Here is a 56,438-nt window from a genome sequence, read left to right as displayed (position 1 = left end):
GGTCACCGACCCGGGCATGCTCGAACTGGAACCCTTTGGCCTGTTGACCGCACACCTGGAGCAGAGCCGCCAGGGCTTTGCGGTATTTGCCGAACTGGCCAGCAACCCGAGCCTGGACGATGTGCAGCGCGGCGTCCAAGCCTTCAGGGCCGGCGGCCACGACTCGCTGATCGCCCTGGGCGGCGGCAGCGCCATGGACGCCGCCAAGGGCATCGCCCTGGCCGCCGTGGACCCGCAAGGGCTGCAGCGTTTCGAGTGGTCCCAGGTGATCGAGCATTACCCGAGCCTCAGTGACTTTCCGCGCCTGGGCCTGCCGCCCCTGATCGCCCTGCCCACCACTGCCGGCACCGGCTCCGAACTGGGCCGCGAAGCGGTACTGACCGACAGCCAGCAGCAGGTCAAGCGGGTCATCAGCCACCCCGAACTGCTGCCCGCCTGCGTGATCCTCGACCCGCTGCTGACCCGCGGCCTGCCGCCCGCGCTGACCGCCGCCACCGGCATGGATGCCCTGACCCACCATATCGAGGCGTTCTGCTCGCCGCTGTACCACCCGATGTCCAGCGCGATTGCCGTGGAAGGCATGCGCCTGGTGCAGCAGCACCTGCGCCGGGCAGTGAGCCACGGCCAGGACCTGGACGCCCGGGAAGGCATGCTGGTGGCCTCGGCGATGGCTGCGGTGGCCTTCCAGAAGGGCCTGGGTGGCGTCCACGCCCTGGCCCACCCGCTGGGCGCCCGCTATCACCGTCACCACGGCCTGCTCAATGCCGTCCTCCTGCCCTATGTGCTGGTGGCCAACCAGCCGGTGATTGCCGAGGAGATCGGGCGCCTGGCCCGTTACCTGGACTTGCCCCGGGGGGATTTCCAGGGGTTCCTGGACTGGATCCTGGCCCTGCGCGCCGAGCTGGGCATCCCCCACTGCCTGGCGGATATCGGCCTGGACAGCCATGAAGCCGAGTGGGTCGGGGCCCAGGCCCTGGCGGATATTTCGTCCTCCGACACCAATGCCCGACCGCTGAGCGCCGCCGACTACAGCCAGATCTTCCGCAACGCCGTGCACGGCGTCCTGCCAGGAGCCCGCCCATGAAACCGGCCCTGTTTATCGACGGCCACTGGGTCGATGGCGACGGCGCGCCGATGCCGGTGCATGACCCGTCCCTGGGCCAAATCATGGCCCAGGTGCCGGCGGCCAGCGCCCATCAGGTGAACCTGGCGGTGCAGGCCGCGCGCCGGGCCCTGCCCGGGTGGCGCAGCCTCAGCGGCGCCCGGCGTGCCGAGTACCTGCAAGGCTTCGCCCGGCACCTGCAGCAACGCCGCGAAGGGCTGATCGCCCTGCAGATGCGCAATAACGGCAAGCCGCGGCACGAAGCCGAACTGGACCTGGACGACGCCATCGCCACCTTCGACTACTACGCCGGCCTCGCTGCCCAGCTGGACGCCCGCCAGGATCAACCGGTGCCCTTGCAGGCTCCGGGCTTCAGTGCCCACTGCAGGTTCGAGGCCCTGGGCGTTGTGGGGCTGATCGTGCCCTGGAACTTCCCCCTGGTCACCAGTGCCTGGAAGCTGGCCCCGGCCCTGGCCGCGGGCTGCACGTTGGTGCTCAAGCCTTCGGAAGTGACGCCCCTGATCGAACAGGTCTACGGCGAAATCGCCGACGCCCTGGGCTTGCCGGCGGGCGTGTTGAACCTGGTGGCCGGCGCCGGCAAAACCGGCGCAGCCCTGAGCCAGCATCCGGGGCTGGACAAGCTGTCGTTCACCGGCAGCACTGCCACCGGCCAGCGAGTGATGGCCAGCTCCGCCGCCTTCTGCCGGCCACTGACGCTGGAGCTGGGGGGCAAGTCGCCGATCCTGGTGTTCGCCGACGCCGACCTGGACCAGGCAGTGCACTGGATCATCGGCGGCTTTTGCTGGAACGCCGGGCAGATGTGCTCGGCCACCTCGCGCCTGCTGGTCCACGAGTCGATTGCCGATGCTTTGCTGCAGCGGTTGCGCAGTGCCCTGCTGGCCCTGCGGGTCGGCAATCCCCTGGAGCAGGAAGTGGACATGGGCCCCCTGAGTTGCCAGGCCCAGTGGCGCACAGTGTGCACCTACCTGGAACAGGCCAGGAACGAGGGCCTGGAATGCCTGGTGGGCGGCCATGCCCTGCCCGGGCCGGGCTGGTTCGTGGCGCCCACGGTGTACACCGATGTGCCCACCAGCAGCAGGTTGTGGCAAGAGGAGATCTTCGGCCCGGTGCTGTGCATGCGCCGTTTCAGTGACGAAGCACAGGCCCTGGCCCTGGCCAACGACAGCGCATTCGGCCTGGTGGCCACTGTGATCAGTGCCGATCTGCAGCGCGCCGAACGGGTCGCCGCCGCTCTGGACGTGGGCCACGTGTGGATCAATTCACTGCAGGCGGTGTTCGTTGAAACCTCCTGGGGCGGCACCAAGGGCAGCGGCATCGGGCGGGAACTGGGCCCCTGGGGGCTGGCTGCCTATCAGTCGATCAAGCACCTGACCCGCTACCTGGGCTGAAGCGCGGGATCAGCCGCCATGCTCTGCCAGCAGGTCGGCGATAAAGGCCTTCAGCGCTTCGCCACGGGCATGCCCGGCGTGGGTGATCATGCTGTGCTGCACCTCGTAGCGCAGCGTCTCGGGGTGCAGCACGCGCATCTGCCCGGCCGCGACCCAGGGCTGGGCATAGTGGCTGGGCAGGTAGCCCAGGTGGGTGCCCGCCAGTACCCCGTGGACCACCGCCTCCATGTGGTAGGCGGTGGCCGAGGCGCGCTGGGGCGTTACCGGCAGCACCTGGTTGGCGGGCAGGAAACCGTGCTTGATCCAGTCACAGGCCTTGATGTGCGCAAGCTCTGGCTCCAGGACAGGGAACAGCGGGTGCGAGGCGCCGCAGAACAGGGCGATTTCCTCGGCGTACAGCGGCTGATAGTCGAGGGTCGGCAGGCTGCGGCTGAAATAGGAAATGGCCAGGTCCAACTGGCCGTCGATCACCGCCCGCTCAAGCTCGGTGGGCGAATTGATGAACACATGCAGGTGCAGGTCGTGCTCGCGGCGATAGAAGCGCGCGATGGCCGCGTCGATGCGTGCCGCGGGCAAGGTGGCGATGTTGTCCGCCAGCCCCAGGTACAGATCCCCCACCAAACGCCCGGACAATTCCTGGGCCTCGCTCTTGAACACCTCCACCGCGCCGAACAGCGCCTGGGCCGCCGCCAGGATCCGCTGGCCCTTCTCGGTCAGGCGAAAGCCGCCCTTGCCGCGCTCGCACAGCCGATAGCCGAGGCGTTTTTCCAGGCTGGAGATGTGCATGCTGATATTGGACTGGCTCATGTTCAGTTCGGCCTGGGCCGCGGTGAAACCGCCGCACTTGACCACTACGGAGAAAATCCGCAGCAGGCGCAGGTCCATGTCGGTGACGTTTCTAAGCACAGGGGGTTTCCAGGAGTCGCGGGGCTGAACCAGGGGGCTATTCAACGGCAGCGCCCGGGCCGCGTCAAATCCATCGCGGCTTGCGTGATCGATGACATTGCAGGGACTATGCAACGCCTCCTTGCCACCTTGGATCGCTTGCCAATGGACTCACACCCCACGCCCGCGCTGTGCACCGAACGCTTGCTGCTGCGCCCCCTGGAACTGGCGGACGCCGACGCCATCCAGCAGCTATTCCCCCAGTGGGAGGTGGTGCGCTACCTCAACGCCCTGGTGCCCTGGCCCTACCCGGCCGACGGCGCCCTGAGCTTCCTGCGGGACATGGCGCTGCCGGCGATGGCCCGGGGCACGCAATGGCACTGGACGCTGCGCCTGCGCAGCAACCCCGGGCAGATGATCGGCAGCATCAGCCTGATGGACGAAGCCGACAACAACCGCGGCTTCTGGCTGGCCCCGCCGTGGCAGGGCCAGGGCTACATGAGCGAGGCCTGCAAGGTGGTGGACCACTATTGGTTCGAGGTACTGCAACGGCCCTTGATGCGGGTGCCCAAGGCCGCGCCGAACCAGGGCTCGCGGCGGATTTCCGAACGCGCGGGCATGCGCCTGATCCGCTCCGAGGACGGTGAGTTCGTCAGTGGGCGATTCCCCGTGGACATCTGGGAAATCACCCGCGAGCAATGGCGCCGACTCAGGTAAAGCGCACCCCGGGACGGGGGCGCTGGTCCACCGTCAGTTCGAACACATCCGGGCGGGCGTAGTGGCCGACCACGTCGTAGTCATAGCGCGCCCGCACCAGGTCGGCGGTATCGATCTGCGCGCTGATCAGCCCGGCCCGGCCCACCAGGGGGCCGGCCAGTACGTCCCCCATGGGCCCGACGATCACACTGCCGCCGGCAATCAACGGCCGTTGGGCCGGCCAGTTGGCAATCTCCAGTCCCAGTTCTTCGGGCGAGGCCTGCACCTGACAGGCGCTGACCACAAAGCAGCGCCCCTCGTGAGCGATATGGCGCATGCTCACCTGCCACATTTCCCGCTCGTCCACCGTGGGCGCACACCAGACTTCGATGCCCTGGGCGTACATCGCGGTACGCAGCAGCGGCATCATGTTTTCCCAGCAGATCACCGCGCCCACCCGGCCGACCTGGGTGTCCAGTACCGGCAGGGTCGAGCCGTCGCCCTTGCCCCAGATCAAGCGTTCGGTCCCAGTGGGCATCAGTTTGCGGTGCTTGCCCGAAAGCCCCTGCTGCGGGTCGAAATACAGCGCCGTGCAGTACAGGGTGCTGCCACTGCGCTCGATGACACCCAGCACCAGGTTGGCGCCGGTACGGGCGGACAGCGCGGCCAGGGCATCGGTTTCCACCCCAGGCACCTCGATGGCATTGGCGAAGTAGCGGGCAAAGGCTTCGCGGCCCTCAGGCAGGCGATAGCCCAGCTGGGTGCCGAAGCCTTCGCCCTTGGGGTAGCCCCCCAGCAGCGCTTCGGGCATCACCACCAACTGCGCGCCGGCTTCGATGATGGCGGCCTCGTACGAGAGGATCTGTTCCAGGGTGGCGGCCTTGCCTTCAGGCAAGGCCCCGATCTGCAGGGCAGCGACAACGGACTTGGGCATGGGATGACTCCTTGAGCAATCAGGTGTTGCCCATTCTGCTGCGGCCCCTGATCATCGATAAACCCCACTCCAGTGCTTAATGATATGAACCAGATGAATATCGCCAGTGTCGACCTCAACCTGCTCAAGGCTTTCGAGGCGCTGCATGACGAGTCCAGCGCCAGCCGCGCCGCCTTGCGCCTGGGGGTGACCCAGTCAGCCATGAGCGCTGCCCTGCGCCGGCTGCGCGAGCTGTATGGCGACCCGCTGTTCGTGCGTACCGGGCGCGGGCTGGCGCCGACCCTCAAGGCCAATCAGTTGAAGCCCGTGGTCAGCGAAGCCTTGAACAAATGCCGCCAGAGCCTGGCCATGGTCGCCCCCGACACCGCCGACTATCAGGGCCGTTCGGTAACGCTGGGGCTGTCGGATGATTTCGAGATTGCCTATGGCCGGCAGATGATCGAGGCCGTGGCCCGGCGGGCGCCGAAGCTGCGGCTGATCTTTCGCCAGAGCCACAGCCAGATCGTCGCCGAGGCGCTGTTGCAGCGCAGCGTCGACCTGGCCATCAGTGCCGGTGGCTTTGCCGAACGTCTGCTCAGCCGCCAGGTGCTGGGGGAAGGCCATTACCTGTGCCTGGCAGACCCGGCCAGCCTGGCCCCCGGGCAACAGCAGATCAGTCTTGAGGAGTTTGTCGCACGGGAACACCTGCTGGTGTCGTCCCAGGGGTTTATCGGGATTACCGATGAAGGCTTGGCCAACCTGGGGCTGAGCCGCCAGGTGTGCGCCTCGACCACGCACTTTGCCGCCTTGCCCTTTCTGCTCAAGGGCAGCCAGGCGGTGGCGACCATTCCGGCCCATGCCGCCCGGCGCATCGCCGAACTCACCGGGCTGCAGTTGCTGCCCTGCCCCCTGGCCCTGCCGCGCTACCCGATCGAGCTGGGCTGGCGCACCAGCCCGCAGACCGACCCGCTGCTGGTGAAGGTACGCGAGGCGATTGTCGAGAGTTTTGCCCTTACTTGTTCGCCGCCATCAGGCGATTGACTTCACTGCGCACCATGTTCGAGTACTCCGGCGGCGACATGCCGTCGAGCTCGGCGCGGACCCACTCGGCCCACTTGCCCTTGCGCTTGCCGCGCTCGCCGAACAGCCGCGCGGCCTCGCCCTTGGCCTTGCCCAGGTTGCTCTGCCACAGGTCGAACAGACGGGACTTCTCGTCCTCGATGGCGGCGCGCTCGGCCAGGGTCTTGTTAGCCAGATTGAAACTCATGGGAAATTCCTGCTGCGTAAAATAGGCGCCATCTTACACTGTAGGGGCTACGGGTTTTACCCCGGGGTCGCCAAGGGGGCGTAAAACAACTGCAACTTTTGCCCCTGCGCCGGACTCCATTGCTTGCTACCCATTCACCTGTAGCCGCTGGCGGATGTGTTGTGCACCAGCGGCGATATTTCCAAGGAAAAAACTTCATGGCTCGTAAATCTGCCGCGCAAGCGGAAAACGATCAAATCAAGGACCAGGCCTTCAGCGAACTGCAGGCGCTGATCGAAGAATCGGAAAAGCTGCTCAAGGGCAGCGCCAGCCTGGTCGGCGAAGAAGGTGAGAGCCTGCGCCAGCAAGTCAGCCTCAAGCTCAAGCAGGCGCTGGATTCGGTCAGCAATGTGCGCGAGCGCAGCAAGCCGGTGGTGGATGCCACCGAGCAGTACATCGGTGGCCACCCGTGGCAGACCGTGGCCATCTCCGCCGGTTTCGGCCTGGTGGTAGGCCTGTTGCTGGGCCGTCGTTCCTAAGCCCCCGCGCAACGTTGAGGCCAGGTACGCCAATGGCGGCCTGGCCTTTTTCATGCCTTCAGTCCTGGGCCAGCGCCCGCAATTGCTGCAACTGCTCGGCGGGAATGGCGATGCCCGCGTGCTGCGAACGCTCGCGCTGCTGATGCCGGCGATCCCCCGGCAGGCGCTTGAGCCCCACCGCATGCATCTGCCGCACCAGCTCCTGGCTGCGCTCGGCAAAACTCTGCCCGGCAGCCTTGCTCGGGTCGATGACGATCAGCAACTGGCCGGTCCAGGGCGTCTTGGCCCCCGGGTGGCCGGACCAGTCGAATTCGAAGGAGAAGTTGCCCCCGGTCAGGGCTGCCGCCAGCAGCTCCACCATCATCGACAGAGCCGAGCCCTTGTGCCCGCCAAACGGCAGCAAGGCGCCACCTTCAAGAATCGCCCTGGGGTCCTGGGTCGGCTGGCCCAGGCTGTCGACACCGATGCCCGGCGGCAGGCGCTCGCCCTTGCGCGCGGCGATCTGCACGTCGCCATGGGCAATGGCGCTGGTGGCCAGATCGAAGACGATCGGCTGGCCCTGGGCCTGGGGTGCGGCGAAGGCGATCGGGTTGGTGCCGAACAATGGCCTGTCGGCGCCGTGGGGCACGACGCAGGTCATGCTGTTGACCACGCTCAGGGCCACCAATCCTTCCTCGGCGAAGGGTTCGACATCCGGCCAGAGTGCGGCGAAGTGGTGCGAATTGCGGATAGCCAGCACGGCGATACCGGCGCTGCGGGCCTTGCTCACCAGCAGCTCGCGGGCGGCAGCCAGGGCCGGCTGGGCAAAGCCGTTGCCGGCGTCGACCCGGACAAAGGCCGCCGCCACATCCTCCACCACCGGCACGGCCTGGCCGTCGACCCAGCCACTGGCCAGGGTCGAGACATAACCGGGAATGCGGAACACGCCATGGCTGTGGGCTCCGTCGCGCTCGGCGCCGGCACAGTTCTCGGCCAGGCAGCGGGCCACTTCGGCGCGGCAGCCGTGGCGTTGGAAAATCGTTTCCAGCAACTGCACCAGGGCCGGTAAAGAAAGGTATTGGGGCGGTGTTTCAACAACCACGGACGATGCAGACATCTGAAGCTCCAGAGTAATTATTGGAGGGGGCGACAGCGTGTGAACCTGGCGATTAAACAACGCCGCACTCCAACCCTGTCAACCACTGCCGGCGCCTTGCAGGGAAGGTGCCAGGATGGCCGGAACAACCATCCCCCTGGAGCAAGAAAAAGCCCCCTGTGCGCTGCCGTGGCAAGGCACAGGGGGCTGTATCAGCCTGGCTCAGTCCTTCTGGTCGCGCAGCACATTGCCCGAGGCGCCGTCGATGCGAAACTCATAGACACTGCCATCGGACTTGCGCCCTTCGCCTTCCCAATAGCCATCGTTGTCCGCTTCGATCTTGTAGATCTCCACGTAGCCGGCTTTGGTCTTTGCGGTTTCAATGGCTTTTTCAATGGTGATCCAACCGGCCCCCGGACGGTCGGCCAGGGCCGCTCCAGCGCCCAGCAGGCTGGCGGTGGCAAGTAATGCGGCAAGCGTCTTCTTCAACATGGTCCATCTCCTTGTGTATTCACTTTCGATACAGAGCCTGGTTTTAGGGCGTGCCAGATGAAAATAAGTTCACTTTGATGCTCATTAGCCATGACGGTTGTTCTCCAAGACTTGCCGCGGAGGGTAGAATGCGGGAAATCAGGAAGAGTCAATGAGCGAACAGATCCTCTCAGAAGCCGAATACGACGCCATCACCCAAGCGGCAGCCCAATGGTGCATGCGCCTGCATGAACCCGACTGCAGCGACGCGGAGCGTATGGCCTTTCAGCAATGGCATGATGCCGACCCCCTGCACGCCTTCGAATACGAGGCGATGCGGGAAATTTGGGAAGTGGCCGATCAACTGCCCCCCTCCACCCTCACTGCCGCACCAGCCTCCGCACCGGTCAAGCTCGTTCCCCGGCGCACCTGGCAGCAGTATGGCGTGGCGGCGGCCATCGCCCTGTGCGCCCTGCCCCTGGCCGCCTACAGCGGCTGGGAACTGGGTTGGGTGCCGTCCTCCTACCAGCGATTCGAAGCCGGCGACAGCCTGCGCAGCGTGACCCTGGCCGATGGCAGCCAGGTGCAACTGAACCTGGGCAGCACCCTGACCTACAGCAACTACAAGGACCAGCGCCGGGTCACCCTGAAAAAAGGCGAAGCCTTCTTCAAGGTCAGCCACGACGCCAGCCACCCGTTCGTGGTCAAGGCCGCCAATGGCCAGGTCAAGGTCACCGGCACCCAGTTCAATGTGTGGATGTACGAGGACCAGGTGCGGGTCACCCTGCTCCAGGGCTCGGTCCTGGTGAGCAGCAACACCGCCCTGCCCGGCGAAGGTTTCCGCCTGGAGCCGGGCATGCAGGCCAGCTACAAGGCCGGCGACTACCAGCCGCAGATCAGCCAGACCTACAGCAACGACAGCTCCCTGGCCTGGCGCGAAGGCAAGCTGGTGCTGGACAACCTGGCCCTCACCGACGCCCTGCCGCTGATCAACCGCTACCTGGACACTCCGGTGCAGGTCGCCGACGCCAACACCGGCAAGATCCGCGTCGGCGGCATCTACAACACCCGGGAAATCAAGAGCCTGCTGACCTCGCTGCCCAAGGTGCTGCCGGTCTACCTGACGCGCAATCGCGATGGCAACCCGGTAATCAACTCACTGCCCCAGTCCCCGCCAAAAAGCTGAAGGCCGCCCCGTTGCCGGGGCGGCCTCCTCTTGATGCTCACGCTCAATCGTTACTGGCGCGCCAGTACCGCCCCCTTGCGCGGCTCTTCGATCACCTGCAACTGATACTGGCCATCGGCACGGATCTGCGCTTCGGTAAAGGGCAGCACGCTCCACTGGTTGCGGGCGAATGCAGCGGTCTGGTCGCGAAAATGCGCTGAGGCCGGGTCACTGGACAGGGAGAACGCCAGCAGCCCCAGGGCGCGCGGCCCCTGCTCGTCGAAGCTGACCACGTTCAGGTAGCTGGTACCGCTGACCACTTCACGCTTGCCATCGGCCGCCGGCACGCTCTGGATGGCGTTGTACACCCCCAGGCTTTCAGGGCCGCCGGGCACCGGGGTCGGCTGGCCGCCCTGGCTGACCTGCTGGATATCGCCCCAACGAACGTCACTCCCCAGCCCGGCCTCGGCGACCTGCTGCGCCGAAGCCAGCATCGACTCGCGCAGTGCCCGGGCCACCGCTGGCCGGCCAATGGCCAGGCCCCGTGGGGTGTGCTGGGGATCTTTCGGGTCAAAGGCCACGCGCCACACGCTGGGGTCCTGCAACAGCGGCTGCATGATGCCCTGGAAGTGCACGAAGCCCAGGCCGGCCTGCAACCCCGCGCTGCGGTCCCAGGCTTTCAGGCTGGCGCACACCGGCCCCAGGCGCTGGGCATCCGCCCCCAGGTCCTGCTCACAGAACTGCAGCAGATCGGGCATCACCTGGCCGGCCAGGTACACCTGATCGTCCGTGACCAGGTGCTGCAGGTCACTGACCTGGGCCTTGCGCATCCGGCTCAGGCGATCCAGAGCAAAGCGCGCGCGCATCTTCAGCGGCACGTCCTGCTCGCTGATCACCGGCGAAAAGCCTTGCAGCGGCGCCGCCAGGTTGACCATCCAGGCCGAATCGTTGGAATGCTGCAAGTAGTCGTTGCGCGCCAGTTGCGGCAACTGGCTGGCGGCGAAGATCCCCGGTTGCGCCGCTGCCGGGTCGATATCCCAGGCGCAGGCACTGCGCGAGCCATCCAGAACGATGACCCGGGTGCCGGCCCGCGGATCACTGCACTGCGCCAGCTTGGCCTGGGTGACGTTGGGCACCACCGACTGGTTCATGTACAGCGCCCGGCCCTGGTCGTCCACCGCCAGGGTGTTGACCCAGGGAATGCCCTGCAACTGGTGCACGCTGTCTTGCAGGCCGGCCACGCTGCTGGCCTGGTTCATCGCGTACCACTGGGCCAGCACCCGGCTGTTGTCCAGGTTGGCGTCGCGCAGGCTGTAGGCATATTGATGATCCCAGTCCAGTTCCCCCGGCCACTGCACGATCGGGCCGAAGACCGAGCTGTAGAGCGTGTGCGTACGCGGCTGCAACTGGCCGTCCGGGCCCTTGCTCTGCACGGTCAGGGTCTGGCGCTCCAGGGGCAGCGAACGGCCGTCCAGCAGGTAGCGGGTCGGGTCCTTGGGGTCCAGTTGCAAGCGGTACAGGGTGAAGTGCTTGGAGGCGTCCACGGTGTGGGTCCAGGCCAGGTGCTGGTTGAAGCCGATATTGATCAGCGGCAGGCCGGGCAAGGCCGCGCCCATCACATCCAGTTGCCCGGGAATGGTCAGGTGCATCTGGTAGAAGCGCATGCCGCCGACCCAGGGGAAATGCGGGTTGGCCAGCAGCAGCCCACGGCCGTTGAACGAACGCTCGCTACCGATGGCCACCGCGTTGCTGCCACGGTCCAGGGCGAAACGCTGCTGGCGTGCCGCCGCCAGTTGCCAGTGCTCGGCCGGCAGCCCGGCCTGGGCCGTGGCTCCAGGTGGCGTGGCCCCGGCCAGGGCCTCGGCGAACTGCCCGGCACCGCCTTCCACCAACAGGCGTCGGGTCAGTTTCACCAGGTCCGAGGTGGCCAGCGGCCGTACCCAGTCACCCCGGCATTGCTCGGGCAGGCCCTGGGCCTGGCGCTCCGCCAGCTGGCGGTTGTAGCCCTCGACGTAACCCTGCATGCGCTCGCGCATCGCCGGGGTCTGGGCCTGCCAGAAGGCCGCAACGGCCTGGGGAGTGTTGAGCCAACTGAAGAACAGGTCGCTGCTGAGGTTGTCGCGCTGTTCCAGGGTCTGGCCCTCGGCGCCGAAGTATTGCGAGCGCTGGGCGTTGACCGTCAGCACCTCATTGGCCATCAGGCACAGGTTGTCCTGGGCGTAGGCGTAGCCGATGCCGTAGCCCAGGCCGCGCTCGTCGTCGGCACGGATGTGCGGCACACCAAAACTGGTGCGGCGAATCTCGGCGCGGGTCTGCTCGGGCTGCGCCAAGGCATGGGCGCCACCGCTGAAGCTTAGAAACAGGGCTGCAAGGCAAAAACTCGGTAACTGCCTGGAAATGATCACGCCGACTCCTGATGCAAAAATACAGAACCAGGACTGGTGTGCAGGAGCGGTTGGCAACGCCGCCAGTCTGGGAATCCAGCCGCGCACGGATCACCCGACGCCTGCCTGCCCATAAAGACGAAATGCTTGAAAAAAATTTAATCCGCAAAGGCCAAAAGCCCCGCCATCACATGTCAGCGACCTGATACCGACAAATTTTCTACATTCAGGACTTCATGATTTGCCGTGCTCGTTCGTCTAGTTACTAGAGCATCCATCATTCTTTTCCTGATCAGGCTCTGATAAGGAGTTTTTGCATGTACAACCCGCAACTGCCAATGGACGGCAACACCGTGAACAGCACGCCTTCCCTGAATGCCGGCGCCGGTGTCTTCGGCAAGAACGCCGAGCGCAACAGTAATGAACGAATCAAGCACCTGCTCAAAAGCTTCGGCCTGCGTACCAGCCTGATTCGCCTGAAAGTCATCGACGCCCTGCTCACCGCGGCCCAGAGCGACCGCTCCCTGGGGGTGCGCGGCATCCACAGCCAACTGCTGGAACTGGATATTCCCCTGTCCTTTCTCAGTGTGCGGGAGGTGCTCAAGCGGCTGTGCAGCGAGGGTGTACTGACCCTCAATGCAGACAAGAGCTACAGCCTGCACCAGCAGGCCGCAGCAGTGCTCGACGGTCTCTCCTGAGGCCGTCGAGCCCGGGCTCAGGGCTTGACCTTGCGGCGCATCACGCCGTTGATCACCACCACGACCACCGCCACGCCAATGGCGATGTACTGGAACAGCTTCTCGCTGATGATGCCGTTGTTCTGCAGGTAGGAAAGGCCAAGCATGATTCCCAGTACCACCAGGGAAATCAGAATCGAGTAGATCAAGCGTTGTTTCTGAGTCATTGCCGGGTCCTGAAGCTGAAATTGTATCTGCCGTGTATCAAGATCGATGCCAAGCACATACCCGGATTCGGGGATGAGCCGGGCAAATCGGGGTCACATGGTACAGGCGCGAAGGAGTTTTTTCTTCCTTGTCGTCCTGCCGTGTTCCCCGAGCCCTTTGAGGATTGATCCATGTTTCGTCGAATCACACTGCTGATTCCCCTGCTGGCCATGCTGACCCTGTCGGGCTGCATCATCATGCCCCACGATGGCGGGCACCACCGCTACTACGACGGCGGCCCGGGCTACTATCACCGCTGAGTCATCCGGCCAGCCCATCGGCCCCATGAGCCGCCCGATCTCGCCACCAGCGCCCGCCTTGTCGCGGGCGTTTTGCTGCCTGGCACCCGGCCATTCAGGGGCAAGAAATGTGATTGCCCGGGCGGGCGAACAGCTCCACCAGCCAATCGATGAATACCCGCAGGCGGGTCGACAGGTGCCGCTGGGGCGGGTACAGCGCGGTCAGCGGCAATGCAGGCAGCGGGTAGTCCTCCAGCACCCGCTGCAGGGTCGCGTCCTGCAACTGCCGGGCAACGTGGTAGTACGGGGTCTGGATCAGCCCGTAGCCGGCTTCGCAGGCCGCCAGGTAGCCATCGGCGCTGTTCACCGCCACCCGCTTGGGCAACTGCACCGGCTGCAACTGGCCGGCGAAGAAGAATTCCAGGCCATAACGCTTGCCGCTGACATTGGAGAAATACTCCACCATCTGATGCCCTTGCAGCTCTTGCGGAGTGCGGGGAACCCCCCGCTGGCGCAGGTACCCGGGGCTGGCACAGGTGACTTGCTGCAACTGCGCCAGCGGCCGCGCCACCAGGCTCTCGTCCAGGGCCGGGCCACCGCGCAGCGCACAGTCCACGCCCTCGCGGATCAGGTCCACCGGGCGGTCATTGAGGCCGATCTCCAGTTCGATCTGCGGATAGCGCGCGGAAAACTCCGGCAGCGCCGGTATCACCAGCAACCGGCCGATGCCCACCGGCATATCGATACGCAACAGTCCACGGGGGTTGTGCCGGGCCAGGGAAAACGCCGCCTCACTCTCCTCCAGGTCCGCCAGCAAGCGTACGCAACGCTGGTAATAGGCGGCTCCGTCCAGGGTCGGGCTGACCTGGCGGGTGGTGCGGTGCAACAACTGCACCCCCAGATGGGCCTCCAGTTGCTTGATCAGAATGGTCACCGAAGCCGGCGGCATCTGCAGACTGTCGGCAGCCTTGGCAAAGCCGCCCAGCTCGACGATACGGGTAAAGACGCGCATGGCGTTGAAACGATCCATGGAGCAAACCTGCCGATTATTTAGAATTCAATAATAGTGATAGCGCTTTTAGCCTGTTTATCGGTTTTTTGTCGAGTAGCACACTGCAGGCTCTTTCCCCTTACCGGAGCATTCATAGATGCGCACTCGACAACTGGGCCAGGACGGCCCGCAGGTTTCCGCCATTGGCCTGGGCTGCATGGGCATGAGCGATTTCTACACCACCGGCAACGATCCCCGGGAGGCCGTCGCCACCTTGCATCGGGCCCTGGAACTGGGCATCAACCTGCTCGATACCGCCGACATCTACGGCCCCCACAGCAACGAAGAGCTGATCGGCCGGGCCATTCGCGGCAAGCGCGAACAGGTGTTCCTGGCCAGCAAGTTCGGCATTGTCCGCGACCCGGCCAACCCGGCGGCCCGCGGGGTCGACGGCCGGCCGGAATACATCCGCGCCGCCATCGACGGCAGCCTGCGGCGCCTGGGGGTGGACACCCTGGACCTGTACTACCAGCACCGGGTCGACCCGGACGTTGCTATCGAGGAAACCGTCGGCGCCATGGCCGAGCTGGTCCAGGCCGGCAAGGTGCGCTACCTGGGCCTGAGCGAAGCCTCGGCGGCAACCCTGGAGCGGGCGCACAAGGTGCATCCGATCAGCGCCCTGCAAAGTGAATATTCGCTATGGAGCCGGGATCAGGAAGACAACGGCTGCCTCGCCGCCTGCCAGCGCCTGGGCATCGCCTTCGTGCCCTACAGCCCGCTGGGCCGGGGGTTTCTCACCGGGGCCCTGAAAAGCCCGGAAGACTTCGCCGCCGACGACTACCGGCGTTTCAACCCACGTTTCCAGGGCGAAAACTTCCAGCACAACCTGCGCCTGGTGCAACAGGTGCAGCAGTTGGCGGCGGACAAGGGGGTGAGCAGCGGGCAACTGGCCCTGGCCTGGGTGCTGGCCCAGGGCGATTACCTGATTCCGATTCCCGGAACCAAGCAACGACGGTATCTGGAGGAGAACGTGGCGGCGCTGGAGGTGAGGCTGAGCGCCGAGGAACTGGCGTCACTGGAGCAGATCTTCAGCCCGCAGACCACCGCCGGAACCCGGTACGCCGAAGAGGTAATGGGCTTGCTGGGGCGTTGAAAGCAGAGCTGTGCGCGCACCGGCAGGCAGTGCGCGCCATGGGAATCAGGCCTTGGTGGAGACGTTCTTGTCGGTCACCGTGGTGCCGTTGCCCTTGCCATAGTTCTGCAGACCCTGAAGTACATAGATGGCTTTCTTGTACTCGGGGATCAGGTAGTTGGCGTACTTGTTGCCCTTGAGGTTGTTGTTCTGGATGTCATCGAGCTTCATGGCGAAATACTCGAGGGCATTGAACGGCTGATCGGGGTTCTTCGGAATCCCGAAACGGTCGAACTGATCGCCCGCGTTGATCAGGTTCAGCGCCGTGACATCGGAAATCAGGCCATTGTTCTTGAGAAAGGTGCTCATGCCGCCCAGGGACTTGGCGGTGACGTTGGTCGGATCGAAACCCTTGATCTGCTTGTGCAGCTTCAACTGATCCATCTTGCGGATGTCGAGCACGGTAGGGTTCTGGCCTACCAGGCTGAGCATCTGCCGTACCTTGGCGCTTTGGGAAACCGGCTTGGACGAGCTGCCCGGGCTTTCCTGCACCAGCAGCCCAGCCTTGCTGGTCCATCCGCCGACGTATCCGATTGCCATGCTGTAACTCCTGTAGTCCGGCCTTCCAATCACCTTTTTCAGCACCATGAAACTTCTGACAAGGCACCTGAACAAGGATGTAAGCCGTGTTGAAACATCTGAATGGGCGCAAGTATCAACGCCGTGGCAAGCACCAACAACGCTTTATTTCCTGAATTTACAATTTTTGTACAAACTCGACACAATTACCGCAAAGGCCCTGTTTAAAAGGCCCGGGAAGTTTTCCCGCACATCAAGGCGTCATCTTTTCATGCCTGGCCTTGCCCTTGACCGGACGCCTTTGCCCTACCCCACCATCCCTGGGCGCAGTTTTTTTTCCAGGGCATGCCTTTTTTTGGACGATCGTACTAAAGAGCGGAAAAACCGCGCCGACATCCTGTGGATGCCCTGACAACGCATCGCATTCCCGAATAATAAAAATCGCTTGGTAAGGACAGGTCCCATGCCCGCTTTGCGCACGATTCAAGCCCGCTACACGCTGTTTCTGGTCCTGTTCATTGTCTTGATGCTGATACTCACGGTGGTGGGCATCAGCCAACTGGTAGCGCCCAAGCTGCGTCATACCGAAGAACAGGTAGCCCTCAACCGCATCGCCGAAGTGGCGCAGCGCATCCAGGGCGAACTGAACAAGGTCCAGGCCCAGCAACGCAGCATCACCCAGACCATTCCCCTGCTCGACAGCGACAGCATCGACAAGGTCCTGCCGGGCCTGGTGGACCAGTATGGTGAACAGAAAGTCTTCGGCGGCGGCATCTGGCCCCTGCCCGGCCAGCGCACCCCGGGGCGCAACAAACACAGCACCTTCTGGCACCGTGACGCCTCCGGCAAGCTGGTGGTCAACACCTTCTGGAACAGCGACCCGGCGCCCAACTACTACGAGCAGCCCTGGTACCTGGGCGGCATGCAGACCGCCCCCGGCCAGTGCGCCTGGGCTGCAGCCTACAAGGACGATGCCAGCGCCGAGCCGCGCACCAACTGCGCCATGGCCATCCGCCGCGACGGCCAGCCCTGGGGCGTGGCCACCATCGACGTGACCCTGGGTTTCTTCAACGACCTGGTGGCGCGCCAGGAACAGGCACTCAAGGCCGAGATGCTGATCGTCGAAGCCGACGGCAAGATCATCAGCAACAGCTCGCGGATCAACGGCCCGATCGTGCTCAAGAACATCCGCGACCTGAGCCCCGGCTCCCCCTTCGCCGCCCAGGTCCAGGCCGCCCTGCAGCAACCTGACCAGGGGGCACGGCGCGTCGAGTTCGACAATGCCGGGGTGCCCAGCACCTTCTTCATGCGCGCCATCGAAGGCACGCCCTGGTTTCTCGCCAGCGCCCTGCCGACCCAGCTGATCACCGCCCAGCGCGACGACGTGCTGAGTACCCTGAGCCTGTTGCAGATCCCCATGGTGATCCTGCTGGTGTTGCTGCAGGTCTATGCGATCCGCCAACTGGTGCAGCGTATGAAGATCCTCAAGGGCAATATCGACGCCCTGGCCACCGGCGACGCCGACCTGACCCGGCGCATCGTGATCCGCGCCGAGGACGAACTGGGGGCCATCGGCCACTCGGTGAACCGCTTTATCCAGTACCTGCAACAGATGATCGGCGAGGTCACCCAGGCCACCGAGGCCATGGCCGGGAGCCTGGGGCAGTTGCAGCAGAGCTCGGCCCACAGCCGGCAGATCCTGTTGCGCCATGCCTCGGAAACCGATCAGACGGTGACCGCCATTACCGAAATGAGCAGCACCGCCGACAGCGTTGCCGCCAACGCCGCCCAGACCGCAGACTTCACCCGCCGCGCCAACGAACACGCAGAACGTTCCCGGGTGGTGGTGGGCGAAGCTTCCGGCAGCGTCATCGCCTTGATCGACGAAGTCGCCGATGCCACCCACAAGGTCGAGGCCATGCAAGCCGACGCCCAGCGCATCACCGAGGTCCTCGGGGTGATCGGCGCCATCGCCGGGCAGACCAACCTGCTGGCCCTGAACGCCGCGATCGAGGCCGCCCGGGCCGGAGAACAGGGCCGCGGCTTCGCCGTGGTCGCCGATGAAGTGCGGGCCCTGGCCGCGCGGACCCAGGACAGCACCTCGCAGATCAACGAAATGCTCGCGCGCCTGACCCAGGGCGTGAGTTCCTCGGTCAGCGCCATGGAAAACACCCAGGCCAGTTGCCAGTCAGCGGCGGATGCCACGGCGCGGGTCAACAGCGGGCTCGACGAAATGGCCGACTCGGTGAGCCAGATCAACAGCCTGAGCACCCAGATCGCCACCGCCGCCGAACAGCAGAGCGCTGTGACCGAGGAGATCAACCGCAGCATGGTGAGCATCCGACACATGGTCGAGGAGCTGGTGGACAGCGCCCGGGCCGGGGAAAGCAACACCCAGAGCCTGTTGCAGGCCAATGCCCAGGTCAGCCACCTGATGAGCCGCTTCAAAGTCCGCTGAACGGTCTGCCCCCGCCCCTGGCAGCCCGCCGGGGCGGGGCTATATTTCAGGCTCCGGTCACAAGGACGTGAGGTGCCTCATGGGACAGCGCCAGACACATCTGTTGCATGAACAGATCAGCCACGAACTGTTTATCCAGGCCAGTATCGACACCGTCTACTACTACGTGACGCAGCCGGACCGCTGGCCGGAGTGGCACCCTTCCAGCCTGCGTGCCGACACCGGCCTGTGCGGTTCATTGCCCGCCGGCCACCGCTTCAGTGAAACCATGGACTTGCTGGGGGTGCAACTGTCCATCAGCTACCGGGTGCTGGTGGCGGTGTTTCCCAAGGAGTTCAAGACCCTGTTCAGTTCCGCCGCGCTGGACGGTTCGATCCACTACCTGTTGAGCAAGCAGGGCGACGGCACACTGTTCCGGCGCACCCTGGAATACGCCACCGACCTGCAGCTCAGTGGCCTGCGAGCACGCATGGAGCAGCTTTCGAGCCAGGCCCTGGGCAACCTCAAGCAGCGTCTGGAACAGCCCGACGACTGACAAATCTGTAATGCCCACCTCAGTTTCCTGACAGCCAGCGCCGATTAGAGTCCGCTCCAATCCGCTGACTGACTGGAAGCCTCCGATGCCGCGCCCCTCCTCGTTCCACAGCCCCTCCCGCCGCACCTTCGTCAAGGCCCTGGCTGCCGGTGGTGTACTGGCCGGCTTCGGCCTGTGGCGCAACCCGGTCTGGGCCATCAGCAGCCCGGGCCAGCCCGAGGTCCTGGCCGGCAGCGACTTCGACCTGTGCATCCAGCAGTTGCCGGTGAATTTCAGCGGCCGGCCACGCAAGGCCATGGCCATCAACGGCAGCCTGCCCGGGCCCCTGCTGCGCTGGCGCGAAGGCGACCGGGTGACTGTGCGGGTGCGCAACCGCCTGGACCAGCCCAGTTCCATCCACTGGCACGGGATCATCCTGCCGGCCGACATGGACGGCGTGCCCGGCCTGAGCTTCGAGGGCATCGAGCCCGGCGGGCTCTACCGCTACAGCTTCCCGGTCAAGCAGCACGGCACCTACTGGTACCACAGCCATTCCGGGCTGCAGGAGCAACTGGGGGTGTATGGCCCGCTGGTGATCGACGCCCGGGAACCGGAGCCCTTCAGCTACGAACGCGACTACGTGGTGCTGCTCTCGGACTGGAGCGACGAGGAGCCGAGGCAGATCCTGCACACCCTGAAGAAACAGTCCGACTACTACAACCAGCACAAGCGCACCCTGGGCGACTTCATCGAGGACGTCGGCCGCGACGGCTGGGCGGCCACGCTGGCCGAACGCAGCATGTGGGCGCAGATGAACATGACCCCCACCGACCTCGCCGATGTCAGCGGCGCCACCTATACCTTCCTGCTCAACGGCCAGGCCCCGGGCCAGCCATGGTGCGGGCTGTTCCGCCCCGGCGAACGCCTGCGCCTGCGAGTGATCAATGCCTCGGCCATGAGCTATTTCGACCTGCGCATTCCCGGGGTGCAGATGACCGTGGTCGCCGCCGACGGCCAGCACGTGGTGCCCGTGACCGTGGATGAACTGCGCATTGCCGTGGCCGAAACCTTCGACGTGCTGGTGCAACCCGGTGCCGGAGCCCACGCCTTGTTCGCCCAGGCCATGGACCGCAGCGGCTATGCCCTGGGCACCCTGGCCAGCGCCCCCGGGCTCGTGGCCGAGGCACCGGCCATGGACCCGCGACCGCTGCTGGGCATGACGGACATGGCCATGGGTGCCATGGATCACGGGGCAATGCCGGGCATGGACCATGGCGCCATGGCCGCCATGGATCACGGCGCGATGAACGCCACGATCAGCCACCCGACCTCGGAAACCAACAACCCCCTGGTGGACATGCAGGCGGTGAACCCCATGCCGCGCCTGGACGATCCGGGCATCGGCCTGCGCGACAACGGCCGCCGGGTGCTGCGCTACGCCGACCTGAAAAGCACCTTCGCCGACCCCGACGGTCGCGAACCGAGCCGGACCCTGACCCTGCACCTGACCGGGCACATGGAAAAGTTCGCCTGGTCCTTCGACGGCATTCCCTTTGCCGAAGCCGAACCCCTGCGCCTGCGGTATGGCGAGCGGCTGCGCATCGAACTGGTGAACGACAGCATGATGGCCCACCCCATCCACCTGCACGGGCTATGGAGCGACCTGGAGGACGAACACGGCCGCTTCCAGGTGCGCAAGCACACCATCGACATGCCCCCGGGCACCCGCCGCAGCTACCGGGTCACCGCCGATGCCCTGGGGCGCTGGGCCTATCACTGCCACCTGCTGTACCACATGGAAAGCGGCATGTTCCGCGAAGTCCGGGTCGAGGAGGAACGCCACCATGAAGCTTGATTACCTCCGCTTCACCCGGCAGCCCGGCGTTGGCCTGGCCCTGCTCCTGTTGGCCTGGCCCTGGGCACCGGCACAGAGCGAATCGATGCCGGGCATGGACCATTCCAGCGTGCCCGGGACCGCCATGGGCGCCATGGACCACTCGCAGATGCCCGGCATGCAGGCGCCAGCCCCCACACGAAGCCGCACACCGATCCCGGTGCTGACCGATGCCGATCGGGCGGCGGTCTACCAGGGCCCCAGCGGCCACATCCACGGCCCGTCGCTGAACACTTTCCTGCTGGTGGACCAGTTGGAATGGCAGGACGCCGACCCGGGCGGCAGCGTCGCCTGGGAGGTCGAGGGCTGGGTCGGTGGCGACCGCGACCGGCTCTGGCTGCGCAGTGAAGGCGAACGCACCCGGGGCGTCACCGAGCACGCCGAGCTGCAAGCCCTGTGGGGCCATGCCATTGGCCCCTGGTGGGACCTGGTGGGCGGCCTGCGCCAGGACTTCAAGCCCGGCACGCCGCAGACCTGGGCCGCCCTGGGGCTGCAAGGCATGGCCCTGTACAACTTTGAAAGCCAGGTCACCGCCTACCTCGGCGAGGACGGCCAGGCCGCCCTGCGCCTCAAGGGTGACTACGACTTGCTGCTGACCCAACGCCTGATCCTCCAGCCCTCCGCCGAGGTCAACCTCTATAGCCGCAATGACCGGCAACGGGGCCTGGGCGCAGGCCTGGCGGACAGCGAGATCGGCCTGCGCCTGCGCTACGAGATCCGCCGCGAGTTCGCTCCTTATATAGGGGTGACCTGGAACCGCAGCTACGGCCGCAGCGCCGACTACGCCCGGGACGAGGCCGAGCTGGACAACGACCCGCGCCTGGTCCTGGGCCTGCGCCTGTGGTTCTGAAGGCCACAACCGCTGGCCGGCCTTGGTATCACCTTGAAACAAAAGCCAGCGGCGGCCAGCGAAAAAAACCGCAAAATGCACCACCCCGAGCGTGCAACCGCGGGTGGCCGGCCATGCCACCCTTCCTTATTGATCAGCGACAAAGAGACTTTCGATGAACACCTCACTGCGTCTGGCGGCCCTGTCCGCCCTGCTGATCAGCTCCCTGGCCCAGGCTGGAGAACTGATTCCCATCGACGTGCACCGCGACGCCAACTGCGGCTGCTGCAAAAAGTGGATCGAGCACCTGCAGGACAACGGCTTTGCCGTGACCGACCACGTGGAAAGCAACATGAGCGCGGTCAAGCAGCGGCTCGGCGTCGCCCCGCGCCTGGGCTCCTGCCATACCGCGGTGATCGACGGCAAGTTCGTCGAGGGCCACGTGCCGGCCGAACAGGTGCTGGCCCTGCGCAAGCGCGATGACCTGCTGGGCATCGCCGCCCCGGGCATGCCCATGGGCTCCCCCGGGATGGAAATGGACGGCATGGGCGCCGATGCCTTCCAGGTCATCGGCCTGACCCGCGAGGGCAAGGACGTGGTCGTCGCGGACTACCCGGCCCGTTGATCTTCGGCGCCTACTTCGGCCTGTTCCTGGCGGCGTTCGGCGCCGCCACCCTGCTGCCCCTGCAATCGGAAGCGCTGCTGGTGGGGTTGCTGCACAACAGCCAACTGGCAGTGCTCGGGCTGTGGCTGGTGGCGACCCTGGGCAATGTCCTGGGCTCGCTGGTCAACTGGTGGCTGGGCCAGCGCCTGGAACACTACAAGGAGCGCCGCTGGTTTCCGGTCAGCTCGCGTCACCTGGAGCGGGCCCGGGGGCCTTACCAACGCTATGGCCACTGGACGCTCCTGCTGAGCTGGATGCCGCTGATCGGCGATCCGCTGACCCTGGTGGCCGGCGTCATGGGCGAACCCCTCAAGCGCTTCCTGCTGCTGGTCACCCTGGCCAAGGGCGCGCGCTACGCCGTGCTGGCGTGGCTGACCCTGGGCTGGATCGGCTGAGCGCCCGCAGCTCCCCATCACCGCGCAGGAGCTGGCTTGCCAGCGAAAGTGCCCGCCCCCGCAACCACCTGCCTCAAGGCCTTCCTTGTCGGCAAGCCGACGCCCAGGGTTTGCCTGTGGCTTAACGTCGCCCTAATCCGGCGGCTACAGCATCGCCCGCAACCTTGCGGAGTGTCCTTATGCCCCTTGCTACCCCTCGCTGGCTCAGTGCCTTGCTGCTGCCCCTGGCCCTGCCTGCCCTCGCCGCCCAGGGGCCGGTCTACGGTCCCGAACTGCAGGGCTTCGACTACCCCTATCCCTTGCAGCATTTCAGCTTTGTGTCCCAGGGCCAGGCACTGCAGATGGGCTATATGGATGTACCGCCCCAGAGCCCGGCCAACGGGCGCAGCCTGGTACTGATGCATGGCAAGAACTTCTGCGGCGCCACCTGGGAGGGCTCGATCAAGGCCCTGAGCGCCGCAGGCTACCGGGTGATAGTCCCGGACCAGATCGGCTTCTGTACCTCCAGCAAGCCCGAACACTACCAGTACAGCTTCCAGCAACTGGCGCAGAACACCCATCAACTGCTGGCCAAACTTGGCGTCAGCCAGGCCAGCCTGCTGGGCCATTCCACCGGTGGCATGCTGGCCACCCGCTACGCCCTGCAATACCCCGATCAGGTACGGCAACTGGCCCTGGTCAACCCCATCGGCCTGGAAGACTGGAAAGCCCTGGGCGTGCCCTGGCGCAGCGTCGACCAGTGGTACCAGCGCGAGCTGAAGCAGACCGCCGAGGGTATCCGCCGCTACGAGCAGCAGACCTATTACGCCGGCCGCTGGAAGGCCGAGTACCAGCGCTGGGTGGACATGCTCGCCGGCCTCAACCAGGGCCCCGGCAAGCGCCTGGTGGCGTGGAACTCGGCGCTGATCTACGACATGATCTTCAGCCAGCCGGTGTACTACGAATTCCAGGACCTGAAGATGCCGACCCTGCTGCTGATCGGCACCGCCGACACCACCGCCATCGGCAGCGATATCGCGCCGCCCGAGGTCAAGGCGCGCATCGGCCACTACCAGGACCTGGGCAAGCAGGTGGCGCAGCGCATCCCCCATTCGACCCTGGTGCAGTTCCCGGGGCTGGGCCACGCACCGCAAATGGAACAACCCGAGCCTTTCCACCAGGCCCTGCTGGGCTGGTTGAAGCAACCCTGAGCCAGGAGCCCGAACATGGCACTAGAGATTGCGGTAATCGATGATTGGCAGGACGTAGCGCGCGAGGTAGTGGACTGGTCGGTGCTCGATAGCATCGGCCGGGTCAGCTTCCTTCACGACTACCCGGCAGACCCCGCCACCCTGGCCCGGCGCCTGCAACCGTTCCAGGTGATCTGCGTGATGCGCGAGCGCACCCGGTTCGATGAAACCCTGCTACGCAGCCTGCCGCAGCTCAAGCTGCTGCTCACCGGCGGCATGCGCAACGCCGCCATCGACCTCAAGGCGGCCAGCGCCCTGGGGATCCAGGTGTGCGGCACCGACAGCTACAAGCACGCCGCGCCGGAGCTGACCTGGGCCCTGCTCATGGCCCTGAGCCGCAACCTGCTGAGCGAAGCCTGCGCCCTGCGCGCAGGCGATTGGCAACAGGGCCTGGGGGGTGATCTGCACGGCAAGACCCTGGGCATTCTCGGCCTGGGCAGCATCGGCCAACGGGTGGCGCAATTCGGCCAGGTGTTCGGCATGCGGGTGATTGCCTGGAGCGAGAACCTCACCGCTGAACGCGCGACCGCGGCCGGCGTGACCCATGTCGACAAGCAGCAACTGTTCGAACAAGCCGATGTGCTCTCGGTGCACCTGGTGCTCAGCGAGCGCAGCCGTGGCCTGGTGGACGCCCAGGCCCTGGCGTGGATGAAGCCCGGGGCGCTGCTGGTCAATACCGCCCGCGGGCCGATTGTCGATGAAGCCGCGCTGATTGCCGCCCTGGAACAGGGCCGGCTGGCGGGGGCCGCACTGGATGTGTTCGAGCAGGAACCCTTGCCTGCCAACCACCCCTTGCGGCGCTTGCCCAATGTTCTGGCCACGCCCCATGTCGGCTATGTCAGCCGGCAGAACTACCAGCAGTTCTTCGGCCAGATGATCGAAGACCTGCAAGCCTGGCACGCCGGCCAGCCGATCCGCCTGCTCAACTGAAAGCCCCCCGTGGCGATCGCCAGGCAAGGTCCTGCGCAGCTTTTCGCAGGCTCGGCGGCGACCAGGCTCGCAGGGACGCTGGGCGCAGGAGCCCGCCTGTGCCCGTTCTTTGGGCGGCGCCGCACCACAACGGCACCGGCCCCCGGCAGCCCCTCCCCATTTTCGCCCCCGGGCCGCAACGGCCCCGCTCCCGGGCAGTGCATGGCCGACCTTTCGTCGGGACGCGTTCGCCGCCCGCCCTGCCAACCCCGGGAAACACCCACCTCCCCCGGCACCGCTCTAGGTTCTGTCCTAGACTGAATTTCGCACTGTGACCGGGCAGTCACATTCACCGAGAAAAAGTCGAAACTTTTCGCTTCGGCCCAAGGTCAGGTTAAAGGTAGGGTCGCTGCCACTGGTGCATTCCTTGCAACGGCTCCTCCACCCTTTCTGCTTCCACGCTCGAGCAGCGCAGGCTGATCGACGTGTGGCGCGTTTGCGCCCGGCCACAGGAATTGGCCACGCGCGGCGCTCGAGACACCAGAACAGATCAATAAAACGGGAGAGACACATGATCAGCGCCGTATTGGACACTCAGGGAGATCACCCTCAACAGCAGGCCGGCGACCGCGCCGCCCCCTCGGTTCCGGTCCCTGGGAACAAGACGGTGCTGCCGCTGGCGCGGCCCAATCCCAACCGCAAGCGAGTGCTGTTCGTCACTTCGGAAATCGCCGACCTGGTGAAGACCGGCGGCCTGGGCGACGTCTCTGCCGCCCTGCCCAGGGCCATGGCCCACCTGCACGATGTGCGGGTACTGATCCCCGGCTACCCCCAGGTGCTGCATAGCGAAAACCCGATCCACATCATCGGGGAGCTGGGTGGCCACGCGGCACTGCCGGCCTGCAAGATCGGGCGCATGGACATGCCCGACGGCCTGGTGATCTACGTGCTGATCTGCCCGGAACTCTACGAGCGCGAAGGCACGCCCTACGGCGCCAACAACGGCCGCGACTGGCCGGACAACCATATCCGCTTCGCCCGCCTGGGGCTGGCCGCCGCCGACATCGCGGCCAACCTGGCGCAGATCCACTGGTGCCCCGACCTGGTGCACGCCCATGACTGGCCCGCCGGGCTGGCGCCGGCCTACATGCACTGGCGCGGGCAACGCACGCCGACCCTGTTCACCATTCATAACCTGGCCTATCAGGGCGTGGTCAGCCTGGCCTCGTGCCCGGAACTGGGCATCCCCGAGCATGCCCTGCAACAGGAAGGCATGGAGTTCTACGGCAAGCTGTCGTTCCTCAAGGCCGGCATGGCCTACGCCAGCCACATCACCACGGTGAGCGCCACCTATGCCCAGGAAATCACCACCCCGGCCTTCGGTTGCGGGCTTGACGGCTTCCTCGCCAGCAAGACCCAACAGGGCCTGCTCAGCGGCATCCCCAACGGCATCGATGAAAGCTGGGACGCCGCCACCGACGCCCACCTGCTCACGCCTTTCAGCATCGGCGACTGGGACGGCAAGGCAGCCAACGCCGCCCATGTGCGGCAGATGTTCGGCCTTGACGCCTCCAGCGGCCCGCTGTTTGCCGTGGTCTCGCGGCTGGTCTACCAGAAAGGCCTGGACCTGACCGAAGCGGTGGCCGAGTTCATCGTGCAGTCCGGCGGTCAGATCGCCATCATCGGCCGCGGCGAGCCGGAGGAAGAACAGTCCATGCGCGCCCTGGCCCGGCGCTTCCCCGGCCGCATCGGGGTGCACATCGGCTTCAACGAGACCGACGCCCGGCGCATGTTCGCCGGCAGCGATTTCCTGCTCATGCCCTCGCGCTACGAGCCCTGCGGCCTGAGCCAGATGTATGCCCAGCGCTTCGGCTCGCTGCCGGTGGCGCGCAACACCGGCGGCCTGGCGGACACCATCGAGAACGGCGTCACCGGTTTCCTCTTCGACGAATCCACCGTGGCCAGCTACCAGGAAGCCCTGACCCGGGCCTTCAAGGTGTTCGCCTACCCGGCGCTGCTCAATGCCATGCGCTGCCGGGCCATGGCCGCGCCCTTCAACTGGTGCAAGGCGGTGGAACCCTACGCCGAACTCTACGAGCAACTGGTGGCCAAGGCCCTGGGACAGGCCGCCCGACAGTAAGAGGCAAGGACCGATGCCCCCAAGCACGCTGCACACCTGGACTCATGGCGCGCGGCTGCTGGATGCCGAGCACACCCGGTTCGCCCTGTGGGCGCCGGATGCGCGCTGCGTCAGCGTCGAACTGGCGGACGGCCAGTCGCTGCCCATGCAGCCCCAGCCCGAAGGCTGGTTCATGACCCAGGCGCGCTGCCCCGCGGGCAGCGCTTACCGTTTCAATATCGACGAGCGGATCCAGGTCCCCGACCCGGCGTCCCGGGCCCAGCTCGGTGATGTCCACGGGCCAAGCCTGGTGGTGGACCCCGAGCGCTATCAATGGCAGCACCCGCAGTGGCGCGGCCGGCCCTGGCACGAGGCGGTGATCTACGAACTCCACGTGGGGGTCATGGGCGGCTATCAGGCGGTGCAGCAAGCCCTGCCGGCCCTGGTGGAACTGGGGGTGACCGCCATCGAGCTGATGCCCCTGGCGGAGTTTCCCGGCGAACGCAACTGGGGCTACGACGGCGTGCTGCCCTACGCCCCGGAAGCCTCCTATGGTTCGCCCGACGAGCTGCGCGCGCTGATCGATACCGCCCATGGCCTGGGCCTGGCAGTGATCCTCGATGTGGTCTACAACCACTTCGGCCCCGACGGCAACTACTTGCAGGAGTACGCCCAGGGCTTCTTTCGCCAGGACCTGCACACCCCCTGGGGCGCCGCCATCGACTTTCGCCGCCCGCAGGTCAGCGAGTTCTTTATCGACAACGCCCTGATGTGGCTGCTGGAGTACCGTTTCGACGGCCTGCGCCTGGACGCGGTGCACGCCATCGACGATCCGGATTTCCTGCGGCAACTGGCGCAGCGGGTCCGCCAGGCAGTGCCACCCGATCGCCATGTGTGGCTCAACCTGGAGAACGAGTTCAATCAGGCCAGCCTGCTGCAACAAGGCTTCGACGCACAGTGGAACGACGACGGCCACAACGCCCTGCATGTGCTGCTGACCGGCGAAACCGACGCCTACTACGCCGACTTCGCCGAGCAGCCCACTGAGCAACTGGCCCGCTGCCTGAGCCAGGGTTTCGCCTTCCAGGGCCATGCCAACCGCCATGGCGAGGCCCGCGGCGAACCCAGCGGGCACCTGCCGCCCAGCGCCTTTGTGCTGTTTCTGCAGAACCATGACCAGATCGGCAACCGGGCCTTTGGCGAACGCCTCAACCAACTGGCGCCGACCCAGGCCCTGCACGCGGCCACGGTGCTGTTGCTGCTGTCACCGATGATTCCGCTGCTGTTCATGGGCGACGAAGTGGCCGCCCAGGAACCATTCCTGTTCTTCACCAGCCACCAGGGCCAGTTGGCCGAAGCGGTGCGCGAGGGCCGGCGCAACGAATTCGCCGCCTTCAGTGCCTTCGCCGACGCCGGGCAGCGCCAGCGCATTCCCGACCCCAACGCCGCCTCGACCTTCCAGGCCTCACGCCCACGGGCCCAGTCCCGACAGGCCGAGGCCACCCGCGAGCTGTACCGCAGCCTGTTGCAGATCCGCCGCCGAGAGCTGGTTCCGCGCCTGCCCGGCGCCCGAGCCCTGGGCTGCCAGGTACTGGCCGAGGGCGCCCTGAGTGCGCGCTGGCGCCTGGGGGACGGCAGCCTGTTGCGCATCGACCTCAACCTCGGCCCGCATCAGGTCGAACTGGCCGCCGAGGCCGCACCGCAGCTGTGCTTCGAATATCCGCCGCACACCCTCAAGCACTGGTGCCAGGGCCAACTGCCTGCCTACAGCGTGCTGGTGCTGCTGGCCCCCACCTCTTCCCCGACCGACCCAGATGGAGAATGCCTATGAGCGATGCGCAACTGGAACTGCTTGCCAGCCGCGCCGGCCTGGCAGTGGACTGGATCGATGCCAACGGCCGTGCCCAGAAGGTCGAGGACCGGGTCCTGCGGGCTGTCCTGGCCGGCCTGGGGCATCCGGCCGAAGACCCGCAGCAGGTCGAACAGAGCCTGCTGCAATTGCAAGGGGTGCAACAGAGCCGGCACCTGCCACCGCTGCTGACCGCCGACCACGGCCAGAGCCTGGACCTGGCGCGCTACTTCCCCCCGCACACGGCCTGTGTCCTGCGGCTGGAGGATGGCAGCCCGCTGCACCTGGACCTGGATGCCGAGAGCCGGCTGCCGGGCTCGATTCCGGTGGGTTACCACGCCGTGAGTATCGACGACGAACACTTTGTCCTGGCAGTGGCCCCCGAACGCTGCTTCAGCGTGGCCGACGCCGTGCACCAGCCCACCCCGCGGGCCTGGGGCCTCAGCGTGCAGCTGTACGCCCTGCGCCGCCCCGGCGATGGCGGTTTCGGCGATACCCAGGCCTTGGAAGAACTGGCGCGCCAGGCCGCCGAACGCGGTGCCGATGCCCTGGCCATCAGCCCGCTGCACGCCATGTTCAGCAGCGACCCGCTGCGCTACAGCCCCTATTCGCCTTCCAGCCGGCTGTTCCTCAACAGCCTGTATGCCGCCCCTGGCGCGATCCTCGGCGACCGCGCCTGGCGCACCGCGATCGAAGCCTGTGGCCTGGGCGAACAACTGCAGGACCTGGAACAGTTGCCGCTGATCGACTGGCCCCTGGCGGCCCAGGCCAAGTTGCAGGCACTGCGGGCGCTGTATGAAGGCTTCTGCCAGGGCGAGCACCCGCTGCACGAGGACTTCGCCAGCTACCGCCGGGCAGCCGGCGAGGCCCTGGAAAACCACTGCCGCTTCGAAGCCATCCAGGCCCAGCGCGCCGCCCGTGGCGAGGACCTGGACTGGCGTCACTGGCCGCCGCAATGGCGTGATCCGGCCAGTCCGGCCCTGGCTCATTTCGCCGATGAACAGGCCCACGAAATCGGCTTCCATGCCTTTTGCCAGTGGCTGATCGCCCGCAGCCTGGAGCGAGCGCAAAGCGCGGCCCGCAGCGGCGGCATGGGCATCGGCCTGATCGCCGACCTGGCGGTGGGCGCCGACGGCGGCGGCAGCCAGGCCTGGAGCCGGCAGGAGCAGTTACTGGCCAACCTGACGGTGGGCGCGCCACCGGACATCCTCAACCGCCAGGGCCAGAGCTGGGGGATATCGGCCTTTTCCCCGGAAGGCCTGCAACGCCACGGTTTCCGCGCCTTCATCGAAATGCTCAGGGCCAACTTCGCCCATGCCGGGGGCCTGCGCATCGACCATGTGATGGGCCTGCAACGGCTGTGGGTGATTCCCCTGGGCGCGCCCCCCAGCGATGGCGCCTACCTCTATTACCCGGTGGACGACCTGCTGCGCCTGCTGACCCTGGAATCCCATCGCCACCAGGCCATAGTGCTGGGCGAAGACCTGGGCACAGTGCCCGACGGGCTGCGGGAAAAACTTGCCGCCCGGGCCATGCTCGGCATGCGTGTGCTTTTGTTCGAACAGGACCACGGCTGCCACTTCAAGCCCATCCTCGACTGGCCGGACAATGCCCTGGCCACCACCAGCACCCATGACCTGCCGACCCTCAACGGCTGGTGGCATGGCCGCGATATCGACTGGAACCAGCGCCTGGGCCTGGTGGACGAAGCGGCGGCGCGGCACTGGCGCGAACACCGCCAGCACGAACGCAACGGCCTGCGCCACGCCCTGGCCCAGGACCCGCAGAACTTTCGCGAGGAAAGCCACGAGGCCGACCAGGTGGTAGACGCCAGCGTGCGTTTCCTCGGCCACACCCGGGCGCCCCTAGTGCTGCTGCCCCTGGAGGACGCCCTGGGCATCGACGAACAGGCCAACCTGCCCGGCACCCTCGACAGCCACCCCAACTGGCGCCGGCGCCTGGCCACTGCCAGCCGGCGCCTGCTGGACGACAGCGACGCGGCGCGGCGCCTGGAGCTGCTGGCCTGTGCCCGGCAGCAGGCCCTGGAGCGTGACCGATGAGCCCGCCAGCCACGCCAATGCCACGGGCCACCCTGCGCCTGCAATTTCACCAGGGCTTCACCCTGGATCATGCGCTGCCCCTGGTGCCCTACTTCGCCGGCCTGGGCCTCAGCCACCTCTACGCCTCGCCACTGCTCTGCGCGCGGGCCGGTTCCATGCACGGCTACGACGTGGTGGACCCCACCCGGGTCAACCCCGAGCTGGGGGGCGAGGCGGCCCTGGTACGGCTGGTGGATGCCCTGCGCCAGCACGGCATGGGCCTGATCCTGGATATCGTCTCCAACCACATGGCGGTGGGCGGCAATGACAACCCCTGGTGGCTGGACCTGCTGCAATGGGGGCGCCTGAGCCCGTACGGTGAGTTCTTCGATATCCAGTGGCATTCCCCGGACCCGCTGATGGAAGGCCAGTTGTTGCTGCCCTTCCTCGGCAGCGACTATGGGCAGGCCTTGCAGGAAGGCAGCCTGCAACTGCAGCTGGACGACGATCGCTGCGGTTTCCATGTTCGCCACTATGAACACTGTTTCCCCATCTGCCCCGCCGACTTCGGGGAACTGCTGCGCCTCGCCGGCCCGCCGGATGCCGCCCAGGCCCTCAAGCCCCTGGCCGACAGCTTTGCCGCCCTGCGTTTCAGCGGCGACGCCCACGCCCAGGCACAACCGCTGCAGCAGGCCCTGGGCCAACTGTTGCAGCAACCGGCGCTGCACCAGGCCGTCACCGCCCACCTGCAAGGCTACGACTCACGCCACGACGAAGGTTTCCAGCGCCTGCACCATCTGCTGGAGCAACAGAGCTATCGCCTGGCCAGCTGGCGCACCGCCGCCGACGACATCAACTGGCGACGCTTCTTCGACGTCAACGAGCTGGGCGGGCTGCGGGTCGAGCGCCCGGCGGTGTTCGAAGCCACCCACGGCAAGATCTTCGAGCTGATCCAGCGTGGCCTGGTGGACGGCCTGCGCATCGACCATATCGACGGTCTGGCCGACCCTCGCAGCTATTGCCGCAAGCTGCGGCGCCGGATCGACCGCCTGCGCCCGGGCCAGCACCTGCCGATCTACGTCGAGAAGATCCTCGGCGCCGGGGAAACCCTGCACCGCGACTGGGGCGTGGATGGCAGCACCGGCTATGAGTTCATGAACCAACTGTCGCTGCTGCAGCAGGCCCCTGCAGGCCAGCCGGTGCTGGCCGAACTGTGGAGCCGGCACAGCCAGCGCCCCGCGGCGTTCGCCGAAGAGGCACTGCTGGCCCGTCAGCAGATTCTCAACGGCTCCCTGGCCAGCGATTTTGAAAGCGTGGCCCAGGCCCTGTTGCAGGTGGCTCGCCTGGACCTGATGAGCCGCGACCTGACCCTGGGGGCCATCCGCCGCGCCTTGCAGGAACTGATCGTGCACTTCCCGGTGTACCGCACCTATATCAGCGCCTGTGGCCGCGGGCAGCAGGACCAGCAGTTGTTCCAGCAGGCCCTGGACGGCGCGCGACAGAGCCTGGGCGAGGCCGACAGGCCGGTGCTCGACTGCCTGGAGCGCTGGCTCGGCGGCCAGGGCTGGCGCCAGCAGCCACCGGGCCGTGGGCGCAAGCTGCTGCGCCACGCCTGCGTGCGTTTCCAGCAACTGACTTCGCCCGCCGCGGCCAAGGCCGTGGAAGACACCGCCTTCTACCGCTCGGCGGTACTGCTGGCGCGCAACGACGTGGGCTTCAACAGCGAACAGTTCAGTGCGCCGATCACCGCCTTCCACACGGCCTGCCAGCAACGCCTGGCCAGCTTCCCCGACAACCTGCTGACCAGCGCCACCCACGACCACAAACGGGGCGAGGACAGCCGCGCGCGCCTGGCGGTACTCAGCGAACGGGCCCCCTGGTATGCCGCCCAGGTAGAGCACTGGCGCACCCTGGCCGCGCCCCTGCGCCAGCAGGCGGATGCGCCTTCGGCGGGGGACGAATTGATCCTTTACCAGACCCTGCTGGGCAGTTGGCCCCTGGAACTGGCTGCCGAGGATCAGGCGGCCCTGCAAGGCTATGGACAAAGGATCTGGCAATGGCAGCTCAAGGCCCTGCGCGAGGCCAAGCTGCAAAGCAGCTGGGCGGCGCCCAACGCAGAATACGAAGAGGCCGTGCAGGCCTTTGTCCAGGCCCTGCTGCTGGCGCCCCAGGGCCTGGCATTGCGCCAGTCGATTGCCGCGGCGGCCCGGGCCATTGCCCCGGCGGGCGCCCTCAACAGCCTGGCGCAAACCTTGCTGCGCATGACCGTGCCTGGGGTCCCCGACCTGTACCAGGGCAACGAGTTCTGGGATTTCAGCCTGGTGGACCCGGATAACCGCCGGCCGGTGGATTACCCGGCCCGGCAGGCGGCCCTGGAGCGCAGCGGCGAACCGCGCCAGTGGCTGGCCCAGTGGCACGACGGACGCATCAAGCAAGCCTTGATCGCCCGCACCCTGAACCTGCGCGGCCAGTACCCGGAGCTGTTTCGCCGGGGCCGCTACCAGCCGCTGCCGGTGCTTGGCCAACATGCCGGGCGGGTCCTGGCGTTCATGCGCGAGCACGGTGCACAACGGGCAGTGGTGATAGTGCCGGTGCAGGTCGCCGGCCTCCTGGGAGATCGCGCAATGCCCTTGATCGAGGGGCCGCTGTGGGGCGATACCCGGGTGCAGCTACCGTTCGACGCCTCGGGGCAAAAGCTGAATGGACTTTTTTCCACGGTGGCAGTCACACCCCACAGGGAGCTGATGCTTAGCGCCGCACTGCAAGACTTTGCGCTCAACCTTTTGATTCAACCTTGAATTCAGTCCAGGAGCATTGCGATGAGTACCGACGACAAACGCATTCGTGAATTCGCTTATCAGATCTGGGAGTCGGAAGGTAAGCCGGAGGGCCAGGAAGCCCGGCACTGGGACATGGCCCGCAAGCTCGCCGAGGCCGAAGCCCTGGCTCCAAGCACGCCACCCAAGGCCGGCAAGGCCAAGCCTGCGACCGGAAAGCCCGCCGCCAAGAGCGCGGCCAAGCCCAAGGCCAAGTCGGCCGCCGCCGTGGTAGTGCCCCCGGGAGAAAAACCCGCGGCGGCGAAGAAGCCCCGGGCGCCGCGCAAACCGCCGGCCAACTGACACCCGCCGGCCATCTCGTCCTCGTCAACCCGTGGCGCGCCCGCGCGCCATAAGGGTCGCGCTCGCCCTGAAGAAAGGGCCCGGCCCGTCACCGTCTCACTGCAGGAGCAACCATGAGCAGATCCAAGCAGCCCGCCGCCACTCCCGAGAGCGAACCCTCGCGCATTCGTGAAGGCCTGCCCTTCCCCCTCGGCGCCACCTGGGACGGCCTGGGGGTCAACTTCGCGCTGTTCTCGGCCAATGCCACCAAGGTCGAGCTCTGTGTGTTCGATGATGCCGGCGAAGTGGAACTCGAACGCATCGAACTTCCGGAATACACCGACGAAATCTTCCACGGCTACCTGCCCGACGCTCACCCGGGGCTGATCTACGGCTACCGCGTGCACGGCCCCTACGACCCGGCCAACGGGCACCGTTTCAACCCCAACAAACTGCTGATCGACCCCTATGCCAAGCAACTGGTGGGCGAGCTGAAATGGTCCGAGGCGCTGTTCGGCTACACCATCGGCCACCCAGATGCCGACCTCAGTTTCGACGAGCGCGACAGCGCGCCCTTCGTGCCCAAGTGCAAGGTCATCGACCCGGCCCACACCTGGGGCAACGACCAGCGGGTCAGCGTGCCCTGGGACAAGACCATCATCTACGAGACCCATGTGCGCGGCTTCACCATGCGCCACCCTTCGGTGCCCGAGAACCTGCGGGGCAGCTTCGCCGGGCTGATGGTGGACGACGTGCTGGAGCACATCCGCAAGCTCGGGGTGTCGTCGGTGGAGCTGCTGCCGATCCACGCCTTCGTCAACGACCAGCACCTGCTGCACAAGGGCATGACCAACTACTGGGGCTACAACAGCATCGCCTTCTTCGCCCCCGACCCGCGCTACCTGGCCAGCGGCAAGATCGCCGAATTCAAGGAAATGGTCGCCCACCTGCACGAAGCCGGGCTGGAGGTGATCCTGGACGTGGTCTACAACCACACCGCCGAAGGCAACGAGCAAGGCCCGACCCTGTCCATGCGCGGCATCGACAACGCCTCCTACTACCGCCTGATGCCCGACGACAAGCGCTTCTACATCAACGATTCGGGCACCGGCAACACCCTGGACCTGAGCCACCCCTGCGTGCTGCAGATGGTCACCGACTCGCTGCGCTACTGGGCCACGGAAATGCACGTGGACGGCTTCCGCTTCGACCTGGCGACCATTCTCGGGCGTTACCACGACGGTTTCGACGAGCGCCACAGCTTCCTCGTGGCCTGCCGCCAGGACCCGGTGCTGCGCCAGGTGAAGATGATCGCCGAACCCTGGGACTGCGGCCCCGGCGGCTATCAGGTGGGCAACTTCCCGCCGGGCTGGGTGGAATGGAACGATCGCTTTCGCGACACCGTGCGCGCCTTCTGGAAGGGCGATGACGGCCAGCTGGCGGATTTTGCCGGGCGCATGACCGCCTCCGGCGAGATGTTCAACCAGCGCGGCCGCCGGCCCTACGCCTCGGTCAACTTCGTCACTGCCCACGACGGTTTCACCCTGCACGACCTGGTGTCCTACAACGACAAGCACAACGAAGCCAACGACGAGAACAACCAGGACGGCAGCAACAACAACCTGTCCTGGAACCACGGCGTCGAAGGCCCCAGCGACGACCCCGAGATCAACGCCCTGCGCCTGCGCCAGATGCGCAACTTCTTCGCCACCCTGCTACTGGCCCAGGGCACGCCGATGGTGGTGGCCGGCGACGAATTCGCCCGCACCCAGCACGGCAACAACAACGCCTACTGCCAGGACAGCGAGATCGGCTGGGTCAACTGGGAGCTGGATAACGACGGCAAGTCCCTGCTCAAGTTCGTCAAGCGCCTGATCAAGCTGCGCCTGAGCTACCCGATCCTGCGGCGCGGGCGCTTCCTGGTGGGCAGCTACAACGAGGACATCGGGGTCAAGGACGTCACCTGGCTGGCCCCCGACGGCAGCGAGATGACCACCGAGCACTGGCAGGACCCCCATGGTCGCTGCCTGGGCATGCTGCTGGACGGCCGCGCCCAGGAAACCGGGATCCGTCGCCCCGGGGCCGATGCCACGCTGCTGCTGGTGGTCAACGCCCACCACGACATCGTCAACTTCCGCCTGCCTGAGGTGCCCGCCGGGGAGTTCTGGACCTGCATGCTCGACACCAACCAGCCGGCGGTGCGCGGCCAGGAACGCTTTGCCTTCGGCCACGAGTATTCGGTGACCGGGCGCTCCCTGCTGCTGTTCGAACTGCAACATGAGGAAGAAGACTGAACATGGACCTGCAAGGCTTCCTGCATCACTCCCCCGACCTGGGGCATGCCGACACCCGCGCCCTGGGCCTGTGCCTGGACGCCCTGGTGGGCGCCGGGCTCGACCGCCTGCCACTGCCCGCCGGGGGCACCACCCTGCAACGCTGGCAGGCCCTGGCCAGGGTCGCCGGCCATGACCTGGGCCTGTGCAAGCTCTACGAGGGGCACACCGACGCCCTGGCGATCATGGCGGAACTGGGCTGCCCCGTGCCCCCCGGCACCACCTGGGGCACCTGGGCCGCGGAGCCGCCCCAGGCCCGCGTGCACGCCGTTGCCGATGGCCCGCACTGCCGGCTCAGCGGCACCAAGGCCTGGTGCTCGGGGGCCGAGGTGCTCAGCCATGCCCTGCTCACCGCCTGGGACGCCGACGGCCACCAACGCCTGGTGGCGGTGGCCCTGGACCAGCCCGGGGTGCAGGTCGAGAGCGGCAGTTGGCAAGCGGTGGGCATGGCCAGTACCGGCAGCCAGCGGGTTGACTTCCACGAGGCTCGTGGCCAATGGGTCGGCAGGCCGGATGACTACCTGCAGCGCCCGGGCTTCTGGCAAGGCGCCATCGGCATCGCCGCCTGCTGGCTGGGAGCCGCCCAGGCCATCGCACACCCCCTGCGCGAACACTGCGCCAAACGCGACGAGCCCCATGCCCTGGCCCACCTGGGGGCAGTGGACAGCGCCCTGCATCAGGCCGCCTGCGTGCTGCGCCACAGTGCCCGGCAGTTGGATCAGGCGCCCCAGGCCAACTGCCAGTTGCTGGCCCGGCGCGCCCGGGCGGTGACCGAGGCCAGCGTCGACAGCGTGCTGCACCACGTCGGCCGGGCGCTGGGCGCCGGCCCCTATTGCCTGGACCGGCACTTCGCCCGGCTGCTGGCGGACCTGCCGGTGTTCATCCGCCAGAGCCATGCCGAGCGTGACCTGGCCATTCTCGGGCAACAGCTGGCCAACGCCGCCCACGCTGCAGCGGACCCGGGAGGATGGCAACTGTGAAAGCCAATCCGATTGTCGGTCGCGGCACCTCGCTGCGGGCCTGGCAGGCTTCCTCGCAACTGCAGGCCATGGCCGCGGTGGATATTCGAACCCTGGTCCCGCAAGGAGCGCGGGCGGTGATTGTGGCCCCGCACCCGGACGATGAAATCCTCGGCTGTGGCGGCCTCCTGCAACTGCTGGCGGCGCAGGGGCGCGAGCTGCTGCTGATTTCGGTCACCGATGGTTGCGCCAGCCATCCCGGCTCCCGGCGCTGGCCGGTACAGCGCCTGAGCCAGGTACGGCCCCAGGAGTCCGCCGAAGGCTTGCGCCGCCTGGGCCTGCCGCTGCAGCGCATCACCTGGCTGCGCGCGGGCTTCGAGGACAGCCGCGTCGCCCGGGACGAAGCCGCCCTGACGCAGTTCATCCAGGGTTGCCTGCGCGCCGGTGACGTGCTGTTCAGCACCTGGTGCGAGGACGGCCACTGCGACCACGAAGCCGTGGGCCGGGCCAGCGCCCTGGCCGCCCGGGCCGCGGGCGCGAGCCTCAAGGAACTGCCGATCTGGACCTGGCACTGGGCCGATCCCGAGGGCCGGCAGCTGCCCTGGGAGCGGGCCCGCAAGGTGCTGCTCAGCCCTGCCCAGGTGGCCCGCAAGCGCCATGCCATCCACGCCTTTGCCAGCCAACTGGAGGGCGACCCGCAGATCGGCCTGGCGCCCGTGCTGGCACCGCACATCATCGAGCGTCTGCTGCAACCTTTTGAGGTGGTGTTCCTATGAGTGTCGACAGTCGCTATTTCGAAGGGCTGTTCGCCCGGGACCAGGACCCCTGGGCCTTTCGCCAGCGCTGGTATGAACAGCGCAAACGTGCAATCACCCTGGCCAGCCTGCCGCGCCGCCACTACCGGAGCATTTTCGAACCCGGCTGTGCCAACGGCGAACTCAGCGCCGAACTGGCCAGCCGCTGCGACAGCCTGCTGGCCTACGACACCGCGCGCAACGCGGTGGACCTGGCCCGGCAGCGCTTGCGCTCCTTCCCCCATGCCCGGGTGGAACACGGTCGCCTGCCCCAGGACTGGCCCAAGGGGCCCTTCGATCTGATCGTCATCAGCGAGATCGGCTATTACCTGGACGCCGCCGACCTGGCGCAACTGGTGGCACGGGCCCTGGGCTCCCTGGCCGCGGATGGCCAGCTACTGGCCTGCCACTGGCGCCCGCCCATTGCCGAGTGCCCCCTGGATGCCGGACAAGTGCACGAACTGCTCCATCGCCATTTGCAACTGCCACGCTTGCTGGAGCACCAGGAAGCGGACTTTCTCCTCGACCTCTGGGGCCGCGAAGCGGATTCGGTCGCGACCCTGGAGGGCCTGCGATGATCGGAGTGGTGATACCCGCCCATAACGAGGAGCAACTGCTGGCCGACTGCCTGCGCTGCGCCCTGAAAGCCGCCAGCCACCCCGAGCTCAATGAAGACGTGGCGATCCTGGTGGTGCTCGACAGCTGCTCCGACGGTTCTCTGGACATTGCCCGCCAGTTCGCCGTGCAACACCTGCAATTGCAGGTGCGCAATGTCGGACGGGCACGGGCCGCGGGCGCGCAGTTGCTGCTGCAGGCCGGCGCCCGCTGGCTGTCCTGTACCGATGCCGACAGCCGCGTACCCGAAGACTGGCTGGTGGCCCAACTGGCCCTGGGCGCCGACGCCGTCTGCGGCACCGTCACCGTCGACCGCTGGAGCGAAGGCTTCGAACCCCAGGCCCGGATCCGCTATCACGACGCCTACCAGGACAGCGATGGCCACCGGCACATCCATGGCGCCAACCTCGGCATCAGCGCTGCAGCCTATGTCCGCGCCGGCGGCTTCGAGGCCCTGGCCTGCCACGAGGATGTGCAGCTGGTGCGGCAGTTGCAGCGCTGCGGCGCCAGCATCGCCTGGAGCCGGCATCCGCAAGTGATTACCAGCGGGCGCCTGGATTCGCGGGCCAAAGGTGGGTTCGGCGATTACCTCAAGCGCCTGAACGAACCTTGCGCAGGGCTGTGAAGTACAGCATGGCATTGGTCAGTGCGCCTCCCCGGGGGGAGAATTGCCGTCTACCCTGTGACGGGCTTGGTAATCAGCAAATAAGCCTGGGCTGGCACTGCGTGGAAAGCTCCAGGCTGTGTATGATTACCCCCGAATCGCGGTGCTCCAAAGGTATGGGGCACCGGTACTTCACGCTGAGGCAGGTGCCAAGGAATCAGCGTGCGTGCAAACCCAGGGTCGCGACTGAACGGAGGTTCAACCGCTCTTGCCGTGGCCCGGAAAACAGGGATGTGACACCCCATGAAAGCCATACCCGCAATCGACAGCAACTGGCCCAGCCAAGTCTGGAACAGTGCCCGCAGCCTGGCCGAGGTGCCGGCCATCAATCTGGCCAACCTGGTTCCGGCCGGCTCCCGGGCAGTGATAGTCGCCCCTCACCCCGGTGACGAAGTGGTCGCCAGCGGCGGCCTGCTGCAAGTGCTGGCCCACCACGGCCACCCTCTGCAACTGATTTCCATCAGCGACGGCAGCGCCAGCCATCCCGGGTCGGAGCTGTGGCCCAAGCGCCGCCTGAGCGTGTTCCGGCCCCAGGAAAGCGCCGAAGCCCTGCGTCGCCTGGGCCTGCCCCTGCACAGCCTGAAGTGGATCCGCGGCGGCTTTGCCGACAGCGCCTTGAGCGAACGGGAACAGCAACTGGTGCCCTTCATCTGCCGCTACCTGCGCGACACCGACGTGGTGTTCAGCACCTGGCGCGCCGATGGCAACCTCGACCACGAAGCCGTGGGCCGGGCCACGGCCAAGGCCGCGAGCCTGGTGGGTGCGCGTTTTCATGAGATTCCGATCTGGGCCTGGCACTGGGCGGCCCGCGAGGAGCACCAGATCCCCTGGCAGCGTGCGCGCAAGCTGCGCCTGGACACCTGGACCGTGGCCCGCAAGCGCCACGCCGCCCACGCCTATGCCAGCCAGTTGCAGGGCGAGCCGGAGATCGGCCTGGAGCCGTCGCTGTCGCCGGTGCTGCTGGAGCGCCTGCGCCTGCCCTACGAGATCATCCTGATGTAGGCCTGCGTGGGTGGAAAATAAGCTGAACGCACGCACCGGTCGCCAGTCCCATCTGTAACCGCCACTGATTCCAAGGAGCCCGCGTGAGCAGCGATTCCACCCGCCAGCCCAACCCCGAGGCGGTCCAGCGGTTACGCGTTCTGACCGTCAATACCCACAAGGGCTTCACCGCCCTGAACCGCCGCTTCATTCTTCCGGAACTGCGCGAGGCCGTGCGCAGTACCCAGGCCGACCTGGTGTTTCTCCAGGAAGTGCTGGGCGAGCACGAGCGCCATGCCTCGCGCCTGGATAACTGGCCTCAGCAGTCACAGTACGAGTTTCTCGCCGACAGCATGTGGAGCGACTACGCCTACGGGCGCAACGCGGTGTACCCCGACGGCCATCACGGCAACGCCCTGTTGTCGAAGTTTCCGATCCGCCAGTACCGCAACCTCGATGTTTCGATCACCGGCCCCGAGCGCCGGGGCCTGCTGCACTGCGTGCTGGATGTGCCCGGCCACGCCGAGGTCCACGCCATCTGCGTGCACCTGAGCCTGCTGGAAAGCCATCGCCAGTTGCAGCTGGCGCTGCTGGGCCAGTTGCTCGAATCCCTGCCCGAGGAGGCACCGGTGATCATCGCCGGCGACTTCAATGACTGGCAGATGCACGGCAACGCCACCCTGGGCCGGCGCAACGACCTGCACGAAGCCTTCGAACGCCATCATGGCCGCCCGGCCAAGACCTACCCGGCCCGCTGGCCACTGCTGCGCCTGGATCGGGTCTACCTGCGCAACGCCCACAGCCACCGCCCGCAGATCCTCGGCAACAAGCCCTGGACCCACCTCTCCGATCACCTGCCGCTGGCGGTGGAAGTGCACCTGCCGCCTGGGGCCGCACATCAGAATTCATGAATAAATAGCCGTATTCCCGCCAGAGTCGACCATGCTTTTCCCCGAACCCGAGCCTGGGGGCGCCCGCCTCCGGGCCAACCTTGAGCCCAGAGAAGGAGTCAAGCGATGAGCGAGCAACCCACGATTGTCCTGGTCCACGGTTTCTGGGGCGGTGCCGCCCACTGGAACCGGGTCATCGTCGAACTGCTGAACCGCGGTTACGAGAAGATCCGCGCCGTGGAACTGCCCCTGACCTCCCTCGCCGAGGACGTCGAACGGACCCGCAAACTGGTGGCCCAGCAAGCGGGGCCGGTGCTGCTGGTGGGGCACTCCTACGGCGGCGCGGTGATCACCCAGGCCGGGCATGCGCCAAACGTTGCGGGCCTGGTGTACATCGCCGCCTTCGCCCCGGACCAGGGTGAAAGCCCCGGTGGCCTGACCCAGGAGTTCCCGCCTGAAGCCGCCGCCAATCTGGCGCCCGACAGCGACGGCTACCTCTGGGTGCGTCCGGAGCGTTTCCAGCAGAGCTTCTGCCAGGATCTCAGCCCCCAGGAAGGGCTGGTCATGGGCCTGACCCAGAAGGCGCCGCTGGCCAGCACCTTCGGCGACGCCCTCGGGGCCCCGGCATGGCGCGACAAACCTTCCTGGTACCAGGTGTCCCGTGCCGACCGCATGATCGCCCCGGCGAACCAGGAGCGCATGGCCGCCCGGCTCAACGCCCGCAAGGTCATTCACCTGGACGCCAGCCACGCCTCCCTCGCCTCCCAGCCCGGGCCCGTAGCCGCGCTGATCGCCGAGGCCGCCGACTCCCTGTAACCGGTTGACTGGGCGATCTTCAGACGAGCCGTTGGCGTCCTCGCAAACCCCGCGCCCCAGCGACGGAGCGCCGCCCAGACCGTTCGCAACCTTCGGCAGCGGCTACAGGACGCCTGGGTCAACTGTCAGGGCGCAGGATCAGTACGGCCAGCGGCGGCAGGTTGAGCACCAGGGACAGGGCCTGGCCATGGCTGCTCTGCTCTTCGCTGAAGGCCTCGCCACCGTTGCCGTAGTTGGAGCCGGCATACAGTTGCGAATCGCTGTTGAGCAACTCGCTCCAGCGCCCCGCCACCGGTACGCCGACGCGATAGCCCTGGCGTGGCACCGGGGTGAAGTTGGCCACCACCAGCAGCGGTTCGCCGCTCTTGCTCCAGCGCAACCAGGCATAGACGCTGTTGATCGCATCGTCGCCGATCAGCCATTGGAAACCCTGGGGCACGTCGTCCTGGTCGTGCAGCGCCGGGTACTGGCGATACAGGCGGTTGAGGTCCCCCACCAGTTGCTGCACCCCGCGGTGCTCGGGGTATTGCAGCAGGTACCAGTCCAGTTGCTGGTCGTGGTTCCACTCGCGCCATTGGCCGAACTCGCAGCCCATGAACAGCAGCTTCTTGCCCGGATGGGCCCACATGAAGCTCAGGTAGGCCCGCAGGTTGGCGAACTTCTGCCAGCGATCGCCGGGCATCTTGTCGATCAGCGAGTGCTTGCCGTGCACCACTTCGTCGTGGGAGATCGGCAGGATGAAACGCTCGGACCAGGCGTACACCAGACCAAAGCTCAGTTCGTTGTGATGGTGGGCGCGGTACACCGGGTCCTGCTGGATGTAATGCAGGGAATCATGCATCCAGCCCATGTTCCATTTATAGGCAAAGCCCAGGCCGCCCTGATCGGTGCGCTGGCTGACCCCAGGCCAGGCGGTGGACTCCTCGGCGATCACCAGGGCACCCGGGGCCTCCAGGGCCACGACGTCGTTGAGGTGGCGCAGAAAATCAATGGCTTCGAGGTTTTCCCGGCCGCCGTGGCGGTTCGGCACCCATTCCCCAGCCTTGCGCGAATAGTCGCGGTAGAGCATCGAGGCCACGGCATCCACCCGCAGGCCGTCGACGTGGAAATGCTTGAGCCAGTGCAGCGCCGAAGCCAGCATGAAACCGTGCACTTCGGTACGCCCCAGGTTGTAGATCAGGGTGTCCCAGTCCTGGTGGAAGCCTTCCAGGGGGTTGCCGTACTCATACAGTGCAGTGCCGTCGAACTGCGCCAGGCCGTGGGTATCGGTGGGAAAGTGCGCCGGCACCCAATCGAGAATCACCCCGATGCCCGCCTGGTGGAAGGCGTCGACGAAGGCTGCGAAATCCTGCGGGCTACCGTAGCGGGCGCTGGGGGCGAACTGCGACAGCGGCTGGTAGCCCCAGGAGCCGCCAAACGGGTGCTCCATGATCGGCATCAGCTCGATATGGGTAAACCCCAGGTCCTTGACGTAGGGAATCAGCCGTTCGGCCAGTTCGGTCCAGCTGTACTGGCGGGCCACTTCTCCAAGGTCGTCCACTTCGCACTGCCAGGAACCGGCATGCAGCTCATAGATCGACAGCGGCGCGTCCACCCGCTGGCGCTCGCCACGGGCCAGCATCCACTCCTGGTCCTGCCAGTCGATGGTCAGGGGCGGCGCGACTCTGGAGGCGGTGTCCGGCGGCAACTGCGTGGCCAGGGCCATGGGGTCGGCCTTGAGCGGCAGGATGCCCTGGGGCCCGAGGATCTCGTATTTGTAGGCCTCGCCCGCCTGCAGGCGCGGGATGAACAGCTCCCAGACCCCGGAGGGATGGCGCAGGCGCATCGGGTGCCGGCGCCCGTCCCAGATATTGAAGTCGCCCACCACCGAGACCCGCCGGGCATTCGGTGCCCAGACCGCAAAACGCACGCCGTCGATGCCGTCCACGGTGGTCAGTTGCGCCCCCAGGCAGGAACTGAGGTCGCGGTGATTGCCTTCGGCAAACAGGTACAGGTCCATCTCCCCCAGCAGGGGGCCGAAGCTGTAGGGGTCTTCACTGACCTGTTCGCCCCCGGCCCATTGAATGCGCAAGAGATAGGGCCGGGCCTCGGGAAAGTGCCCGACAAACAGCCCCGGCACCTCACCGGCTTGCAGGCTGCCGAGCACCTGCTGCTGGTCGCGGTCCAGTACCTGCACACTCAGCGCCCCGGGCAGGAAAGCGCGGATGAATTGCCCGCCGGCGCCATCGCCGTGGGGCCCGAGAATGGCGAATGGATCGCGGTGTTCGGCCCGTACCAGGGCGTCGATGGCCTTGGCCGAAGGAAGCAATGCCGGTTGCTGCTTTCCCTGTTCCTTGTTCGAGAAACTCATGACTGCTCTCCACCACTCTCAATATCGGAAAAGGGTTTCAGTTCACGCAACAGCCCCACCAGGCCGTGCAATGGCACAGGCAACCAGGCGGGACGGTTCTCCGCTTCATAGGCCAGCTCGTAGGCGGCCTTCTCCAGGCTGAACAGTGCCAGGGCGGCATCCGCGGCCGCCGGGTCCTGCCAGCCATGGGCAAGATTAGCCGTCGCCAGCCGATACGCCTGGACAAAGGCGTGGCGCGCCTCGGCCAGGTAGCGCGTGACCACTTTGCGCCGCCCCGCCGCCGCGCCTTGCGCGCCGTCCACCGCCGGTGCCTCCAGGGCCATGGCCGCCGCGTAGTCGAAGGAACGCAGGACCCCACTGACATCCTTGTACGGGCTGTGCTTGCCGCGGCGCTCGGCCAGGGGCCGGGCCGGCTCGCCCTCGAAGTCGATCAGGTAGGCATCGCCCTTGATCACCAGTACCTGCCCCAGGTGCAGGTCGCCGTGGACACGAATCCGCACGCCCCCCACCAACTGTTTGGCCAGTTGCTGGATGTGACCCAGGATCAGCGCCTTATGCTGCAACAATTTGCCGAGCAATTTCTGCTCCCCTGCCGCGAGTTCGGCCTGGTGCTGTTGAAGCAGTTGCAACCCGCGCTCCAGTTGCTCGGCAACCTGCTGGTTCCAGGCCTGGGCATCCTTGGCGGTGGCGTGCTCGGGAGCGAAATCCGGATTGTCGCTGGGGGCCGCCAGCAGCAGGTGCATTTCCCCCAGGCGCTGGCCCAGCAGGCCGGCGAAATCCTGGAGCTCGCCCAGGGCGTTGTAGTGCTGCTCCTGCTCGGACATGGCCTCGGCCAGCTCGTCGCGGATCGCCCGCTCGAGGTTGTTCTGGGTCCACTCCCAGGCATCGCCCTGATTGTTCAGGTAGCCCTGGGCGATCATCAGCAGATGGTCTTCGCCCTGGGCATCGCGGCGCAGCACCGAGCCCAGCAGCGGCGAGATGTGGGCAAAGCCGGCAGCGGTGAGGAAGGCGCCCATTTCCAGTTCCGGGTGAATGCCCCCCGCCACCTTGCGGATCAGCTTGAGCACCAGGCTGCCGCCCACCACCACCGAGCTGTTGGATTGCTCCGCCGACAGGTAGCGCACCTCGGCGTCGGCCCCCAGGCCCAGCGCCGCCAGCTGCGCGGTGGCCTCGAAACGGATCTGGCCCTGCTCGCTGTCCAGGCAGGTGGCGCCCTGCAGCGCCAGCAGCACGTTGCGCACGAAACTGTCGAGGGCGAAGGCGTCGGTGATCAGCCCCACCTGGCGCCCGCGACGCACCCGGGCCATGGCCAGTTGCTGGGGCAAGGCGCTGTTGATCTGCTCTTCGGCCAACAGGCCGAACGGCAACTGGTAGCGCTCGCTGCGCCCGGCGCTGGTGACTTCGATCTCGCTGAGCAGCACCGGGTGCTGCGGGTCGCCAAAGCGCACGCCGTAGGCGATCCGCGCCTGGTCGATGGCGCTGTCCTTGCCGGCGAACCAGCGCCGCTTGGGCAGCCAGTTGGGCAGTACTTCCTGCTCCAGGGTGGTGCGCGATGGCGCTTCGAGCAATTCTTCGAGGCGTTTCTTCAGCACCAGGGTGGTGAAATCCGGCAGGCTCTGGGCCGGTTCCACGTGCCAGCTGGGCATCTGGTTTTCCGCCGCCAGGACGAACCAGTAGAAACCGTAGGGCGCCAGGGTCAGGAGGAAATTCAGCTGGCCAATGGGCGGAAAGGCGTTCCCGCCGAGCATCTCCACCGGCACCATGCCCGCGAACGCCGAGAGGTCCAGCTCCGCGGCCTGGGCGCTACGCGAGACGTTGGCCACGCACAGGATGATCTCCTGTTTGCCGTCAGGCCCGGTGTATTCCCGGGTATAGGCCAGGATCCGTCGGTTGCTCGGCGACAGCATCTTCAGCGTGCCGCGGCCAAAGGCCTTGGACTGCTTGCGCACCGCCAGCATGCGCCGGGTCCAGTTGAGCAGCGAATGGGGATCGCCGGACTGGGTCTCGACGTTGACTGACGGGTAGCCGTACAGCGAATCCATGATCGGCGGCAGCACCAGGCTGGCCGGGTCGGCCCGGGAGAAACCGCCGTTGCGGTCGATGGACCATTGCATCGGCGTACGCACGCCATCCCGGTCCCCCAGGTAGATGTTGTCGCCCATGCCGATCTCGTCGCCGTAGTACAGGGTCGGGGTACCGGGCATCGACAGCAGCAGGCTGTTGAGCAGCTCGATGCGCCGCCGGTCACGCTCCATCAGCGGCGCCAGGCGCCGGCGGATCCCCAGGTTGATCCGCGCCCGGCGGTCGGCGGCGTAGTAGTTCCACAGGTAGTCGCGCTCGCGGTCGGTGACCATTTCCAGGGTCAGTTCATCGTGGTTGCGCAGGAAGATCGCCCACTGGCAGTTGGCCGGGATCTCCGGGGTCTGGCGCAGGATGTCGGTGATGGGGAAGCGATCCTCCTGGGCCAGGGCCATGTACATGCGCGGCATCAGCGGAAAGTGGAAGGCCATGTGGCACTCGTCGCCGTCGCTGCCTGTAACATCGCCAAAGTACAGCTGGGTGTCTTCCGGCCATTGGTTGGCCTCGGCCAGGAGCATGCGGTCCGGATAGTTGGCGTCGATTTCGGCGCGGATCTGCTTGAGCACCTGGTGGGTCTCCGGCAGGTTCTCGTTGTTGGTGCCATCGCGCTCGATCAGATAGGGAATGGCGTCCAGGCGCAGGCCGTCGATGCCCATGTCGAGCCAGTAGCGCATCACCGAGAGCACGGCCTTCATCACTTGGGGGTTGTCGAAGTTGAGGTCCGGCTGGTGGGAGTAGAAGCGGTGCCAGAAGTACTGGCCGGCCACCGGGTCCCAGGTCCAGTTGGACTTCTCGGTGTCGAGAAAGATGATCCGCGTGCCGTCGTATTTCTGGTCGTCGTCGGACCACACGTAGAAATTGCGCGCCGCCGAACCCGGCTTGGCCTTGCGTGCCCGCTGGAACCAGGGGTGCTGGTCGGAGGTGTGGTTGATCACCAGCTCGGTGATCACCCGCAGCTCGCGCTTGTGGGCCTCGGCGATAAAGCGCCGGGCGTCAGCCAGGGTGCCGTAGTCGGGGCTGACCCCGCGGTACTCGGCGATGTCGTAGCCGTCGTCACGCCGCGGCGAGGGGTAGAACGGCAACAGCCAGATGGTGTTGACCCCCAGGTCCTTGATGTAGTCGAGTTTGGCGATCAGCCCGGGAAAATCGCCGATTCCGTCGTTGTTGGAATCGAAGTAGGACTTCACATGCACCTGGTAGATCACCGCGTCCTTGTACCAGAGCGGGTCCTTGATAAAGGTCGTGGGGCGAGGTTTCTTGGCCATGTCGGGCTCCTGAAAAAATTGAATTCGCAGCTGCCACAAACCACGCCCCACCGTGGGAGCTGGCTTGCCAGCGAAGGCGTCGGCCGGGCCTGCACAAGGCCCATGGGCCCAAGCCGGCTCCTACGTGGCGGTGATGCGCCAGATGCCGAAAGGCTGCGCCGGTTCGATGCGCATGAACTGGGTCTTGCCGTACCAGGTCCAGCGGTGGCCGTTCATCAGGTCCTCGCCCTGGGTCTGGGCGTCATCGGCCAGGCCCATTTCCCACAGCGGCAATTCGAAATGCGCCTCCTGGGGGTTGAACGGGTCGAGGCTGACCGCCACCAGCACGAAGTTGTCGCCGCTGCGCTTGCCGAAATACAGGATGTGGTCATTCCAGGCGTTGTACAGCTTGAGCCCCAGGTGGCTGTGCAGCGCCGGGTTCTGCCGGCGGATGCGGTTGAGCTGGGCGATCTCGGCAATGATGTTGCCCGGCGCCGAGAAGTCCCGGGGGCGGATCTGGTATTTCTCCGAATCCAGGTACTCCTCCTTGCCCGGCACCGGCGCCGATTCGCACAGCTCGAACCCGGAATACATGCCCCACAGCCCGGATCCCATGGTGGCCAGCACCGCGCGGATCAGAAACCCAGGGCGCCCCGAGTCATGCAGGAACTGCGGGTTGATGTCCGGGGTGTTGACGAAGAAGTTGGGGCGGAAGCAGTCGCGCCACGGCGGCTGGTTGAGTTCGGCCAGGTAGCTGGACAACTCGCTCTTGGTGTTGCGCCAGGTGAAGTAGGTGTAGCTCTGGGTGTAACCGACCTTGCCCAGGCGCGCCATCATCGCCGGGGTGGTGAAGGCTTCGGCGAGGAAGATCACCTCCGGATACTGGCGGCGCACTTCGCCGATCAGCCACTGCCAGAACGGCAGCGGCTTGGTGTGGGGGTTGTCCACGCGAAAGGTCTTGACCCCCTCCTCGACCCAGCCGATGACGATGTCCCGCAGTTCCAGCCACAGGCTGGGAATGGCCTCGGCGGCATAGAAGTCGACATTGACGATGTCCTGGTACTTCTTCGGCGGGTTCTCGGCGTATTTGATGGTGCCGTCCGGGCGCCAGTTGAACCAGCCCGGGTGCTGCTTGAGCCAGGGGTGGTCCTGGGAGCACTGGATGGCGAAGTCCAGGGCGATCTCCAGGCCGTGGTCGGCGGCCGCCGCCAGCAGCCGGCGGAAGTCCTCCCGGCTGCCCAGTTGCGGGTGGATGGCCTCGTGGCCGCCCTCCTCGCTGCCGATTGCATAGGGGCTGCCGGGATCGTCCGGGCCTGCGCTCAGCGAGTTGTTGGGCCCCTTGCGGTGGCTGCGGCCGATGGGGTGGATCGGCGGGAAATACAGCACGTCAAAGCCCATGTCGTGAATCATCGGCAGCCGCGAATGAACGTCGTTGAACGTGCCGTGGCGGGCCGGATTGTCGGTGATCGAGCGGGGAAACAGCTCGTACCAACTGGCGAACTGGGCCTGTAGCCGCTCCACATCCAGCGGGTACTCGGGGCTCAGGCTCAGGTAGGGCCGGTGATCGGCCTCGGCCATCAGGCGCGCGCTGGACTCGCTGAGAAACAGCGCCACCTGCTCGGCCTCCAGCAACCCGGACAGATCGCGCTGCAACGCCAGCAACTGCTCGCGCAGCGGCCCTTCGCTGCGCTCGGCGGCCTGTTGCACATGGCTGCGGCCCTCCTGCAGCTCCAGGCTGACCGCAACCCCGGCCAGGTGCTTTTTCTCCAGCTCGTAGCAGAAGCTGGCGAACTGATCGATCCAGGCTTCGATGCAGAAGCGGTAGCGCCCCACTTCGGGCACCGTGAAACGCCCCAGCCAACCGTCGTTGCCCTGGTCTTCCAGGGCCTGGCTGGCCCAGCTGTCCTGCTGCTCGTTGTGCCAGCGCACCCGCACCGCCAGTTTGTCGTGGCCGTCGGCGAATACCTTGCACGCCACCTCTACCTCCTGGCCGGCCACCGCCTTGACCGCGAACTGGCCGCCGTCGAGCACCGGGCGGATGCTCTCGATGGCAATGCGCGGCAGCAGCAGAGCCTGGGACAACGGCAGGTGCGCCTGGTATTGCTGTTCGGTCGGTTTTTCTACAGTCATCGAGCATCACCCCTTTTTCACGTCTTCGACGCTCTGGTGGCGGGGCCGCGGCCCCGGTGAATCAATGCACTTAGGTTCCGAGCCAAAGCCTGCGGCGAAAGTTCACCGCGATTGGTCGGCCAAGCGGCGGGAATCAAATCCGCGCCGCTGCGGTCCACCAGAAGAGCCCGTGCATCTGCAAGCACAAAGGAGGCCAGCGCGATGAATATCCCGATCCCGGCAGAAACCCCCGATCCCAACATCGACCAACCGACCCTGCCCCCCAGCGAGCCTGAGCCGATCCCGGAGCAGGAACCGCCGGAAACCACCCCGCCACCCAAGGGCGACCCGCCCACTACCATGCCGCCGGTGGTGGTCAGCGCCTGAGCCCGGGCGCCCGCCCAGCCAGCAAGCATAGACAGCCGCGTGGGGAGGCCCGGGGCATCAGCCGTCCTGGCGCTTTTCCAGGCGCCGGACAATCAGCGGCATCAGGCTGAAGACCATCAGCGCCAGCAAGGTACTGAGCACCGCCGTGGCCTCGCGGCCCATGCCGGCGGCCACACCGATGGCTGCGGTCATCCACAGCCCGGCGGCGGTGGTCAGGCCCTTGACGTGCTGGCCCTGGTCTTCTTCACGGCCCTTGAGGATGGTCCCGGCGCCGAGAAAACCGATCCCGGCGATGACCCCCTGGAGCACCCGGCTCATGGCATCGGCCTGGGCCCCGGACAGGCTCGGCACCAGCACGAACAGGGCCGCGCCCATGGCCACCAGCATATGGGTGCGAACCCCGGCGGCCTTGCCCTGGTGCTCGCGTTCGAAGCCCAGAATGCCCCCCAGCAGGGCCGCCACCAGCAGCCGCAGGGTGATCTGGGTCAGTTGCCGGGCATCGCCGATATCGGCGAATTCGTATTGCAGGGTCAGCCAGACTTCTTGCCACCAGGTGTTCATGCGATCGCTCCTCGTCCCTTCGCGGGTTCCTGAGCGATGGACCGCGCCCGCCAGCAAAAGGTGCCGCCATCACCACCACCGCAGGAACCGGCTTGCCGGAGAAGAGGCCCCAAGCCGGCTGCCAACCCCACGGACGCCTTCGCTGGCCAGCCAGTTCCTGCACAAGCCTGCGCCAGCGCCTGCCAGCGCCTGCCCAGCCACCGTTGATCGCCGTGGTCGAACCCTGGCCAGCCCCTGCGCCCTAACCTGTACAGCCATTGCCTTGAGGTAACCGCCATGAGCCTGCGCATCGAAAACCAGACCTGCTATTTCGACACCGAAACCCTGCACCAGCACCTCCCGGCGAGCGCCGTGACCATCATCACCGACAGCGCCAAGTCGATGTCGGCGGTGGACCTCGGTGGCGAGCGGGTCTACATCACCGAAGCAGAAGCCGACGCATTGACCGTAGCAGGTGCCACCGACGGCCGGCGCCATCTGAAAGCCAGTGAAGGTGATTCGGTGATTTGACTGACCTGGATCAGGGCCCGCTCCGCGGCCCTGTGCCAGCACGGCCTGCAGCCCTCCCTGGTGGCACCTGAGGGGGTACGGCAAGTTGTCGCAGGGGCGCTGCAAAGGGCCATCTGATCCGGTTTTTTATCAAATACCTGAGTCTGTTATGCAAACAGATCCGTGGTCATAGTTGCCCGGCCTGATGGAGGCTGATGAGCGAACGACCATGAGCGAAAGAATCCCCGTCCGATTAGTAGAAACCTTCGAACCTTCACGCCCTACACAGATGAAGACGAAGACCACTGACAAACACGTCTACACCCGCAGTTTCAGCGGCCTGTTCCGCACCCTGCGCATGAGCGGAGCAGGTTTCCTGTTCCTGCTGTTCTTCGGCACCGTGTGGCTCAACTGGGGTGGCCGCCAGGCCGTGCTCTGGGACCTGGCCGAAAGCAAGTTCCACATTTTCGGCGCAACCTTCTGGCCCCAGGACTTCATCCTCCTCTCGGCGCTGCTGATCATCTGCGCCTTCGGCCTGTTCGCCATCACCGTGTTCGCCGGCCGCGTCTGGTGCGGCTACACCTGCCCGCAAAGCTCGTGGACCTGGCTGTTCATGTGGTGCGAAAAGGTCACCGAGGGCGAGCGCAACCAGCGGATCAAGCTGCAGGCCGCGCCCTGGGGCCTGAACAAGCTGGCCCGCCGGGCCATGAAGCACACCCTGTGGCTGGGCATCAGCCTGCTCACCGGCCTGACCTTCGTTGGCTACTTCACCCCCATCCGCCCCCTGGCCCAGGAACTGCTGACCCTGCAGATCGGCGGCCTGAGCCTGTTCTGGGTGCTGTTCTTCGCCGCGGCCACCTACATCAACGCCGGCTGGCTGCGCGAGGCGGTGTGCATGCACATGTGCCCTTATGCGCGCTTCCAGAGCGTGATGTTCGACAAGGACACCCTGACCATTTCCTACAACCCGGTGCGCGGCGAAAGCCGTGGCCCGCGCAAGCGTGATGTGAAGCCTGCCGATGTCGGCCTGGGCGACTGCATCGACTGCCAGCTGTGCGTACAGGTCTGCCCTACCGGCATCGACATCCGCGACGGCCTGCAGATGGAGTGCATCGGCTGCGCTGCCTGCATCGACGCCTGCGACTCGATCATGGACAAGATGGGCTACGCCCGCGGCCTGATCGCCTACACCTCGGAACACGAGTTGCAAGGCGGCAAGACCCACCTGCTGCGTCCGCGCCTGGTGGGCTACAGCCTGGTGCTGCTGGTGATGATCGGCGCCCTGGCCCTGGCCCTGGTGCAGCGGCCGATGGTGTCCCTGGACGTGAGCAAGGACCGCGGCCTGTTCCGCGAGAACGCCCTGGGCCAGATCGAGAACATCTACAGCCTGAAGATCATCAACAAGACCCAGGAACGCCAGCAGTACCACCTGGCCCTGGTGGATGGCGAAGGCTTCGAGCTGCAGGGCAAGACCGAGCTGAGCCTGGCCCCCGGTGAAATCACCGACCTGCCGGTGTCCGTGGCGATGACCCAGGACAAGGCGCAGAGCAGCTCCCAGGCCATCAGTTTCAAGGTCAGCGACAGCGATGACCCGGGCGTCTACGCCGTGGCCAAGAGTCGTTTTGTCGCGCCGATGAACCGCTGAGCCTCTAGAATGCCCTGGCGAGGGAGCCGGCTCCCCCCGGGGCCGGCCCCGGAGCCAATGAACCGGACACCCGCCGCCAGCCCGCTGGCGGCGTTCGTCACTCCCTCGCCACCGCAGATATGTCGACCCGATGACCAGACTGGATCCTCAACCGCAGATGAAACGCTACGAAAAATTCGCCGATGACATCGCCGAACTGATCCGCTCCGGGGTCCTGGGGCCGGGCCAGCGTGTGCCTTCGGTGCGCTACGCCAGCCAGACCTACGGGGTCAGCCCGTCGACAGTGTTCCAGGCCTATTACCTGCTGGAGCGTCGCGGCCTGATCCGCGCCCGCCCGCGCTCCGGCTACTTCGTCAATGCCCACGCGCCGAGCCCGTTCTCGGAGCCGGTGATCAGCAGCGAAGTCAATGAATCCACCGAAGTCGATGTCAGCGAACTGGTGTTCTCGGTGCTCGATTCGATCAAGGACCCGAGCACCGTGCCTTTCGGCTCGGCGTTCCCCAGCCCGACCCTGTTCCCCCTGCAGCGCCTGTCGCGCTCCCTGGCCAGCGCCAGCCGCGAGATGGACCCGCGGGTGGTGGTCACCGACATGTCGCCGGGCAATCCGCAGCTGCGCCGGCAGATCGCCCTGCGCTACATGGTGGCCGGGCTGATGCTGCCCATGGAGGAGTTGCTGATCACCAACGGCGCCCTGGAGGCGCTGAACCTGTGCCTGCAAGCGGTGACCGAGCCCGGCGACCTGGTGGCCATCGAGGCTCCGGCCTTCTACGCCAGCCTGCAAGTGCTGGAGCGGCTCAAGCTCAAGGCGGTGGAAATCCCCGTGCACCCGCGCGATGGCATCGACCTCGGGGTTCTGGCCCAGACCCTGGAGCGGCACCCGATCAAGGCCTGCTGGTGCATGACCAATTTCCAGAACCCCATGGGCGCGAGCATGCCCGAGGCGAAGAAACAGGAGCTGGTGGAGCTGCTGCGCCAGCACCAGGTGCCGCTGATCGAAGACGACGTCTACGCCGAGCTGTACTACGGCCAGCAGGCGCCGAAACCGGCCAAGGCCTTCGACACCGAGGGCCTGGTGATGCACTGCGGCTCCTTCGCCAAGAGCCTGGCCCCGGGCTACCGCATCGGCTGGGTCGCGGCCGGGCGCTATGCGCAGAAGATCGAACGGCTGAAACTGATGACCTCGTTGTGTGCCTCGATGCCGGCCCAGGCGGCGATTGCCGACTACCTGCAACACGGTGGCTACGACCGCCACCTGCGCAAGCTGCGCTATGCCCTGGAAGAACAGCAGAGCGCCATGCTGGCGGCGATCGCCCGCTACTTCCCGGCCCAGACCCGGGTCAGCCAGCCGGCAGGCGGCTACTTCCTGTGGCTGGAGCTGCCGCCGCAGATGGACTCGCTGAAACTGTTCCAGATGGCCCTGGCCCAAGGCATCAGCATTGCCCCAGGGCCGATCTTTTCCCCGACCCAGCGCTTTCGCAACTGCATCCGCCTGAACTACGGCAGCCCGTGGAACGAAGCCGCGGAAAAGGCCATGGAAACCCTGGGACGGATCATTCGGTCCTTTTAAGCACAACCGCCCCATCCACACCTGTAGGAGCCGGCTTGCCGGCGAAGAGGCCCGTGAGCCATGCAGCGCCTGAGCGGACGCCTTCGCGGGCAAGCCAGCTCCTACGGAGCGCTGCACACCACCCAATCTCCAGGCCGAGTGAGTCGATGCAAGAGCGGAACCGCAAGTAGCCGCACCCGCCGGAATGGATAGGTACCCCATCCCACGCGCCCCATGAAAGAACCAAATCCCCTTGCCACCTCCCCTCAACTCATTCAGCATCCGCGCTCCAATTTTCCAGGGAAAGGAACACGTCATGGTCGAAGACCTGTATTACGACGACTACCCAGAGGCCAAGGCCGAACTGCTCAAGGCGATCGAACGCGGCCGTCTGCCACTGCTGACCCAGGAACTCAACGCCTACGACTGCATCCAGGCGATCTTCGAGCTGGACGCCATCAACAACCCCAAGGACGAGGAAGACGCCTTCTTCGACCTGGCCCTGGCCCTGATCGGCTGGATCCCCGGCCCGGGACAAGGCCTGAAGACCCTTCTGCGCCTGATCAACCGCGCCCCCCAGCGCCACGCCGAAAAGCTCTTCGACATGATCCGCTACACCCTGCTGGCCTGCCGCCTGAAAACCAGCCCCGAACAGCTGCTGGAAAAGTGCCTGGACCCCGTGCGCCTGGCCGAAGAACTGCCCGAGATCATCCGCGGCGTGAGCGCCTCCAGCACCTTCAACGGCCTGACGCCCCAGCAGCAGCGCCTGGTGCTGCACAACCTCAACGAAGCCTGCGAACACACCGAGTTCCTCATGGTGTCGGTGCAAGAACGCATAGCCCCCTGGATCGCCGAGCAACGCAACAACTCGGCCGCCGCCCACAGCCGCGGCCCGGCCCTGGCACCCAAGCCGCAGTCCTCCCTGGAACCGCGCCCAACGACCCTCACCGCCGCGCCACAACCCGGCGCCCACGACGCCGCGAGCATCGCCCAGGACATCAACCAGGGCCTGGAACACCTCACCGGTGAGGGCCACTGGCTGGAGCTGAACCTGCACTACCCCAACCTGGAGCCAGTGTCCGGCGCCGCCTACCGAGCAGTGTTCAGTGATGGCTCGCAAGCCGAGGGCAACCTCGACGAAGAGGGTTTTGCCCGCCTGGAAGGCATCCCCGAGGGCCCGGTGAAGATCTACTACGGCGAAGACCCGCGGCCCTACCTGCGCCTGCCGATCGTTGCCCTGCCCGCCGATGCGCAGCAACTGGAAGAAGAGCTGGAGCAGCTTGACCTGGAGCCCGCCGAAGTCGACCTGGCGACCCTGCTGCTGGAAGCCTCGCAGCGCAAGGCGCCCTTCACCCTGATTCCCGTGTACTGAGACAAGGCACCGACATGAACCGCAGACAAGTGTTTCTCAGCCACAAGCAGTACCACGACTTCCTCGAAAGCCTGGCCGGCGAAGAGGCCCACTGGCAGACCCACTCGATGATGGCCGACAGCCCCGAGCAGGAAGCCTCCCTCAAGGCTTCCAGTGTGCGCAGCGCGCGCCTGCACCACCTGATCCTGGGCTACACCGGCGGTGCGCCCATGGAGCAACTGGCCCGGGAGCTGGATGGGGTGATCGAAGGCTACGAAGATTACCAGCGCAAGATGGAGGTTTATGAAGAACGACCGGATATCGCGCCGCTGAACATCGAAGACTACCCCGACGAGTACGAGGAATATGTCCAGGTCATCAGCCTGTGCATCCTGCTGCAGCGCAGCGACCTGCTGCCGCGTCTGGTGCTGCTGCAGGACCGTGCCGGCTTTGGCGGCCAGGACACCCTGATCGAGGACCTGCTCAAGGCCTACCTGCCGGATCGTGAAGACGTTGATCAGTGGTTCCACGACGTCTCCACGCCCCTGATCCGGGCCATCTACACCGAAGATCCGGATGAACCCCGGGAACTGCTGGTGGAGTACTGCAACCAGTGGTACGAGGCGTTCGAACAGGCCCCATGGCACGACAGCCACCTGGACGGCGACGAGGGTTCCTACTTCGGCTACTGGGCCTTTGAAGCGGCGGCGGTGGCCTACCTCTACGGCCTGGACGACAGCGCGGTGAAACACATGGTCTTCCCCCGGGAGATGCTCGAATACGCCCGGCGCTTTACCCCGCCGCCGAGGCCCTTCCACTGAGGCCGGGTACTGACATGCAACGCAGGCAGGTGTTTCT

49 protein-coding genes and 2 pseudogenes (2 of these 51 cut by a window edge) are annotated in these 56,438 nt (G+C 66.2%); 38 read left to right on the top strand and 13 right to left on the bottom strand.

Annotation, left to right across the window (positions count from 1 at the left end; genetic code table 11):
- Positions 1 to 1,084, top strand: the 3' portion of a protein-coding gene (locus tag PFLCHA0_RS14795; protein ID WP_011061202.1) for an iron-containing alcohol dehydrogenase. It extends 113 nt beyond the left edge of the window; only the last 1,084 of its 1,197 coding nucleotides appear in the window; its start codon lies beyond the left edge, outside the window; it ends in the stop codon at positions 1,082 to 1,084.
- Positions 1,081 to 2,511 (top strand): aldehyde dehydrogenase family protein, encoded by a 1,431-nt coding sequence (locus PFLCHA0_RS14790; protein WP_015635544.1) that lies wholly within the window; start codon positions 1,081 to 1,083, stop codon positions 2,509 to 2,511. Before PFLCHA0_RS14795 ends, PFLCHA0_RS14790 begins: the two co-directional genes overlap by 4 nt.
- A 9-nt stretch (positions 2,512 to 2,520) precedes the next feature.
- Here the strand turns inward: PFLCHA0_RS14790 and PFLCHA0_RS14785 are convergent, their stop codons facing one another.
- Positions 2,521 to 3,417 carry a LysR family transcriptional regulator gene (locus PFLCHA0_RS14785; protein ID WP_041752238.1) on the bottom strand — a complete coding sequence of 299 codons (897 nt, stop codon included), beginning with the start codon at positions 3,415 to 3,417 and terminating at the stop codon, positions 2,521 to 2,523.
- Positions 3,418 to 3,561: 144 nt separating this feature from the next.
- Between PFLCHA0_RS14785 and PFLCHA0_RS14780 the strand changes: the two genes are divergently transcribed.
- The gene (locus PFLCHA0_RS14780; protein ID WP_041752236.1) at positions 3,562 to 4,113 is read left to right on the top strand and encodes a GNAT family N-acetyltransferase; all 552 of its coding nucleotides are present in this window, start codon (positions 3,562 to 3,564) and stop codon (positions 4,111 to 4,113) included.
- On the opposite strand, the gene PFLCHA0_RS14775 is transcribed toward PFLCHA0_RS14780, so the two are convergent.
- The gene (locus tag PFLCHA0_RS14775; protein WP_011061198.1) at positions 4,106 to 5,026 is read right to left on the bottom strand and encodes a carbon-nitrogen hydrolase family protein; all 921 of its coding nucleotides are present in this window, start codon (positions 5,024 to 5,026) and stop codon (positions 4,106 to 4,108) included. The two genes, PFLCHA0_RS14780 and PFLCHA0_RS14775, sit on opposite strands and share 8 nt — an antisense overlap.
- 84 nt (positions 5,027 to 5,110) lie before the next feature.
- Here PFLCHA0_RS14775 and PFLCHA0_RS14770 point away from each other — a divergent pair, with 84 nt between their 5' ends.
- Complete coding sequence (locus PFLCHA0_RS14770) at positions 5,111 to 6,046, top strand: LysR family transcriptional regulator (RefSeq protein WP_015635541.1); 936 nt, start codon at positions 5,111 to 5,113, stop codon at positions 6,044 to 6,046.
- Here the strand turns inward: PFLCHA0_RS14770 and PFLCHA0_RS14765 are convergent.
- Positions 6,018 to 6,272, bottom strand: a complete 255-nt coding sequence (locus PFLCHA0_RS14765; RefSeq protein WP_011061196.1) for a hypothetical protein — start codon at positions 6,270 to 6,272, stop codon at positions 6,018 to 6,020. The two genes, PFLCHA0_RS14770 and PFLCHA0_RS14765, sit on opposite strands and share 29 nt — an antisense overlap.
- 197 nt (positions 6,273 to 6,469) lie before the next feature.
- Here PFLCHA0_RS14765 and PFLCHA0_RS14760 point away from each other — a divergent pair, with 197 nt between their 5' ends.
- Complete coding sequence (locus PFLCHA0_RS14760) at positions 6,470 to 6,790, top strand: ElaB/YgaM/YqjD family protein (RefSeq protein WP_011061195.1); 321 nt, start codon at positions 6,470 to 6,472, stop codon at positions 6,788 to 6,790.
- A gap of 58 nt (positions 6,791 to 6,848) precedes the next feature.
- Here the strand turns inward: PFLCHA0_RS14760 and PFLCHA0_RS14755 are convergent, their stop codons facing one another.
- Positions 6,849 to 7,886, bottom strand: coding sequence for an Ldh family oxidoreductase (locus PFLCHA0_RS14755; protein WP_011061194.1), 1,038 nt, complete (start codon positions 7,884 to 7,886; stop codon positions 6,849 to 6,851).
- Between the two features lie 201 nt (positions 7,887 to 8,087).
- On the bottom strand, positions 8,088 to 8,357 hold the full coding sequence (locus tag PFLCHA0_RS14750) for a PepSY domain-containing protein (RefSeq protein WP_011061193.1): 270 nt from the start codon (positions 8,355 to 8,357) through the stop codon (positions 8,088 to 8,090).
- Positions 8,358 to 8,508: 151 nt separating this feature from the next.
- Here PFLCHA0_RS14750 and PFLCHA0_RS14745 point away from each other — a divergent pair, with 151 nt between their 5' ends.
- Positions 8,509 to 9,522, top strand: coding sequence for a FecR family protein (locus PFLCHA0_RS14745; protein ID WP_015635540.1), 1,014 nt, complete (start codon positions 8,509 to 8,511; stop codon positions 9,520 to 9,522).
- A 50-nt stretch (positions 9,523 to 9,572) separates the two neighbouring features.
- On the opposite strand, the gene pvdQ is transcribed toward PFLCHA0_RS14745, so the two are convergent.
- Complete coding sequence (gene pvdQ / locus PFLCHA0_RS14740; protein ID WP_015635539.1) at positions 9,573 to 11,906, bottom strand: bifunctional acylase PvdQ; 2,334 nt, start codon at positions 11,904 to 11,906, stop codon at positions 9,573 to 9,575.
- Positions 11,907 to 12,202: 296 nt separating this feature from the next.
- Between pvdQ and PFLCHA0_RS14735 the strand changes: the two genes are divergently transcribed.
- Positions 12,203 to 12,583, top strand: coding sequence for a hypothetical protein (locus PFLCHA0_RS14735; RefSeq protein ID WP_011061190.1), 381 nt, complete (start codon positions 12,203 to 12,205; stop codon positions 12,581 to 12,583).
- 17 nt (positions 12,584 to 12,600) lie between these two features.
- On the opposite strand, the gene PFLCHA0_RS14730 is transcribed toward PFLCHA0_RS14735, so the two are convergent.
- Positions 12,601 to 12,789 (bottom strand): hypothetical protein, encoded by a 189-nt coding sequence (locus tag PFLCHA0_RS14730; protein WP_015635538.1) that lies wholly within the window; start codon positions 12,787 to 12,789, stop codon positions 12,601 to 12,603.
- A gap of 171 nt (positions 12,790 to 12,960) precedes the next feature.
- Here PFLCHA0_RS14730 and PFLCHA0_RS32080 point away from each other — a divergent pair, with 171 nt between their 5' ends.
- Positions 12,961 to 13,089: a hypothetical protein gene (locus PFLCHA0_RS32080; RefSeq protein WP_011061188.1), complete on the top strand. Its 129-nt coding sequence runs from the start codon at positions 12,961 to 12,963 to the stop codon at positions 13,087 to 13,089.
- Positions 13,090 to 13,183: 94 nt separating this feature from the next.
- Here the strand turns inward: PFLCHA0_RS32080 and PFLCHA0_RS14725 are convergent, their stop codons facing one another.
- Entirely contained in the window at positions 13,184 to 14,098 is a 915-nt protein-coding gene (locus PFLCHA0_RS14725; protein WP_015635537.1) for a LysR family transcriptional regulator, read from the bottom strand.
- Between the two features lie 118 nt (positions 14,099 to 14,216).
- Here PFLCHA0_RS14725 and PFLCHA0_RS14720 point away from each other — a divergent pair, with 118 nt between their 5' ends.
- A complete protein-coding gene (locus tag PFLCHA0_RS14720; RefSeq protein WP_015635536.1) occupies positions 14,217 to 15,212 on the top strand; it encodes an aldo/keto reductase in 996 nt (331 codons plus the stop codon).
- 45 nt (positions 15,213 to 15,257) lie between these two features.
- Here PFLCHA0_RS14720 and PFLCHA0_RS14715 read toward each other — a convergent pair whose 3' ends face one another.
- Positions 15,258 to 15,791, bottom strand: a complete 534-nt coding sequence (locus PFLCHA0_RS14715; RefSeq protein ID WP_015635535.1) for a hypothetical protein — start codon at positions 15,789 to 15,791, stop codon at positions 15,258 to 15,260.
- 442 nt (positions 15,792 to 16,233) lie between these two features.
- On the opposite strand from PFLCHA0_RS14715, the pseudogene PFLCHA0_RS32330 reads away from it, so the two are divergent.
- The 22 genes and pseudogenes from PFLCHA0_RS32330 to PFLCHA0_RS14610 form a co-directional block, all read left to right on the top strand.
- Positions 16,234 to 17,370: pseudogene (locus tag PFLCHA0_RS32330) on the top strand (cache domain-containing protein); the annotation flags it as partial.
- A gap of 327 nt (positions 17,371 to 17,697) precedes the next feature.
- Positions 17,698 to 18,228: pseudogene (locus PFLCHA0_RS32325) on the top strand (methyl-accepting chemotaxis protein); the annotation flags it as partial.
- Positions 18,229 to 18,307: 79 nt separating this feature from the next.
- Positions 18,308 to 18,763 carry an SRPBCC family protein gene (locus PFLCHA0_RS14705; protein ID WP_015635533.1) on the top strand — a complete coding sequence of 152 codons (456 nt, stop codon included), beginning with the start codon at positions 18,308 to 18,310 and terminating at the stop codon, positions 18,761 to 18,763.
- 85 nt (positions 18,764 to 18,848) lie between these two features.
- Positions 18,849 to 20,597, top strand: a complete 1,749-nt coding sequence (locus PFLCHA0_RS14700) for a copper resistance system multicopper oxidase (protein ID WP_015635532.1) — start codon at positions 18,849 to 18,851, stop codon at positions 20,595 to 20,597.
- Entirely contained in the window at positions 20,587 to 21,486 is a 900-nt protein-coding gene (locus PFLCHA0_RS14695) for a copper resistance protein B (RefSeq protein ID WP_015635531.1), read from the top strand. The genes PFLCHA0_RS14700 and PFLCHA0_RS14695 overlap by 11 nt, the downstream gene beginning before the upstream one ends.
- Before the next feature lie 154 nt (positions 21,487 to 21,640).
- On the top strand, positions 21,641 to 22,090 hold the full coding sequence (locus PFLCHA0_RS14690) for a DUF411 domain-containing protein (RefSeq protein ID WP_015635530.1): 450 nt from the start codon (positions 21,641 to 21,643) through the stop codon (positions 22,088 to 22,090).
- Positions 22,087 to 22,524: a YqaA family protein gene (locus PFLCHA0_RS14685; RefSeq protein ID WP_015635529.1), complete on the top strand. Its 438-nt coding sequence runs from the start codon at positions 22,087 to 22,089 to the stop codon at positions 22,522 to 22,524. Before PFLCHA0_RS14690 ends, PFLCHA0_RS14685 begins: the two co-directional genes overlap by 4 nt.
- Positions 22,525 to 22,703: 179 nt before the next feature.
- Entirely contained in the window at positions 22,704 to 23,714 is a 1,011-nt protein-coding gene (locus PFLCHA0_RS14680) for an alpha/beta fold hydrolase (RefSeq protein WP_015635528.1), read from the top strand.
- Between the two features lie 15 nt (positions 23,715 to 23,729).
- A complete protein-coding gene (locus PFLCHA0_RS14675; protein WP_015635527.1) occupies positions 23,730 to 24,683 on the top strand; it encodes a D-2-hydroxyacid dehydrogenase family protein in 954 nt (317 codons plus the stop codon).
- 550 nt (positions 24,684 to 25,233) lie between these two features.
- Positions 25,234 to 26,802: a glycogen synthase GlgA gene (gene glgA, locus PFLCHA0_RS14670; protein WP_011061176.1), complete on the top strand. Its 1,569-nt coding sequence runs from the start codon at positions 25,234 to 25,236 to the stop codon at positions 26,800 to 26,802.
- Between the two features lie 13 nt (positions 26,803 to 26,815).
- The gene (treZ, locus tag PFLCHA0_RS14665; RefSeq protein WP_015635526.1) at positions 26,816 to 28,612 is read left to right on the top strand and encodes a malto-oligosyltrehalose trehalohydrolase; all 1,797 of its coding nucleotides are present in this window, start codon (positions 26,816 to 26,818) and stop codon (positions 28,610 to 28,612) included.
- Positions 28,609 to 30,690 carry a 4-alpha-glucanotransferase gene (malQ, locus tag PFLCHA0_RS14660; RefSeq protein WP_015635525.1) on the top strand — a complete coding sequence of 694 codons (2,082 nt, stop codon included), beginning with the start codon at positions 28,609 to 28,611 and terminating at the stop codon, positions 30,688 to 30,690. Before treZ ends, malQ begins: the two co-directional genes overlap by 4 nt.
- Complete coding sequence (locus PFLCHA0_RS14655) at positions 30,687 to 33,467, top strand: malto-oligosyltrehalose synthase (protein WP_015635524.1); 2,781 nt, start codon at positions 30,687 to 30,689, stop codon at positions 33,465 to 33,467. Before malQ ends, PFLCHA0_RS14655 begins: the two co-directional genes overlap by 4 nt.
- Positions 33,468 to 33,488: 21 nt before the next feature.
- Positions 33,489 to 33,788 carry a DUF2934 domain-containing protein gene (locus PFLCHA0_RS14650; RefSeq protein WP_015635523.1) on the top strand — a complete coding sequence of 100 codons (300 nt, stop codon included), beginning with the start codon at positions 33,489 to 33,491 and terminating at the stop codon, positions 33,786 to 33,788.
- 113 nt (positions 33,789 to 33,901) lie between these two features.
- Complete coding sequence (gene glgX, locus PFLCHA0_RS14645; protein WP_011061171.1) at positions 33,902 to 36,061, top strand: glycogen debranching protein GlgX; 2,160 nt, start codon at positions 33,902 to 33,904, stop codon at positions 36,059 to 36,061.
- A 2-nt stretch (positions 36,062 to 36,063) separates the two neighbouring features.
- Positions 36,064 to 37,080: an acyl-CoA dehydrogenase family protein gene (locus tag PFLCHA0_RS14640; RefSeq protein ID WP_015635522.1), complete on the top strand. Its 1,017-nt coding sequence runs from the start codon at positions 36,064 to 36,066 to the stop codon at positions 37,078 to 37,080.
- Positions 37,077 to 37,835: a PIG-L deacetylase family protein gene (locus PFLCHA0_RS14635; RefSeq protein ID WP_011061169.1), complete on the top strand. Its 759-nt coding sequence runs from the start codon at positions 37,077 to 37,079 to the stop codon at positions 37,833 to 37,835. Before PFLCHA0_RS14640 ends, PFLCHA0_RS14635 begins: the two co-directional genes overlap by 4 nt.
- On the top strand, positions 37,832 to 38,431 hold the full coding sequence (locus PFLCHA0_RS14630) for a class I SAM-dependent methyltransferase (RefSeq protein ID WP_011061168.1): 600 nt from the start codon (positions 37,832 to 37,834) through the stop codon (positions 38,429 to 38,431). The genes PFLCHA0_RS14635 and PFLCHA0_RS14630 overlap by 4 nt, the downstream gene beginning before the upstream one ends.
- Complete coding sequence (locus tag PFLCHA0_RS14625) at positions 38,428 to 39,093, top strand: glycosyltransferase family 2 protein (protein ID WP_015635520.1); 666 nt, start codon at positions 38,428 to 38,430, stop codon at positions 39,091 to 39,093. Before PFLCHA0_RS14630 ends, PFLCHA0_RS14625 begins: the two co-directional genes overlap by 4 nt.
- 282 nt (positions 39,094 to 39,375) lie before the next feature.
- Positions 39,376 to 40,134: a PIG-L deacetylase family protein gene (locus PFLCHA0_RS14620; RefSeq protein WP_011061166.1), complete on the top strand. Its 759-nt coding sequence runs from the start codon at positions 39,376 to 39,378 to the stop codon at positions 40,132 to 40,134.
- 83 nt (positions 40,135 to 40,217) lie between these two features.
- Positions 40,218 to 41,024 carry an endonuclease/exonuclease/phosphatase family protein gene (locus tag PFLCHA0_RS14615; RefSeq protein ID WP_011061165.1) on the top strand — a complete coding sequence of 269 codons (807 nt, stop codon included), beginning with the start codon at positions 40,218 to 40,220 and terminating at the stop codon, positions 41,022 to 41,024.
- 105 nt (positions 41,025 to 41,129) lie between these two features.
- Entirely contained in the window at positions 41,130 to 41,819 is a 690-nt protein-coding gene (locus PFLCHA0_RS14610; RefSeq protein ID WP_015635519.1) for an alpha/beta hydrolase, read from the top strand.
- 118 nt (positions 41,820 to 41,937) lie between these two features.
- Here the strand turns inward: PFLCHA0_RS14610 and glgB are convergent, their stop codons facing one another.
- The 3 genes from glgB to PFLCHA0_RS14595 form a co-directional block, all read right to left on the bottom strand.
- Positions 41,938 to 44,169 carry a 1,4-alpha-glucan branching protein GlgB gene (gene glgB / locus PFLCHA0_RS14605; protein WP_015635518.1) on the bottom strand — a complete coding sequence of 744 codons (2,232 nt, stop codon included), beginning with the start codon at positions 44,167 to 44,169 and terminating at the stop codon, positions 41,938 to 41,940.
- Positions 44,166 to 47,513, bottom strand: a complete 3,348-nt coding sequence (gene treS / locus PFLCHA0_RS14600) for a maltose alpha-D-glucosyltransferase (protein WP_015635517.1) — start codon at positions 47,511 to 47,513, stop codon at positions 44,166 to 44,168. The genes glgB and treS overlap by 4 nt, the downstream gene beginning before the upstream one ends.
- Positions 47,514 to 47,633: 120 nt before the next feature.
- Positions 47,634 to 49,622: an alpha-1,4-glucan--maltose-1-phosphate maltosyltransferase gene (locus tag PFLCHA0_RS14595; protein ID WP_015635516.1), complete on the bottom strand. Its 1,989-nt coding sequence runs from the start codon at positions 49,620 to 49,622 to the stop codon at positions 47,634 to 47,636.
- Between the two features lie 201 nt (positions 49,623 to 49,823).
- Between PFLCHA0_RS14595 and PFLCHA0_RS31835 the strand changes: the two genes are divergently transcribed.
- A complete protein-coding gene (locus PFLCHA0_RS31835; RefSeq protein WP_015635515.1) occupies positions 49,824 to 49,988 on the top strand; it encodes a hypothetical protein in 165 nt (54 codons plus the stop codon).
- Between the two features lie 57 nt (positions 49,989 to 50,045).
- Here PFLCHA0_RS31835 and PFLCHA0_RS14590 read toward each other — a convergent pair whose 3' ends face one another.
- On the bottom strand, positions 50,046 to 50,549 hold the full coding sequence (locus PFLCHA0_RS14590; protein ID WP_015635514.1) for an MgtC/SapB family protein: 504 nt from the start codon (positions 50,547 to 50,549) through the stop codon (positions 50,046 to 50,048).
- Between the two features lie 276 nt (positions 50,550 to 50,825).
- Between PFLCHA0_RS14590 and PFLCHA0_RS14585 the strand changes: the two genes are divergently transcribed.
- The 6 genes from PFLCHA0_RS14585 to PFLCHA0_RS14560 all read left to right on the top strand — a co-directional run.
- Positions 50,826 to 51,059, top strand: coding sequence for a DUF3203 family protein (locus tag PFLCHA0_RS14585; protein WP_011061159.1), 234 nt, complete (start codon positions 50,826 to 50,828; stop codon positions 51,057 to 51,059).
- 208 nt (positions 51,060 to 51,267) lie between these two features.
- On the top strand, positions 51,268 to 52,683 hold the full coding sequence (gene ccoG / locus PFLCHA0_RS14580) for a cytochrome c oxidase accessory protein CcoG (protein WP_011061158.1): 1,416 nt from the start codon (positions 51,268 to 51,270) through the stop codon (positions 52,681 to 52,683).
- A gap of 157 nt (positions 52,684 to 52,840) precedes the next feature.
- On the top strand, positions 52,841 to 54,250 hold the full coding sequence (mapR, locus tag PFLCHA0_RS14575; protein ID WP_011061157.1) for a GntR family transcriptional regulator MpaR: 1,410 nt from the start codon (positions 52,841 to 52,843) through the stop codon (positions 54,248 to 54,250).
- A 295-nt stretch (positions 54,251 to 54,545) separates the two neighbouring features.
- Positions 54,546 to 55,601 (top strand): hypothetical protein, encoded by a 1,056-nt coding sequence (locus tag PFLCHA0_RS14570; protein ID WP_015635510.1) that lies wholly within the window; start codon positions 54,546 to 54,548, stop codon positions 55,599 to 55,601.
- Positions 55,602 to 55,615: 14 nt separating this feature from the next.
- A complete protein-coding gene (locus tag PFLCHA0_RS14565) occupies positions 55,616 to 56,401 on the top strand; it encodes a PoNe immunity protein domain-containing protein (protein WP_015635509.1) in 786 nt (261 codons plus the stop codon).
- 14 nt (positions 56,402 to 56,415) lie between these two features.
- A protein-coding gene (locus tag PFLCHA0_RS14560; protein ID WP_015635508.1) for a PoNe immunity protein domain-containing protein crosses the window boundary here: on the top strand, positions 56,416 to 56,438 show its 5' end (the start). 754 nt of this gene lie beyond the right edge of the window; the window shows 23 of its 777 coding nt (coding positions 1-23); it begins with the start codon at positions 56,416 to 56,418; its stop codon lies beyond the right edge, outside the window.

Source organism: Pseudomonas protegens CHA0, from assembly GCF_000397205.1.
GTDB classification, from domain to species: domain Bacteria; phylum Pseudomonadota; class Gammaproteobacteria; order Pseudomonadales; family Pseudomonadaceae; genus Aquipseudomonas; species Aquipseudomonas protegens.
Note: the sequence above shows the minus strand (reverse complement) of the source record. Positions and strands in the feature narration are given on the sequence as shown.

Excerpts from the sequence above, each read along its gene's own strand:
- PFLCHA0_RS14790 (WP_015635544.1), top strand. The coding sequence starts at position 1,081 with ATGAAACCGGCCCTGTTTATCGACGGCCACTGGGTCGATGGCGACGGC.
- PFLCHA0_RS14780 (WP_041752236.1), top strand. The coding sequence starts at position 3,562 with ATGGACTCACACCCCACGCCCGCGCTGTGCACCGAACGCTTGCTGCTG.
- PFLCHA0_RS14775 (WP_011061198.1), bottom strand. The coding sequence starts at position 5,026 with ATGCCCAAGTCCGTTGTCGCTGCCCTGCAGATCGGGGCCTTGCCTGAA.
- PFLCHA0_RS14770 (WP_015635541.1), top strand. The coding sequence starts at position 5,111 with ATGAACCAGATGAATATCGCCAGTGTCGACCTCAACCTGCTCAAGGCT.
- PFLCHA0_RS14765 (WP_011061196.1), bottom strand. The coding sequence starts at position 6,272 with ATGAGTTTCAATCTGGCTAACAAGACCCTGGCCGAGCGCGCCGCCATC.
- PFLCHA0_RS14760 (WP_011061195.1), top strand. The coding sequence starts at position 6,470 with ATGGCTCGTAAATCTGCCGCGCAAGCGGAAAACGATCAAATCAAGGAC.
- PFLCHA0_RS14755 (WP_011061194.1), bottom strand. The coding sequence starts at position 7,886 with ATGTCTGCATCGTCCGTGGTTGTTGAAACACCGCCCCAATACCTTTCT.
- PFLCHA0_RS14750 (WP_011061193.1), bottom strand. The coding sequence starts at position 8,357 with ATGTTGAAGAAGACGCTTGCCGCATTACTTGCCACCGCCAGCCTGCTG.
- PFLCHA0_RS14745 (WP_015635540.1), top strand. The coding sequence starts at position 8,509 with ATGAGCGAACAGATCCTCTCAGAAGCCGAATACGACGCCATCACCCAA.
- PFLCHA0_RS14735 (WP_011061190.1), top strand. The coding sequence starts at position 12,203 with ATGTACAACCCGCAACTGCCAATGGACGGCAACACCGTGAACAGCACG.
- PFLCHA0_RS14730 (WP_015635538.1), bottom strand. The coding sequence starts at position 12,789 with ATGACTCAGAAACAACGCTTGATCTACTCGATTCTGATTTCCCTGGTG.
- PFLCHA0_RS32080 (WP_011061188.1), top strand. The coding sequence starts at position 12,961 with ATGTTTCGTCGAATCACACTGCTGATTCCCCTGCTGGCCATGCTGACC.
- PFLCHA0_RS14725 (WP_015635537.1), bottom strand. The coding sequence starts at position 14,098 with ATGGATCGTTTCAACGCCATGCGCGTCTTTACCCGTATCGTCGAGCTG.
- PFLCHA0_RS14720 (WP_015635536.1), top strand. The coding sequence starts at position 14,217 with ATGCGCACTCGACAACTGGGCCAGGACGGCCCGCAGGTTTCCGCCATT.
- PFLCHA0_RS14715 (WP_015635535.1), bottom strand. The coding sequence starts at position 15,791 with ATGGCAATCGGATACGTCGGCGGATGGACCAGCAAGGCTGGGCTGCTG.
- PFLCHA0_RS14705 (WP_015635533.1), top strand. The coding sequence starts at position 18,308 with ATGGGACAGCGCCAGACACATCTGTTGCATGAACAGATCAGCCACGAA.
- PFLCHA0_RS14700 (WP_015635532.1), top strand. The coding sequence starts at position 18,849 with ATGCCGCGCCCCTCCTCGTTCCACAGCCCCTCCCGCCGCACCTTCGTC.
- PFLCHA0_RS14695 (WP_015635531.1), top strand. The coding sequence starts at position 20,587 with ATGAAGCTTGATTACCTCCGCTTCACCCGGCAGCCCGGCGTTGGCCTG.
- PFLCHA0_RS14690 (WP_015635530.1), top strand. The coding sequence starts at position 21,641 with ATGAACACCTCACTGCGTCTGGCGGCCCTGTCCGCCCTGCTGATCAGC.
- PFLCHA0_RS14680 (WP_015635528.1), top strand. The coding sequence starts at position 22,704 with ATGCCCCTTGCTACCCCTCGCTGGCTCAGTGCCTTGCTGCTGCCCCTG.
- PFLCHA0_RS14675 (WP_015635527.1), top strand. The coding sequence starts at position 23,730 with ATGGCACTAGAGATTGCGGTAATCGATGATTGGCAGGACGTAGCGCGC.
- glgA (WP_011061176.1), top strand. The coding sequence starts at position 25,234 with ATGATCAGCGCCGTATTGGACACTCAGGGAGATCACCCTCAACAGCAG.
- treZ (WP_015635526.1), top strand. The coding sequence starts at position 26,816 with ATGCCCCCAAGCACGCTGCACACCTGGACTCATGGCGCGCGGCTGCTG.
- malQ (WP_015635525.1), top strand. The coding sequence starts at position 28,609 with ATGAGCGATGCGCAACTGGAACTGCTTGCCAGCCGCGCCGGCCTGGCA.
- PFLCHA0_RS14655 (WP_015635524.1), top strand. The coding sequence starts at position 30,687 with ATGAGCCCGCCAGCCACGCCAATGCCACGGGCCACCCTGCGCCTGCAA.
- PFLCHA0_RS14650 (WP_015635523.1), top strand. The coding sequence starts at position 33,489 with ATGAGTACCGACGACAAACGCATTCGTGAATTCGCTTATCAGATCTGG.
- glgX (WP_011061171.1), top strand. The coding sequence starts at position 33,902 with ATGAGCAGATCCAAGCAGCCCGCCGCCACTCCCGAGAGCGAACCCTCG.
- PFLCHA0_RS14640 (WP_015635522.1), top strand. The coding sequence starts at position 36,064 with ATGGACCTGCAAGGCTTCCTGCATCACTCCCCCGACCTGGGGCATGCC.
- PFLCHA0_RS14630 (WP_011061168.1), top strand. The coding sequence starts at position 37,832 with ATGAGTGTCGACAGTCGCTATTTCGAAGGGCTGTTCGCCCGGGACCAG.
- PFLCHA0_RS14625 (WP_015635520.1), top strand. The coding sequence starts at position 38,428 with ATGATCGGAGTGGTGATACCCGCCCATAACGAGGAGCAACTGCTGGCC.
- PFLCHA0_RS14620 (WP_011061166.1), top strand. The coding sequence starts at position 39,376 with ATGAAAGCCATACCCGCAATCGACAGCAACTGGCCCAGCCAAGTCTGG.
- PFLCHA0_RS14610 (WP_015635519.1), top strand. The coding sequence starts at position 41,130 with ATGAGCGAGCAACCCACGATTGTCCTGGTCCACGGTTTCTGGGGCGGT.
- glgB (WP_015635518.1), bottom strand. The coding sequence starts at position 44,169 with ATGAGTTTCTCGAACAAGGAACAGGGAAAGCAGCAACCGGCATTGCTT.
- treS (WP_015635517.1), bottom strand. The coding sequence starts at position 47,513 with ATGGCCAAGAAACCTCGCCCCACGACCTTTATCAAGGACCCGCTCTGG.
- PFLCHA0_RS14595 (WP_015635516.1), bottom strand. The coding sequence starts at position 49,622 with ATGACTGTAGAAAAACCGACCGAACAGCAATACCAGGCGCACCTGCCG.
- PFLCHA0_RS31835 (WP_015635515.1), top strand. The coding sequence starts at position 49,824 with ATGAATATCCCGATCCCGGCAGAAACCCCCGATCCCAACATCGACCAA.
- PFLCHA0_RS14590 (WP_015635514.1), bottom strand. The coding sequence starts at position 50,549 with ATGAACACCTGGTGGCAAGAAGTCTGGCTGACCCTGCAATACGAATTC.
- PFLCHA0_RS14585 (WP_011061159.1), top strand. The coding sequence starts at position 50,826 with ATGAGCCTGCGCATCGAAAACCAGACCTGCTATTTCGACACCGAAACC.
- ccoG (WP_011061158.1), top strand. The coding sequence starts at position 51,268 with ATGAGCGAAAGAATCCCCGTCCGATTAGTAGAAACCTTCGAACCTTCA.
- mapR (WP_011061157.1), top strand. The coding sequence starts at position 52,841 with ATGAAACGCTACGAAAAATTCGCCGATGACATCGCCGAACTGATCCGC.
- PFLCHA0_RS14570 (WP_015635510.1), top strand. The coding sequence starts at position 54,546 with ATGGTCGAAGACCTGTATTACGACGACTACCCAGAGGCCAAGGCCGAA.
- PFLCHA0_RS14565 (WP_015635509.1), top strand. The coding sequence starts at position 55,616 with ATGAACCGCAGACAAGTGTTTCTCAGCCACAAGCAGTACCACGACTTC.